Genomic DNA, 57,671 nt, shown 5'->3' on the forward strand with positions numbered 1-57,671 from the left:
CGTTCGTCCTGAGCCAGGATCAAACTCTCAAATTAATGATGAGTTCTAAAAAGCTCATTTAAAGTTGTTCAAAAATTTATTTGCTAGCGAATTGACTTCGCAAATGTTTGCTCTTGATTCAAGATCAAGAGACCCTACACATTTGATTCGTCGAAACTTTGTTCAGTTTTCAAAGGTCTAATTCGTTAAGTTGATTAGCTCAACACAACTGTTTTATAATAGCATCTCAATTAAAGCTTGTCAACAACTTTTTTCAAGTTATTGAATATCTATGCAATTGAGAAGCGGCTGATTTAATCACTTAACAACCGCCGTCGCAAGCCACTAAAGTGGTTCGCAACAACAAGATATATCTTAGCATGCCATTCAAAGCCTGTCAACAAGTTTTTAACTCAATGAATATTTATTCATAGCCACTAAAAACTAGAAAAGATACTAACTCGTTGCTGTCAAGCCATTTACCGGCTCTCTCGCAGCGACAAGATATATCTTATCAAGTATTACTATACAGGTCAAGCCTAAATTACAAATTATTTATAAAAATCTTCCATTGGTGACGTCTGCCCTACGTTAACGCTACGGAATAACTCGTGTAACGCCCGTGCTGGCACTAAAAACAGATTATGTTGTGCCAACCGTTGTTCAACTGCCGCCGTCATATTAACGTGATTAAACACGAATAGGTCAACCTTTTCATCGCCAATCATCGCAATGCTCGAGTCGTATAACCGCAAACGATCAACTTCAATTCCAACTGAATGGCGTAGCTCATACAACATCGACGCTAATGGACTTTGCCCGTCACGCACCGTTAAATGATAAAAACAGTACGCACCCTGCCGATCCTTAGTCACTAAAAACCGCGTTCCCTGTTCATCATTTTGAATAATTGTCCCGGCAACTTGCTTACTCACTTCACACCCTCCTCAGCATCTAACCGCTTTAACGAATCCGCAATCCAGCCGTCTAGGTGGGTTGCAATCGGTGTAAACCCAGCGTGGACGTGCCGATTGGTCCAAAAATGTTTATGCCTAAAGGTTTTATAAATCTCCAAATCACTAGTAGTGTGATGCGGTTGCTGTTCAACGCAGCGTAACGACAGACTAATCTTGCCGGTGTACTCGTCAATATCTAAAATGATGACGTCAACCGTCTGGCCAACCTTCAAAAAGTCGCCAATGCTCTTAACGTAGCCTTCATGACATTCTGAAATGTGAATCAATCCCTGGTGATCAGCATCCAGTGTGACAAATGCCCCGTATGGTTGAATGCCCGTAATCCGTCCGTGGACCCGCATTCCAATTCGATAGTTACTCATAACGACTCCTTTCCACTCACGAATAACGTGAACTTAATAATTGTAAATATTATACCCTGAATAAGCATTTTTTCAAAATCCGCTCATCTCTGCTTCCAAACTAAAAGGGACGCTCCCTTAACGGAAAACGTCCCTCCGAACACTAATCATCAATAGTAATCGTTTCAATCACAACGTCTTTGACCGGCTTATCCTGCATGCCGGTCTTCATCGCCGCGATCTTATCAACAACGTCCATTCCTTGACTAACCGCACCGAAAACGGTGTGGCGGAAATCTAACCACGGCGTCCCACCATTACCATAAGCGGCAATGATTTCGTCGGGATAGCCCGCTTGTTTCATCTGATCAGCCATCCCAGCGTCTAACTGTGGCTTTTGAACGATGAAGAATTGGCTACCATTAGTGTTCGGACCCGCGTTCGCCATTGATAAAGCACCACGTAAGTTGAACACTTCTTGTGAAAATTCATCTTCAAACGGTTGGCCCCAAATGCTCTCGCCGCCCATGCCAGTACCGGTCGGATCGCCACCCTGAATCATAAAATCAGGAATGACCCGGTGAAAGATGATGCCATCGTAATAGCCCTTCTTTGCTAAACTAACAAAGTTTTCAACACTTTTAGGGGCTTGTTCAGGAAATAACTGAACAAAAATGTCACCCGCGTTGGTTTTAATCGTTGCTTTCGGTCCCTTGACCTGCGCTAAATCTAATTGTGGATACGCCACAAAAATCACCCGTTTTCTACATAGATTACCTCGATAATACAAGAGAAGCCGCTTAAAAGCTAGTAATTTGTTAGGTTTTCGTAGCGATTAGGCGCTTGCCATAGTAATTTCAGCCTTTTTCTGCTATCCTCGGTAACAGCATAAGTCAGACATTTATGGAGGTAACCATGAGTTTTCTAATTGATTTCGTGCTTCACATTGATGAACACTTAGTCACCATTGTTAACAGCTTTGGGATTTGGACCTATCTAATCCTTTTTGCCATTATTTTCATTGAAACCGGCGCGGTAATCTTACCGTTCCTCCCGGGGGACTCGCTGCTCTTCGCCGCCTGTGCCCTGGCGGCTAACCCGACTTACGGGCTGCACGTCTGGTCGTTTATCGCGCTCTTCTTAGTGGCCGCCCTGGCTGGAGACTCGCTAAACTTCTGGATTGGCCATTCACTCGGTGAACGCCTCACCCAGACATCCTGGTTTGGTCGCCTGATCAATCAGAAGCAACTTGCGAAGTCGGAGAAGTTCTTCGAAAAACACGGCGGTATCACCGTCACAATCGCCCGCTTCATGCCAATCATCCGGACCTTTGTCCCGTTCGTCGCAGCTAGCAGTCGGATGGCTTACACGCAGTTCATCCGCTACAACGTGATTGGCTGCATCCTCTGGGTCATACTCTGTTGCGGTGGCGGTTACTTCTTTGGTAACATTCCCTTCGTTAAAGCCCACTTTTCCTTCGTCGTTCTCGGTATTATCCTGGTTTCACTCATTCCGGCTATCTTATCGGCCCTGCGCGCACGGCTCGGTAAAGTGCCCGCCAATGACGAAGATTAATTCAAAAATAGCGTTGCTAGCTCATCACTAGCAACGCTATTTTTTTAATCAAGTGCCGTTTTACCAACGGACAATAGGTAGGCAAACGCCCACTCAATAATGATGAACGCCAGCACAAAACACTGTAAGAAAAACGTGTCTGGTAAGACCAGTATGATTCGGTCGACTAACGGATCAAATAACCAGTCCGAGTTACGAAACAACACCCGGTGGAAGAAAACGAAAAACTGGTCAAAATTAACCGCCATCATGGCAACGACGACCGGGGGAACCCACAGCGCCGCCTGCATTGGCAAAATCAACCGCCACAGCTGCCGCGATTTTTTGAGATCCCGCCAAAAGTAATAGCAGACCACGCTCGTCACGATAAACACCGCGTACGTCAGCATAAACAGCTGCTTAACATCGGCGAAGTGGCCCAACGCCGCCGCTGAATCCGTAAAATCAGTCATTTTTAACCGGCTGACCCACGGGAAATTTAGGTACGCGAGCAGTTGATAGTAATTTTGCATCAGCCGACCCAACGATAAGTTGACGACCGCCCCTAACTTTTGACTGGTGGCGTTTAGCCAATACAGCCAACTAGCATTGATCGTCAAAATAACGGTCCCACTGATCAACCACAAGTAAAGGCCGAGCCACTGGCCCCACTGTTTAACTTTATTTAACCACACCATTTTCCAAATCCCATTCATCGAGTGAGTTAACAACTTGCGTCGGCTGAACCGCCTGCTTAGCCACTAGTTCCGGGGTCGACACCCCCGTATAAACCAACAGTGAATCCATCTTAAAATTAATGGCTGCCGAAATATCGGTCATGTAGTTATCACCGACCATAACACAGTCGCACTTATCCAGCCCAATTCGCTGGACGGCCTTTTCCATAATGATCGTCTCGGGTTTACCGACATAGGTCGCCTTTTGCTGGGTCGCCCGCTCGACCATCGCAATCACCGAACCAGCTCCCGGCACTAAGCCCCGCTCATTTGGCAAGTTCGTATCGGCGTTGGTACCGATAAACTTCGCTCCGCGCTTAATCGCTAACGTTGCGAGTTCAAACTTATGGTAAGTGGCATCATAGTCAAGTCCAACAATCACGTAACGCGGTGTCACTTCGTTAAACTTAAAGCCCTTATCCAACATGGCACCCTTTAAACCAAGCTCGCCGATCACGTACATCGTCTTTTCACCGGCCCCCGCTAACTCGGTCACGTAGTCCGCAGTCGCCAAAGCCGCCGTGTACACGTGGTCCGGGGTTACGTGGATGTCGTGGTTCGTTGCCAAGTTTTCCGCAACGTCCGCCGGTGACTTGGTCGTATTATTGGTAACCAACAAAAAATCCGTGCCACTGGCCTGCAAGCGTTCAATAAAACGCTTGGCCGCGGGAATCCGTTCCCGACCGCGGTAAACCGTTCCGTCTAAATCAATTAAATATCCCTTATACTTACCCAATCAAAAATCCCTCTCTACTTCTGGCGAATTGTAAAGTGCCGCTTTGCACTCGCCTGCTTACTTGTCTTGACCTGCTTCCCACTACCCGGTTTAACCTTTGCGGGAGTCCGCTTTTTCTCGGTAAACGGTGCGGCCTTCTGCTTAGTCGTAAAGTTACGCCCCTTACGCCGTTGCTGTTTACTGCGGCTGCTTGCCCGGGTGCTGCGCGAACGGGAATGCCCATTGCCGCCACGTTTATGCCGCCGTTCATCCTTACGCGGGTGCGCCGACCGTTTTGGTTTGATGACCCGTTCATTTTTCAAAATAAAGTAAGCACAGCCAAAATTACAGTATTCGTACAAATAATCCTGAACGGCACCGATGGTCTGGGCCCGCTGCACATCCTTCATGTCGTCCCGATAAAAACCTTTCAGTCGTAACTGTTCAAAGCCCCAGTCCCCCACAACGTAATCGTATTTGTTCAGGATTGGGCTAAAGCGTTCAACAAACTTGTCCAAGACGAACGCCTGGTGATAGTCATAAACAATTTCAAACGGGTGTTTATTGACCTCAACGTGGGTCTTGTCAGTCCGGAGACCGTGATATAAATTTTTTCGCCGTTCAGCTTGCTGTTCAGCTAATTCGTCAATATGTTCGCGATTCACACGGACACCACCTTTCTATGTTAACGGCCACTTTGCCGACAAATAGTCACCAACGACCGTCCGCAAAAATGCGTCAAATAAAATTTCTGTCCGCCCACTAATGTTAATGGTCGGGAAGAACGGGATAAAGAGGTGGTGATCCAACAACGCGATTTGATACTCACGTTCGAAGTCTACCGCCGTCCCGTTCACTAATAATCGATGTTGTTCAGGTTGCCACTCCAACCCTTGGTACTGAATATAGCCAAAAACCTGACCGCGAAAGCCCATTCCTTGAATATGGTACTTATTCAAAAATGGTCGCACTAATTCCATTTCATAAACGAGTCGCCAGAGGTCGCGGCCCTTTAAGGTGACCCGAATCACGTGCATGGCGTGCGGTAACATCGTGTGTAAATCATTACGATTAACCGTTCCCGCCGGTAAATCACGCATAAACAGCCCGCCGTTCAGCATGCCCAGTTCGGTACCGGCATAGGCCGTAATCGCTTCAAGGCCGAGCGCCGTCAACTGACTAGCGTGGTGCCAGTGCGGGCGTAATTGCGCCGGTGAGCGGGCAATCACCCGGTCAGTTAGTAACTGGGCACCGTAACGTTGCCACCGAGTAATTTCGTCCTGATCGGTTGGCATGGCCGGCAAATCCGTCGTCGTCACCGTGGCCGCGTTGGCTGCCGTCACCCGATGTTGCTCATCTAACGTCAACGTAATTTTACCCACATGCTGCCCGTACTTACCGGCCGCCGCGAGTAAAACGCCGTGATCTAATTCACCGTTAACTAATAAGTGGTGAGTATGACTACCAATAATGACGTCAATCGTTGGAAAATGTTTCGCCAACCAGCGGTCAACGTTGAGTCCGAGGTGCGATAGAACCACTAAGACGTCGAATTGCCCCGCGTAAGCGCGTAACAACTCGGGTAGTCGGTCCGAAACGCGTTGCGGCGTCCAACCATTCAACGGGTAGGTCATCGTAAACGGTGCCGTGAACGCCAGCAAGAGGACCCGCGTCCCGGATGCCGTCGTAATAATTTTTGCCGGCTGGGCCCAATCCGGTTGCTGACCCGTCCGCGCGTCCACCAGGTTATCCAAAACAACGTCAAAATTGGCGTCCTGATATAACCGGTCCAACTCCGTGTGGGTCAACCCCAGGCCTTCATTATTACCGATCGTCACGGCGTCGTACTTAATTTGGTTTAACAGTTCAACGTTAGCCCGACCACGCGTCGCCTCCGACAGCGGGTGGGCCCGGTCGACCGCGTCGCCCAAATCGACCGTGATTACTGCCCGACCGGTTTCACGGCTGATCATTTGCTGATCCAGCAAGTAACGCCGAATTCGCGGCCAGTTTTCAAAGTGTGAGTGGATATCGTTCGTATGCAAAATCGTGATGGCTTCACTCAAGTCCGTCGCTCCCATCCATTATCTCCGTTAATCCTAAAGCATTCACCAACCCCGGTCAAGCACCCTACCGCCGTTTAGCAAAATCAACCGTTTTACCGGTGACCATCTGCTCAATTTCGGCTAACGAAAACGGCGCACCAAACGGGACGGAATGGTCTAAATAGTCAGTTTCGGGCGTGTCAACTCCCACGTTGATGTTCTCCTTCGCGTTGACGGCGTAATGGTGGATGTGACCGTGCAAGTTGATAATCTGCTTAACGATCCCCAACATCATCGGGTAATGGGTCATGTAATATTGCCGGTGATCATACTTGATCAGTACGCCCACGTCGTGAAACTCATATTTGGGTTGTCCGTTTACCTGCGGGTCATGCGCCGCTAAGTACTTAAAGAAAGCGCGTGAATCGTGGTTACCCTTAATAAACACGATTTTACCGTTCAACTGACTTAGAATGGCCGCGACCCGTTGATAGGACAGCTTCGCTGGTCGCGTAAAATACAGGGCAACGTCCCCGAGGTGATAAACCGTGTCCCGGTCCGTCACGCGGGCGTTCCAATGATCAATAATTGTCTGATTCATCGTCGCAACGTCGGCAAACGGCCGCGGCGCAAAGTCGTTCATCCCCAACAAGTCAGCGTGATAAAAATGCGTATCAGAAGTAAAATATTGCATCGTTCAACCTCGATTCCGAATAAGTTTAGTTAGCTTTAATTGTACCGCTAGTTGCTAAAAAGCGCACCGCTGACTACGGCGCAAGTTTCGCCAACGGAACGTAAAGAAGCTGTGGCTTTAGCCACAGCTTCACTAAACTAAATTTAATTGTTTAAGTTTAATTAGTCGTCGTTTTCTTTCATTTCCGCGACCCGGCCACGCACCCGGTCACCAACAAACTTGACAACGTACAAACCGCCGATCCAAATCAGGGACGCAATTAACGCAATCAGCGTTTCCGACTTCAAGCAAAGTACAACCGCGATAAACGCTAGAAAGGCCAACACAAAGTAGTCGGAAAGCGGGTAAAGCGGCATCTTGAACTTAACTGCGTGGTGTTTGCCGACCCGCTGACGGTACTTAAGGTGCGCTAACACAATGGCGCCCCAAATGAAAATAAAGCAGGTCGTTGAAACACTGGCAATTAGTGAAAAGACCTTGCCCGGCATCAACAGGTTCAGAATAACGGACAATCCAATCACTGCGGTCGAGACGAATAACGCGTTGCGCGGTACCTGGCTCGCGGATAGCTTGCCCATCTTCTTGGAAAATTTCGACTGACCACCGTACGTTAATGAGAACAACATCCGGCCCGTACTGAACAATGCACTGTTACAGCTAGAAGCCGCGGCGGTTAGAACCACGAAGTTAATGATGGCCGCCGCTGAACGAATTCCTAAGTTCGAAAAAACCTGAACAAACGGGCTGTGCGCAGCGGAAAAGTATTGCCACGGGTACATACTCATTAAGAAGAATAGTGAGCCAACGTAAAATAAGATAATCCGAACGGGAATATCGTTAATGGCCTTTGGAATGACGTGCTTAGGATCCGCAGTTTCTGACGCGGTCATCCCAACCATTTCAATCCCGATAAAGCTAAACAGGACCATTTGAAATGATAACACCAAGCCCTTAAAGCCGTGCGGCATAAAACCGCCGTAATTGACTAAGTTACCGAAACCAGCGTGGCCGACCGGTGTTTTAACACTAAAGACGACCATGCCAATACCGACTAAGATCAGGGCCACGATGGCCACAATCTTGACGATGGCAAACCAAAACTCAGTCTCCCCAAAGGCCGAGACGTTAATCGAGTTCAAACCGAGTAAGAGAATCAAGATGACCAGTCCTGGTAGCCACTGTGGTAACTTTGGCCACCAAAACTGCATGTACTCACCAGCGGCGGTAATTTCCGCCATGGCAATCGTGATCCAACAAACCCAGTAGGTCCAGCCAGCCACGAAGCCGGCCCGTTCACCTAAATACTGTTTAATAAAATCGATATACGAATGCGTGTTCAAATCGGAAAGCAATAACTCACCGAGTGCCCGCATTAATAAGAAACACACCAGGCCGGTGACCAAGTAGGCAATCAAAATGGATGGCCCGGCCAAGTGGATTGACTGGCCGGCACCTAAGAATAAGCCGGTCCCAATCGTACCGCCAATGGCAATTAATTGAACGTGACGGCTTTTCAACCCGCGCGAAAGTTGACCCTTCGCGGGTTGGTTATTTTCTGTCTTCATTTCAGCACTCCCCTTGGCGCATATTATACCGAGGATTTAAAACACGTTCAAAAGCCGACCCTCCCAAGTTTTTAATTATTGGTATAGTCCAAAAGTGTTAAAGAATGCTGACGCTTACGTCCCCAATTGATTGCTAAAACCACTGTTGGCGGGCACCATGCCGGATAGTCCTGCGGGTTGCTTAACAAACTAACTTACATGAATCAGGTGAACTTATGACATACATTGATGAATAAATTTCACTTTACCCCTAATTAAGCTAAAAAAACTGACCAGGACACGGGGCCCTGATCAGTTCAGTCGGTTTTCTTCAAGTTTAGGTGACTAGCGACCGTGGCCGACCCGCTCCACGTCGCGGGCAATCATCAATTCCTCATCGGTCGGAATCAATAACGACCGGATCGTTGCGTTTGGACAACTCAAATCGCGCTCGACCCCGCTGACCTGATTCCGATCAGCATCAATTTCAACGCCGAAGTAACTAAGTTGATCAGCAATGCGTTGCCGCATCCGTGCGTCGCGTTCACCAATCCCGGCCGTAAAGACCAGCGCATCCGCGCCGCCCAACTCTGCGAGGTAGGCCCCGACGTACTTAACGATTCGGTTGACGAAAATGTCGATGGCCAACCGGGCCCGTTCATCGTGATCATAACGGGCTTCTAGTTCTTGCATATCCGCCGAACCAGCCAGACCTAACAATCCCGATTGCGTATTCAAAATCGACAACATTTTTTCCGGATCGGTCACGTGCAACTTTTGCATCAAGAATGCGACTAGCGACGGGTCAACGTCACCGGAGCGGGTCGCCATCGTAATCCCAGCTAGCGGCGTGAAGCCCATCGACGTATCGTAACTTTGACCATTCTTGATGGCCGTGATCGAGCTCCCCGCACCTAAGTGTAACGTGATTAGCTTCAGTTCCGATAACGGCCGGTCTAAAAATTTGGCTGCCCGCACCGCCACGTAGCGGTGACTCGTTCCGTGGGCCCCAAAGCGCCGGGCACCATATTGTTGATAATACTCATAAGGTAATGAGTACAAATAATTAATCTGCGGCATCGACGCGTGAAAGGCGGTGTCAAAAACGGCCACGGCCGGAACGTTGGGCAATAAGCGCTTAAACGCTCGGATTCCAACCGCGTTGGCTGGATTATGCAGTGGCGCGTATTCAGCTAGCGCGTCGATTTTAGCGAGTACAGAATCGGTTATTAAGACCGAGTCGTGAAACAGCTCACCACCGGCTACGACCCGGTGGCCAATGCCAGTAATTTCATCATACCGTTCAATAATGTGTAACTTGATCAGCTCATCAAGAATAATGTTGACCGCTGTTTGGTGATCAGCAACTTGTTCAGTTTCTTGATAATCATGGTCCAAACCATAGCGGATATGAACCGGCGATTGCGCCAAGCCGATGCGTTCAACCGCCCCGCTGGCAATCACCCGCTCAGCCGGCATTTCAAATAATTTAAATTTCAGCGTGGAACTTCCCGCGTTAATGGCAATCGTTTTGCCCACAGTCTCGCCCCCTACCGATGAATATTCTGACCGACCCACTCGTCGATCTGCGCCGTAAAGGCCTCAAAGGCTTTCACGTCTTCAAAGGACGGAAATTCACCCAGCAAGACTTTACCTGCTTGTTGGGCACCCTGACCATGCTTTTGCAAGACCACTAACGACTTTCGCGATTGCTCATCTAAAAATAGATTTTTCGGTAAGTTCAGTAAGCCTTGCAAGTAAGCGGCGGTTCCCATCCACTTGATCAGGCCCTGAGATTCCTGGGACTTAAAGATTGTCGTTGGAACTAGGAAGACCCCCCAGCCGCCTGGCTCTAATTGGCCTAACGCCTGTTCCATCATCAAATGGTGGACGTATGAATGGCCGTTAGTTGCGCGGGTCTTAAAGTTCTTAACCCGTTCATCAAGTGGGTAGTAGCCGACCGGCAAATCGCCAATCGCCACGGTCGCCTTGGGAATCAGGAGTGGGTCCAGGGCGTCTTGGTGAAACAGTTCAACCGCCGAGCCCTGTAAATCCATACTCATCGCTGCCACTGCGAGCTGGTTATCATCGTTGTCGACCCCGTAACCTTGAATCGTGGTTTTTCGGTTAGCCTGCAGCTGGTTCATCACGGTCGTGAGAAGGTTACCAGTACCGACCGCAATGTCCAGGATACGGAGTTGGTCCGTTTGACCAACTAACTTTGCAATCAAGTACGCTGTTAGCAGCCCGATTGAATCCGGCGTCATTTGGTGGTTCGGGTCCACGCGGTCGTTATGAATGGCCTTTAGCAGGGCCAGCTGAACTGCCCGCCGAATGGTTTCGGCGTCGTACTGCTTTAAATTAACACTTTGATAAAGTTGGCGTAACTGGGCTACGTGCGCCGCGTCCGGTTGTCCGTCCTCAACGTGCACCGTTTGGCTCACGAGGTTATCACCGGTTTCAATTAGCGCATCCACATAGGAAACGGCTAGTTGTTGCATTAAAATTGTGACTGACTGATCGAAAACTTTAAATAACGTTTCGGTTTCTGATTGTGCCAGAATGCTCACCCCATTCGAAATAATTAAATCCTTATCAATACTAACGACTTTAAAAGGTGAGTTCAAGCACAAGCCCCAGCGGAAAGGCAAAAACTTAGTCGTTTCTCATCGCCCCAGTTGCTTTAACGCTGTCCACGGCCGTTTCGGGGTGACGAAACGCTTCGATGACCAACCCGTAAACCCGTTGCCGGTCCAAATAGGTCGCGTAGCGCTGCATTTCAAAGGCGGTCCCAATCAGGAGGAAACTAATGACTGAGACGAGTAGAATCCCCGGGCGCTTCTTCATGACTGACCTCCCCCTTTACATCCGGTAAAAGCAACCGGGCTCGTAACCGCTGCCCACCAGTAATCGTAATCGTCATCTGGTGATCGCGGGTAAACTTAAAGCTGGTCACGTGGCGCATTAGGTGAATCATCCCGTTGTTCGGCGTCTTTAATACTAACCACTGGGCCTTGGGGAAGTAGCTTAAAAAATAAATCTTACTTGGCGGTTCGGCTGGCGTCATTGGCCGCCGTACCAGCTTAACGCCTCGTTCCTGATTATCATATTTCATTGCCACCCCCAACCGGTGGTCCGGATTTTCTAGCTCGCGCAACATTAAATACCAGTCGATCGTGGCCGGTTGATCCTGAACGTGGCGTTGTAATTCATTAAACCCCTGAAAGAAAAACGGGCTCGTTAAGGCCAATATAATCAACGCCGTCGCGACCTCGACCAGTGTATACCCGCTAACTTTTTTCATTGGTCACTGCCATTTGCTGGACTTCGTAATCGTAACGGGCTCGCTGAACCTGGTGAACCATTCGCTGTTCCCCCCGCCGCATCAAAAGTTCTAAGCTTTCAAAACTGAGAATACCGCCTACTAGGAGGCCCAGACTGACAATCGTTTCCAACAGGATAAACCCCGATTGTGTTTTAAATCGGTGCAACTTGATACGCCCCCCATCCCATTAACGCGTTGAATTTTAGTTGGTGCTGCGGGTCTAACGTTGACGAAAGCAGCACTTTGGCCAATTGCGGGTGGCCGTTGCGATAGATGATGATTTTCTTGTCAGTTAGCACGTGCAGCGTCGGTGGTAATGTTAAACGGGTCACCGGCACGGATTGCCCCAACTGGACGTGTTGACTAAACTGGACGTCATTATTTATCGCTGAAAAAACGACGTCGCGGCGTTGGCCACTCGTACTGGCAATTAGCACGTTGCGCTTCCACAGCGTGTCAAAGTGCTGCCAGAAAAGAGTTTCCGCGTTACGCTGGTGTTGGCGGGTCGGTAAGCGGTTGACGGTCAACACCAGCAAACTGCTCAATATTCCGAGTGTGATTACGGCTTCCAGTAGCGTAAAGCCCCTACTTTTGCGACGCATCATCGTCATTTACTGGCAGGTACGCCTTGTTTTCCGCGCGTTGCACTTGATCTTCATCCAAATAGTGGGCTTCTTTTAATTCATCCAGGGTGACACTACTTACCGGTCGATTCTTTTCCGCAGCGTAAGCCTTCGCCTGATTTTTAACCACCCGACTGAGGGCCGCGTCTGAACGCTTCATCGCTACTTCACGTTGCCGATTTAAATTCGGGATTAATATCAGCATCATCACCGAAATTATTCCCAATACAATTACCAACTCGATTAGTGTGAACCCTTCTTGCGGAGCCGCCGCCCGCTTGATTGCCTGCTTAATTTTCATCATTTCAACATGTCTCCCATCGATTGATAAAGTGGTAGTAACACGGACAAGTAGGTGCCTAAAATCACTGAAGCCACAATCAGGAAAAAGATTGGTTGGATCCAGCTAATCCCGCGGTTTAACTTCCGGATCAACTGGTTATACTGTAGGCTGGCAAAATACAACAGTTCCCGACTCATCCGTTCGGCCGGGCTGGCTTTACTGACGAGTAAGGCCAGTTCATTCGGCAATAAGCAATCTGCCTTGATGGTAGTCACTAAGGTCTGACCTGCTAGTAATGCCCGTTCAATTGCCCGTCCCTGTTGTGCGAGAAGTGCCCGCTCATCGAATTGGCGACTGACTTCACAAATCGCCCGGATGCCCAGACCACCGGATAGTAGCATTCCGGCATTCAACGTCAGGTAATAGCCGGTATAAGTCGTCACCACCGGACCAACGATTGGCCACCTGGCCAGTCGCTGGTAGCGTTCACGCGTGGGTAACCGTTTTAGCTGCCAATAAACCAGCCCACCCACAATTCCCAGGCCGACCACGACTACCACTAAGCCGCCAACGAGCCGTGACGGACCACCACTCCCCGCGCTAAAGTTCGGTAAAATCGCAAACTGGACCATCGCTAGGGTTGCAAACACCATTATTAACAACAACGCCGGGTACTGTAATAGTCGCCGAACTTGGCGGGCCTGTTCCGCTCGGGTTCGCATTAGCTGGCCCGATTGGCGTAAAGTCGTTGCCAGTTGGCCGTGAATTTCCGCAATCAACAATTGGTAGTACAGGTCGACCGCTACGTAGGGACGCAAAGCCGCCGCCAATCCTTGGCCGGCAGCTAACTGTGCAATCGTTGCTTTCAGCGGTCGGTAACGGGCGCCGTTGATATCCACGATGAAGCGCATCGCGGCTTGTAAAGAAAAACCGTTATTTAGTAAGTCCGCCAACGTTTCAAACAGCGTCGCCTGAACAGATGGTCGTAGGCGTTTAGGCGCCTTTGAGTTCTGCCGCCAGCGCGGGCGTAAGCCGCTTTGCATCAAGTTGTTCATCGATCAATTGCCCCCATTTCACCGTCATGAGTCGGTCGGTCGTGGTCAGTAAGTCGGTGCTTACCGGCGCGATGTCGAATAAGGTAGCTGGTTGCCCATCCGTTAAGGTAACCAGTCGCTGATACACCGCCGCACGGAGTGTTTCTCCCAACAGCGCGGGCGCCACCCCCAACTGGGTCAAGCGGGCGGGAATCCCGTAAACACCACGCGCGTGCAACGTACTTAACACCAGGTGACCACTCAGCGCCGCCTGAACCGCAATTTGCGCCGTCTTGGCGTCACGGATCTCACCAATAATAAAAACGTCGGGGTGGTGCCGTAACCCCACCTTCAATAGCTCGGGATACGCCATCTGGGCCGTCGGGTTGACCTGTAGTTGTAAGAAGGCCGGCTCGTACACTTCCACCGGGTCTTCAATCGTCATCACCACCCGTTTACCACGGAGCTCGCGGGCTAAATCGTACATCGTCGAGGTCTTCCCCGACCCCATCGGCCCGCTGAACAAAATCAATCCCGACCCCCGCAACAACGTCCGTAACTGCTCGCGCTGCCCCGGAATCAGGTACCGGAACTGCTGGTTATCTAGTGCGTATAACAACCGCACCACCAGCGACTCCCGGTCCAAAAAATCACCAACCGTCGAAATCCGCAAATCTAACCGCTGGCCCCCCACCATCACGTTCATCGCTCCCAACTGTGGTCGCCGGTGATCACTAATGGCCATGTTACTGCGGTACTTAACGTGGTTGATCAGGCGCTCCGCACTGGCCGTATCCAACGTCATCAGCGGTTGCAGGTGACCAGCCGCTTGAATACTGACTTGGTAGCCGGATTGGGCTGGTAACCAATAAATATCACTCGCACGTGACCGCATCGCAGCCTTGATAATCGTCATCATCTCAGTTTCAATCGTCATTAATTGCCTCACCATCCTTCTATTATTTAACTGCGTAGCACGCGTCATTTTTCGCGAAAAAAAAGACGTGAATTGAAATTAATCAATTCACGTCAAACCGTTGAATTAGTCTGGGTAGTTAGCGGCTTCGTATACTTCAGAAACGTCGTCGTTATCTTCTAATTCGTCGATCAAGTGTTGTAACTTTTCAACTTTATCAGCTGGAACGTCGGTCAAGTTTTCAGGAATCATCGTTAATTCCGCCGTTTCCAACTTGTAACCGGCCTTTTCAAGGGCGTCACGAACCGCAGCTAATTGCTTAGGATCCGTGTAAATTTCAAACGCTTCGTCGCTTGATTGTAAATCATCGCCACCAGCATCTAAAACGTCCATTAACATGGTATCTTCGTCCGTATCAAGGTCTTCACGGCTGATCACAATGTAACCTTTGCGGTCGAACATGTAGCTAACGGCACCAGTCGCAGCTAAGGAGCCACCGGAATGGGTGAACGCTGAACGCACCGCAGCGGCCGTCCGGTTCTTGTTATCGGTTAACGCGTGAACTAGCACGGCAATCCCACCAGGACCGTAACCTTCATAAGTGACTTCTTCGTAATTTTCAGCGCCGGCGCCACTACCTTTATCAACCGCCCGTTTAATATTATCCTTAGGCATGTTGGCAGCTTTCGCCTTATCCATTACTAACCGTAATTGCGCGTTAGAATCAGGATCAGGACCCCCGGCTTTAACAGCCATGTAAAGTTCACGGGAGATTTTTTGGAAAACCTTTCCACGTTTAGCATCTTGGGCGTTTTTACGGCCTTGAATGTTATGCCATTTTGAATGTCCTGACATGTGTGACTCCTTCTTTCCGTATTTAATCGAATTTATGTTTAAGCATACGCATAGTATAATAGCAAATCAGACCGCCAATTTCAAGGTCTAGACCCGACATCGTACGCCAAATCAAAAACAAAGCTTCGTCCACCCTAAACCGGCTGGCGAAGCGCCCCCGCACCCCACGCTAGTTGCACGGACTAACGCGGCCCCGACCGTTCAGGGGTAAAACTCCTCCTATATTAATTTAGTTTCGTCTTAGCCAATTCGTACTCGCGACCTGTTGCCACGCGCCTTTATTATTATAAGTTAAATTATTATAATATCAAACGCGAATTATAAAAATCTCGTTACGGCTTCAAATAGGCCGCGCCGGACGCCTGCAACGTCACAATCCGCGCCACACCGGCCGGTACAACGACGACCCCGGTCGGTAGCATGGACGCCGTTAACTGGTGGCTAACCATGGCGTTATGACAAGCATCAATCTCAACCCCGGTAGCCAATAACGGCTGCCAAGCGGCCGTTGTTAAGCTAGTGATTGCCGGGCCGTTGACCACCACGATGACTTCGGTTGCCGGTAGAGCCACCTGCAAATTTCGAACGTTGCCAACCGCCAGCGCAACCCGCTTGGGATCATCCACGTGAACGACGACCTTAGTCATTAACAGCGCCCCCTTCTAATTGGCGGACTTCCAGTGACCGTAAATAATGGTAACTACGCAACATGTTGCCGCAAGTCGCATCGCGTTCATCGGGAACCTCATAAATCATCGTCGCCCGCGGGTTCAATACCGGTAAGACCCGCTGCCAATCGATCAATCCCTGCCCCAACGGTAAACTATCGTGCCGTTGCCCGAGTGAATCCACCAAGTGGTAGTGCTGAATCAACGGGGCCAAGCGTTTGAGTGCCAGCATTGTTAACGCCATGTCGCCGTGCAAGCCGATAAAGAGGTGGCTCAGGTCACAAACGAGCGGCAGCTGTTGCTGGATGATCAACTCATCTAACTGCGGATCACCGTACATAAAACTCGGCGTCACCCCGTTCTCAAACATGACGTGCCCGTTTGCTTGGTGCATTAACTGGGTCAACCGTTGCAAAACGGTCGCCCGGGCCGCCGCTAGCGATGGCATCTGCTTAATTAACGTCTCGCCGCCGTAGCCCCCGTGCACCAAAATTTTAACGTCCAATTCTTGGGCTAGATCCAATAACTGATCCGTCGAGGCGTGCAAAAATTCCGCCGCTTGTGGTTGTAATTCCGGGTCTAATAACGGGTCCAGGTGGTAGCCAGCGTACTTCATCGGGTGGTGAATAATAATCTTTGCCGTGCTATTTTCCTGCACAAACCGCACCGCGGCCTTTAACGTTTTAAACGCAGCTGGTTGAAAATCAGCCGCAGCCGTGTAAAACTCAAAGACTTGTGGCCGGTATTGCAGCCGGTCGGCTAATTGTTCCGGATTCGCGGCCGCCTTCAACCCCAACTGGACTTTACCAGGTCGGGCCGGTAGCTTAAACTTTGCCATGTCATCCATCCTTCCTCACCGGTTCTAACCAAAAAAGGTTCAGAACCGAAGTTCCAAACCTAGTATAACGCAGTCATTAATCAACCGCCGTTAATTAATAAAGCGGACTTAGTTGACCGTTTCGCCCTCGTCGGACTTGGTCGAGTCACGCCGCACAATCCCGTAAGGCAAAATAACGGCCTTTTCATCTAATTCCTTGTCGTTCATTAACTTCGTCAACATCCGCATGGCCACCGCACCAATATCGTAAAGTGGTTGGGTAATCGACGTGATCGCTGGCCGGGTAATTTGGGTCACGATGGTGTTATTACTCGTCACAACTTCCAGGTCATTCGGCACATTAATGCCGGATTCCATGCTGGCATTGATGATACCGGCAGCCATTTCATCGTCACCAACGAACACGGCCGTCGCACCACTATCCGCAATAACTGGTTGCAACTTCTTACCCGCATCGTAAGAGTAGCCGGCTTCGTAAACCAAGGCGTCGTCATAAGGGAGCTTAGCCTTATTGAGCGCCCGCTTGTAACCCGCCAAGCGGTATTCGGTATTGATGGACTGTGAAAGAGATCCGAGGGCTAACGCGATCTTCTTGTGCCCGTGATTAATCAAGTTCGTCACCGCTTCTTCAACGGCGGCCGCGTAGTCGCTGTTGACACTCGGCGTATCCCCAGCCGGATCAACCGTCCCTGCCAGTACAACCGGTGCCTTAGCTCGCTTGAATTCGGCCCGTAACTTATCGTCAACGTGGTTTCCCATGAAGATAATCCCGTCGACCTGCTTAGCCATCAACGTGTTTAATACGTTAACTTCCTGTTCACTAGCATCGTCGGAGTTCGTCAGGATAATGTTGTACTTGTACATCATCGCGATGTCATCGATCCCACGCGCAAGCGAGGCAAAGTAAATGTTGGTCACGTCCGGAATAATCACCCCGACCGTCGTTGAGCGCTTGCTTGCTAACCCCCGCGCAACCGCGTTTGGCCGGTAATCTAACCGTTCAATGACGGCCAACACCTTTTTACGAGTGGCCGGTTTCACGTTAGGATTCCCATTTACTACCCGTGAAACGGTTGCCATTGAAACGGCGGCTTCACGCGCGACGTCATAAATCGTAACTGTCTGTTTTTCCATAGAATATAGCCCTTTCTTACTTGGTATCATTTGTTTTCATGCGTTTTCATGCAACATCAACCAATATAGCAAAATACCCGTGGTGATGCAACTTTAGAATGCTATTGAAATCGCTTTCATGAAAATAATAACCTACTTATTTTCAAAAAGCAAGATTTTACATCACTTCCGTCCACTTTTTCACTCGGAATTCACAGCTTTTTATTAGAAAGAGCGCTATACTGGAGTTATAGCACGATTTAAATTATTTTGAGGAGTGATTGAAGTGGCAGATTACAGCAAACTGCAACAAGTCCGTCAGTGGACGGCCGAGAACCACGTTGACGTCACCTACGTCAGCAACTTCCATACAATTTCATACCTAACCGGGTTTGAGAGCAACCCGTACGAACGGACGCTCGCCCTGTTGATTTTCGCGGACGCCGAACCCTTCATGTTCGCACCCGCACTGGAAGTCGAAGCCATCAAGGAAATGGGCTGGCCATACAAGGTCTTTGGTTACTTAGACCACGAAGACCCGTACGCTTTGATTGCCGACCACGTGCGTGCAACTTTGACCGACCCCAAGACGTGGGCCGTTGAAGGCGACAACTTAACGATCGACCGGTTCAAAGGGATTCAAAAGCAGTTCCCAGCCGCTAATTTTGACCACAACTTGTCCCCTTACATTCAAAAATTACGCTTGGTCAAAACGGCCGACGAACTCGAAAAATTAAACGTTGCCGGTGAATGGGCCGACTTCGCCTTTGAACACGGGTTTGCCGCCGTTAAGGCCGGCCGGACCGAACAGCAAATTGCCGCCGAACTGCAATACGCCCTGATGCAAAAGGGCATCATGGAAATGAGTTTCGGTACCCTGGTTCAAGCTGGTGAACACGCAGCTAACCCGCACGGTGCCACCAACGAAACCCAGGTCAAACCAAACGAATTAGTGCTCTTCGACCTCGGTGTCATGTACAAGGGCTACGCTTCCGACGCGTCGCGGACGATTGCTTACGGCCAACCAACCGCTAAACAAAAAGAAATTTACGACGTTTGTCTTGAAGCCCAGTTAACGGCACAAGCCGCCGTTAAGCCAGGTATGGCCGCTGAAGACGTCGACAAGCTTGCGCGCGACGTTATCACCAAGGCTGGTTACGGCGAATACTTCATTCACCGCCTCGGGCACGGGATCGGTCAGACCGACCACGAATTTCCATCAATCATGGCGGGCAACCACATGCCGTTAGTTGAAGGGATGTGCTTCTCCATTGAACCTGGGATTTACATTCCGGGCGTTGCCGGTGTCCGGATTGAAGACTGTGGGGTCGTTACTAAGGAAGGTTTCAAGCCATTCACCCACCTTTCAAAAGACTTAAAGATTTTAGACTTATAAACCAATTAAAAACGAGCGACCAGACAAATTAAGCTGGTCGCTCGTTTTTTAATCGTCGTTATTTTTGATCATCGGTGGCTGAATCTGAATCGGCCGCTGCATCACTATCGGCATCATTAGTGGCTGCCACTGAATCAGCTGGCGCGCTTTCACTGCTTACCGCGTCATCAAATGCCGCTGACCCGTCAATCACGATGTCATCACCGTTATCGTCATCCGCATCGGCTTCGACCTTTTCAAGTTCGGAGCGTAAACTATCAGTGGCTTGATCGAGGCTAGCACCGAAGTTGTCGCCGTCGCTGTCCTTGTCCGCACGGTACTGATCCGCAAAGTCAGCAACTTTTTCCTTTGCATCTTCGAACTGCTGACTGGCTTCGACTTTAAAATCTTCCGCCGCGTCATTGGCGTAAAAAGCGTAATCAATCGCGCGGTCCTTGAAGTTTGCTAACCCGCGTTGGGCCCGCTCCTTCAGTTCCGCTTTCTTTTGATCATCCATCTTCACGAAGGCGGTTGCGATGGCCGCGCTACCCACGGCTAAACCAAATAAGAATCCCTTTTTTGACATAATTAAGACTCCTCACTATTATTTTTTGAACGCCGGTTCCGGTAGACATCGAAGGCGGCTTTACCGACCTTGCTGGCGCTGGAGAACTTGTGCCGTTTTTCGTTGGACTTACCAATTTTCTCCGTCAGGTCACGGGTCGCCGCGTTAAGGTCCGAAACGCTCTGACCCAAGTCACCCATTGCCTGAAAGGCTGGATCAATCGTGGCCACCTTACCATTGACGTCCTTCAACAATTCGTTGGCGTTCGCCATAATTTTTTCGGTCTGGTGCGACAGGGCGTCCACGTCATCCGTGATGGTACCTAGGCTCCGATTGACTTCCCCCATGGTCTTGGTAATCCGAATCAGGAATATCCCAATAAAGATTACTAACAATAAAAACGCAATGGCGGCAATAATGCCCGCAATGTGTGTAATCATGTGCAAATTCCTCCTTCAACTGCCCTTACATTAGAACTAGCATAGCATTGTCTTAAATATTCTTCAATCAAAAAAGTGCTTACAACCTCGTGCGGGTAGTCTTTTGCAGAAAACTCAGCCCGGTGCTTGGTTGAACCCAAAAAGTCTGCTAAACTAGTGAACAGACATTTTAATTTGAAGGTGAAGTCATGTTTGCGCCCTATTTACTCGCCGTGGACACCCCGACCAAGCAAGTTTCGGTCTGGGTTAAGCTGGCCAAAAAAATCGATTGGCAACAAATTATCATCAACATTGGTGGTAAGGTCATCGAAATTGTACTCTTTATTTTACTGTTTTGGATCATCGACCGTCTCGGCAAACGCCTGATCCATCACATTTTCATCTCTAACGCGAAAACGAGCGATACGGCTAATAACCGGATCTCCACGATTTACACGTTAACGCTGAACATTTACCACTACATCATCATGTTCTTCGGGATCTACGCCGTTTTATCCGTCCTCGGTGTGCCGGTCGGAACCCTGATCGCCTCCGCCGGGATTTTCAGTGTGGCGTTAGGACTAGGTGCCCAGGGCTTCGTTAGTGACATCGTCACCGGCTTCTTTATTCTACTAGAAGACCAGATCGACGTTGGCGACTACGTTAAAATCGAAGCGGTCGAGGGAACCGTTTCCGCCATCGGGCTCCGGACGACCCAGGTAACCAGTCCGGACGGGACCTTGAACTTCATTCCCAACCGCCGAATCCTAATTATTAGCAACCAGTCGCGTAACGACATGCGGGTGCTGATCGACTTACCAATTCTGACGGCCACCCCGGTCAGTCAGCTTACCTCGGTTATCGACACGACCAACGTCAAGCTGGTCAAACAGTACCCGGATATTATCGGTGAGCCCGATATTCAGGGCGTCACCACCCAGGCTGACGGCACGTTAGTCTTTCGCGTCCAATTCTACGTTAAAAACGGGATGCAGTTTGCGATCCAACGCGACTTTTTAGCCGCCTACCTTGACGCAGCGAAGGCCGCCGGAATCACGTTGCCCTCACCAAGGGTGCCGTTAAGTCCAGTGAAATAGTCAAAGGGAGCCGTGACATGGTCACCGCTCCCTTTTTCGCAAAATAATAATTAAAACGGATCCCAAAAGTCAGCTCACTCAGCGACTCGTGGGATCCGTTTTAATTATTGTTGTAAGTCATTTCGGTGGGTCAAGTAGCCGGTCATCGCATCAACGGCGCGCATAATGGCAGCCGTGTGCGGGACCATGTGCTCCGAGTGCAGTGAATACGGGCTATCCACACCTAACCAGAACATCGTGCCCGGAATTTGGTGGATCAGGTAACCAAAGTCTTCACCGGTCATGGCCGGTTCGGTTTCAATAAAGTTGACCTGCTGATTGGCCTGCATGTACTGCATGAAGTCGGCCGTAATCGCATCGTTATTTTCAACCGGGTAGTAACCGCCCTGGTTGAGTTTCAAATCAACGTGGCAATCGTAAGCCAGCGCTACCCCTTCGGTGATCGTCCGCACCCGTTGTTGGATGTGTTCGTTCATCTCCTGAGTCAGCGCCCGGATCGTGCCGTCGATTTGGGCTTCACCAGCAATCACGTTGCCGATCGTGCCGGCGGTAAAGTGACCTAGCGTCACGACCCCACTTTGAATCGGGTCCACGTTACGCGCAACGATGGTTTGTAACTGTTGAACCAGTGCCGACCCGGCCACGACCATGTCGTTGGCCTGGTGCGGATAAGCGGCGTGTCCGCTCTTCCCGCTCAGGTGGGCGTGAATTTCACAAGTCCCCGCAAACAGGGTGCCCATCCGACAGCCAATTGCACCGGTCGGTAGGTTCGGGTTATCGTGAAACGCAAAGATTTCGTCCGGCATCCAGTCGGCCGTTAACGCGCCGCTTTCGTATAACCGTTTGCCACCCGACGCATTTTCCTCGGCCGGTTGGAACATAAAAATCATATCGGTTACCGGTTGGTGCTCAGCAAAGTAGCTTAAAATTCCGAGCGCTACCGACATGTGAATATCATGACCACAGGCGTGCATTCGCCCCGGGTGTTTTGACGCAAACGGCAAGCCAGTCTGTTCAGTCACCGGTAAGCCGTCGATGTCGGTCCGATAACCGATCCGGTAACCGTGCTTTTGACCACTAACTTTGACTAAGATTGCGGTATCCAACGTCGGCACCGTTTTAATCGTCAAGTAATCCTGCGGCATGGCCCGGATAATTGACAACAAGTAAGCCTGCGTTTCGTGTTCTTCTAATCCTAGTTCGGGAATCTGGTGGAGATGTCGATAAATCGGAATTAAATCGGTTTCCCGTAATGCCATTATTTATCCCCCCAACTTTTAAAGGTGCCGCAATTCGCTCATTAATTCGGTCTTGCTCTTGGTCTTATCGTCAATATCCTTGAGCTTGCGTGCCGGAACGCCACCAACAACGGTGTTAGGGGCTACGTCACTGATAACCACGGCGCCAGCAGCAATTACCGCGCCCTTACCAACGTGAACGCCTTCCAAAACGGAGCAGTTCGCACCAATCAGCACGTCATCGTCAATTTGTACCGGCTTAGCCGAAGGTGGTTCTACCACACCGGCTAACACGGTGCCGGCACCAATGTGACAATTTTTACCAACAATCGCACGACCACCAAGGATGGCGCCCATATCGATCATTGAGCCTTCACCAATTTCGGCCCCGATATTAATCACGGCCCCCATCATGACAACGGCGTTATCCCCGATTAAGACTTGGTCGCGAATAATCGCACCGGGTTCGATCCGGGCGTTATACTGCTTTAAATCGGCCATTGGAACCGCTGAATTGCGCGCTTGGTTTTCTAATTGGTAATCTTCAATCAAGCTGGCGTTCGCCTTTAAGAAAGGTTCAACGTCGGCCCAGTCGCCGAAAAGGACCCCAGCGTTACCGCTGAAAAAGGTCTTGATACCAGCTGGAACGTCCAGTTGGTCTAACTGCCCCTTGACGTAAACTTTAACGGGCGTTGTTTTCTTCGCACTGCCAATGTAATTAATAATTGCTTGTGCATCTAATTTTGCCATTGGAGACCCTCCATTATTGTCATTTTGGTTTTTCGTTAGTTGAAAAATCCTTTTCAATCATATCATACTGTTTCCCAATTTCATGGGTCAAAAAGTTAAAACTCTTCATGTATTCCCGGCGCGTCACGATTCCCAGAAACATCCCGTCATCACTAACGACCGGGACGAACGGGTCGTTGATCATCATGTGCAACGTCGCCTCGACGTCGTCCACGTTCGGCACCGTCTTCACTGCCGTTTCCATCACGTCACTGACGCGCTTTTCCATCAAGACATCCACGTTCAACTGGTCAAACCCCAGCATTTGCTCGGTGATCATTGGTAATGAGATCAAGCCCTTAAAATGACCGGCATTATCGAGGACCGGAATTCTTGAGTACTTGATCTTGGTCAGGACGAGAAACGCGTGGTACAGGTTATTATCCGCTTGCACGTTCGCAACAATGTCGGCCGGAATTAAGTAATGGTTGGCATTGCGCATCAGCATGTCCTTGACTGGTTGAATTAACATCCAGACACCCCTCTTTCAGGTTCATACCCTTATTTTACCTGAAAACGCTATTAAGTTAAGCTGTCTGAACGAATTTTTAACAATCTTTTATCCGGGAAAGTTAAAGGCTAGCTCCGGAACTGCGCGGCGCTGGCGGTCGTAATACTGAACGCTAACCCCCTTGGAATCAGTGGTGACGATGGCGTAAGTTCCGCCCAAACGGGTAAATTCACCGCGGGGTAAACTAATGCTGCCCGGATTTAACACGAGCATCCCGTCGTGACGTTCAACGCCTAACTGGTGGGTATGGCCAAAAAATACTAGCTGCGCGTTGGCCGCCTTAGCATCCGCTAATAAATACGAGAGGCCCATGTTGACCCCGACTAAGTGGCCGTGCGTCATGTAAACGGGGACCCCGGCAACCGTTTGGGTCACAACCGCTGGGAACTGATCGTCAAAGTCCATGTTACCGCGAACGACCGCCATCTCGTCAAAAACGGCGTCGTCAGCCGCTAACTCCGAATCGCCACAGTGAAAGAAGGCGTCGACTTTGCCACGGTAAGCGGCCAATAGCTGAACTAAAATATCCCGGTCCCCGTGACTATCACTGACAACTAAACATTTCATGCTTGCACCCACCATTCTTCAAATTTTTCCATTAAGCGTCGCAACGCCACACCGCGGTGACTAATGGCGTTCTTTTCCGCCGCCGTTAACTCCGCCAACGACTTCTGGTAACGGGACGACCAAAACAACGGGTCGTAACCGAAACCGTTAGCTCCGCGCGGCGTTGCCAGGATGCGACCCGGTAACTCACCGTTAACGACCAACTTCGCACCGTTAGGCTTCAAAGCAACCAGCGTGGTGTGGAAGGTCGCCGTCCGTTTCTCAGTCGGCACGCCGCCCAAGTTTGCCAGTAACTTGGCATTATTGGCCGCATCGTTATGGTCACCGGCGTAGCGGGCGGAGTAGACGCCCGGATCACCGTGTAACGCGTCGACCATTAAACCAGAATCGTCCGCAATCGCTGGGAGTCCGGTCGCCGTCACCACCGTCTGGACCTTCTTGGTGGCGTTTTCTTCAAAGGTAATGCCGTTTTCCTTGATTTCAGGAATGGCGGGAAAGTCCGCCAACGTTTTAATCTCAATCTCGTAATCTTTAAGCATCGCCGCAAACTCGCGCGCTTTATTGGGATTATTCGTGGCGATAATCAGGGTATGTGGTTGCGTCACTTGGTTCATCTCCTATCTCAACGTGGGTCACTTTGAAGTCCGGTCGTTCAAGCCAATCCTCGGCAATTGCCGCAAACTGGTCCGGTGAACCGGTAGTAAAATATTCATCTGGATAACGTTTCGTTGCGCTGGTATTTGCAATTCCCAAGTACGATAAAACCGACGAAACGTCGTTGACCGTCTCGGCCCCCGAATCGATCAGCGTTACGTCTGGTCCCATGACGTTCTGGATCAACGGCCGCAACAGCGGGTAATGGGTACAGCCCATCACGAGCGTGTCAACCTGGTGGGTCTTAAACGGCTGTAACGATTCCGCAACGACCCGCTTCGCCACCGGTGAGTGGTACTCGTTGGACTCGACCAACGGAACGAATTTCGGACAGGCTTCGGAAACGACCGTCACCCCCGGTTGTTGGTTGGTGATGGCCTGGTAGTAGGCCCCACTCTTAATGGTGCCAGCCGTCGCAATCACCCCAATCCGGTGACTCGTGGACGCTTTAATCGCCGCCCGCGATCCCGGTGCAATCACCCCGATGACCGGAATCGGTAACTTCGCCTTTAAATCGGCTAACGCCGCGGCGGTCGCCGTGTTGCACGCAATCACCAGCATCTTGATCTTTTTACGCATCAAGAAGTTCGCCATCTGCCACGAAAAGGCGCGTACCTGCTCACCGGGACGCGGGCCGTACGGTAAGCGGGCCTGGTCGCCAATAAAGTAGACCGTTTCACGTGGCAGCTGCTTTAACGCCTGCTTAACGACCGTTAATCCGCCAACGCCGGAATCCATGAAACCAATTGCATGTTCATCTGACATTTTCAAAATCTCCGTTCACTGAATTCTGAAACTACATTATGTTCTTTTTTGAAAATGATTTCAAGCCAGACCAATTGTCACAAATTTGTAAAGTTTCGGTTCATACTTTCAAAAAAGCCCGTTTTTTTTCGCAAACAAGGTATAATATCTATTATACTGTGGTTACAGCGCCACGATTTTACGCACGGAAAGGACCTATTATGTCAAACGACTTTTATTCTCAATTTGCGGGCAACGCCATTCGAACCTCCGTGTTAAGCGTGGAAGTTCTACGCGACGCCCTAATTCCCAACCTACTCGGAGATGAAAGTAGTGGAATCCTTTACTGGGCGGGCAAGGACCTCGCCCGTCAATTTCCACTGGGCTCAACGGACGACCTAGTGACCTTTTTTGAGCAGACCGGCTGGGGCCACCTGGTATTGATTAAGGCCACCGACACCGTTATCACTTACGAACTGACCGGTGAACCGGTCGCCCGCCGTAGCGCCGCCGTTAAAAAACCGGACTTCATGTTGGAAACCGGCTTTCTCGCTGAACAAGCGGTCCAACGCTTTGGGTGTGTTAGTGAGGCCGAGATTACCTTTCAAAACCGGATGCGGCTGCGCATTTCCGTCACGGTCGACCATCAACAACCACTAACCAACGCCGACCCACAGACCCCGATTGAGATTATGCACCCTGAAAGCGACCCGAACGAGCAACCCGAGGACTAAAAAAAGACGACCAATTTGGCCGTCTTTTTTGTAACCCGCAAAGTTTAGTTTACAGATATTGATCTAATTTTTGTTTGATTTGTTCCTTAGAGTGGTAACCCACGAGCGTGTCAACAACTTCGCCATCCTTTTTAACTAGCAAGGTTGGAATGCTCATGATACCAAAGTTACTTGCCGTGTCGGGATTAGCATCCACGTCCATTTTGTTAAATGTGACTTGGTCACCCATTTCATCCGCTAGTTGTTCCACAACTGGTGATTGCATCCGACAAGGACCACACCAAGTTGCCCAAAAGTCCGTTAACGTGACTCCCGTAGCAGTGTCTTTTTCAAAAGTTTTATCCGTAGTTGCTGCGACCATTTAAATCGGCCTCCCTAAATAGATATTTGTTACTATTAGTAAGTATACGCAGTTACGCTTAATAACACAAATAATTCGTTCACAATTTAATTCCCGATTACTTAAATTCAACTTCGGTTGCACCGTTCCCGCCGTGGTTCGGCGCGGCAAAGTGGAACGACTTGACCTGCCGGTTGGTCTTCAAATAGTCGGTGATGCCTTGGCGTAACGCCCCGGTCCCCTTACCATGCACGATGGTCACGGACGGGTACCCGGCTAATAACGCCGCGTCAATGTAGCGGTCGACCCGGGTCATCGCGTCTTCATAGCGCACGCCCCGTAAGTCAAGGTTAGGCGAAACGTGACTCGCATGGGCGCTTTGAACCGTTGCCCGGGCCCGTTTAGGTTCCCCTTCCGGCTTGACTTTTTCCATGTCGCCCTCGGCAATTTTCATCTTAAGGATGCCAAGTTGTACTTCCCACTGATGGTCCCCCATCTTTTGTACCAGCACGCCGCGTTGGCCGTACGACTTCACCAGTACGTCGTCACCTTCGTGGAACGATTGTTGGGCCTTGGCGCGTCGCAGCACCCGGTTCTTCTTGAGCTTCGGCTGCTGTTCGAGCGCGTTTAGGGCGCCCTTGGCATCGATCAATTCATTTTCCTTAACGCTACTGCGACCGCCAGCTAACTGCTTTTGGCGTAAATCGGCAATGATGGCGTCCGCCTTAGTCTTGCTCGTTGCAACGATGGCGTTAGCCTCAACCTTGGCGTCTTCCACCAGCTGATCCTTACGTTGCTGGTAAGCGTTAAATTCACTCTTCAACTGCCGGTGCAGCTTTTCTGAATCCGCTAATTGGTCGTTTAACTGCTGTTGCTCGTCCTCGACCCGCTTACGTTTTGCCACCAAATCGGCAATCATCGCGTTTAAGTCCTGACTATCACTGTCGGTCAGCGAACGGGCCTGATCCACGATGCTCCGCGGAATTCCTAGCCGTTGGGCAATGTCGAGCGCGTTACTGCGACCAGGAATACCGACTAGCAACCGGTAAGTCGGCTTCAGGGTTTGTTCATCGAACTCCATGCTAGCGTTGATCGTGTCCGGCCGGTTAAACCCGTAGGCCTTTAATTCCGGGTAGTGGGTCGTGGCGACGACCTGGCTTCCCGACGCCCCGATGGCATCCAAGATGGCAATTGCCAGCGCGGCCCCTTCTTGCGGGTCGGTCCCGGCACCCAGTTCATCGACCAACACGAGGCTACGGTCATCGATGACATTTAAGAAATGCTCGATGTTTTCCATGTGCGAAGAAAAGGTACTTAGGTTTTGTTCAATCGACTGCTCGTCACCAATATCGGCAAAAATTTCGTCGTAAATCCCAATGCGACTGCCCTCGTCAACCGGAATAAATAACCCCGACTGGCCCATCAGTTGCAGTAATCCCAAGGTCTTTAAGGTAATCGTCTTCCCACCAGTGTTCGGACCGGTGATGACAATGGCCTGATAGTCGGTGCCCAAACTAATATCGTTGGCGACCACCTTCTTGGCGTCAATCAACGGGTGGCGTGCCTGCCGCAAATAAACGGCATTGGTCGCCGATAGGCTCGGTTCAGTCGCACGGGTATCGTGGGCGTAACGGGCCTTGGCGTTAATAAAGTCAAAGTGCCCCAGCAAAGCCGCATTTTGTTTAATTTCTTCCTGGTACGGCGCAATCAAGTTGGACAGTTCAGCTAAAATCCGCTGTTCTTCCTGTTTTTCAGCAACCTGATTTTGTCGTAAGCGGTCGTTTAACGCCATGACCGCCTGCGGTTCAATGAACAGCGTCTGGCCACTGGCACTTTGGTCGTGGACGATACCGCCAAAGCGCGAGCGGTTCTCCGCCTTGACCGGGATCACGTAACGGTCGTTTCGAATCGTAATGATTGGATCACTCAAATACTTGGCGTCGCGCCCGCGGGTGTAGTGTTCCATTTTGCCACGGATTTCGGCTTCCGTTCGGGTAATGTTGCCGCGAATGGTGCTCAACTGTGGTGACGCGTCGTCGGTGATGTGACCGTCGCCTTCAATAGCGGTCGCCAAGCGCTTTGTCACTTCTGGTAACGTCACCAACTGCTGAACTTCGTCAAATAAATGGCGAATGTCATTTTCTGGAGCGTCCTCCAATAAGTCGTCAAAGAAACGGGTGATTGCCCGGGTCGTTTTGAGAACCCGACCAACCTGGCCCAGTTCACTCCCGTTTAAGGTGGCGCCGATTGCTAAGCGCTTCATGTGCGGCGTAATGTCGGCGAGGCGAGCAATCGGAATACCACCCTTCAGCCGGTAAACTTCCGCCCCGTCGTTGGTTTCATCTAACGCTAGTTGAATCGCTGCTTGGTCGTTCAACGGCGTCAAAGCGTTTAATTCTTTTTGACCAGCCGCCGACACTAGGTACGGTGCCAACTGCTGCTTAATTTGTTGATATTCTAAGGTGTTTAATACTTTAGGATTCACTAACTTAACCTCCGAAGCTTGAACCTGAATCACGAAGGTTGCAAAAAAAAAGAGGCTGCAGTTACTTGTCAGCATCCTCCGTTTGCATCTTCAATAGTTCTGCTTGTTTATCCACCTGGTCTGAGATCGCGTTGAAGGCGAGCAACGTCGCCACCTGCTGATCCGAAAGGTTCGGTGCTAATTTTTTTAATTCGTCAATCTGTTCATTCATCATCCGGGTCACCGTTTGCATGTGACGATCGGATGCCGTACCAATGATGGTGTACGTTTTACCATCGATTTCCGCCTTAAAACGGCGCTTCGTTTCAGTCATCAACATCCAACCTCCTTTCAGTAACATTACATATTTTAGCATGATACGGGCGTTTATGCGAACCTTAGAATTGACCGTTCCGCTAGTCACCGATTGGCGGCGGGAAGGTCGCGCCTACCGTTTGATCATTAGCCGTACCAATTCGGTTTGTGAAAACATTATTAATTGTATTGAATCGCGTTGTTTCAGCAAAGAAAGCGTTTACATAAGGTAAGTTTTCTGTTATAGTTCAATTTACCAAGGCTGATTAATACCACGTAAAGGAGGATTTTTCATGACAGGTTCATGGGATGCACGCTACGCAGCGGAATTTTTTGGAACGTTGATCCTAGTCGTTCTGGGTAACGGGGCTGTCGCCAATGCGTTTCTGAAAAACACGACCGGGAACGATGACCCGGGACTGGCTAACGGGGGCTGGCTACTCGTCGCTTCCGGTTACGGTTTAGGGGTCATGCTCCCCGCAATGATGTTCGGTTCCATCTCTGGGAACCACTTGAACCCAGCCGTTACGTTGGCGCAGGCCGTTGCCGGGATTTTCCCCTGGTCACACGTCACCGCTTATTTGATTTGGCAATTTTTAGGGGCAATGGCCGGTCAAATTTTAATCTTAATCGTTTACTGGCCCCACTATAAAGAAACGACCGACGCCAACTGCGTTTTAGGGACGTTTGCAACTAGCGACGAAGCTAACAGTCCGTTAAACGGTTTTATTACCGAAACGGTCGGCACCGCCGTACTCTTATTCGGTGCCATGGGGCTGTACCGCGGGATGTTTTTCCACCAAAACGTCGATATCGCCAACATCGGGGTCGGTCTACTGATTGCTGCCATGGTGATCTCCTTAGGGGGACCGACCGGACCAGCACTGAACCCCGCCCGTGATCTCGGCCCGCGGTTAGTTCACGCGCTCCTCCCCGTACCAAATAAGGGGTCCTCACACTGGGAATACGGCTGGGTACCGGTCGTAGCCCCAATCGTTGGCGGTATTATCGGAATCCTGGTTTACCGCCAGTTCTTCGGCTTATAAACCATTACCGCGCTTAACGACTCAATTGACGGCAAGAAAATGGCAATTATTATTCGTGGCAGCCTCGGGGGACGTTTACTTAGGTCACCGGCGCGGAAAAGTGCATAGTAAAACGGCGCGTCACATCAACGTTCGTTGGTGTGGCGCGCCGTTCTTTCGGCAATTAATTACTGCATCCCGCCGTCTTCGGCTAAGAACGTGTTTAACACTTGTTCGACCATGTCCCACTCTTCGTCGGATTCGATCAGTTGTAATTCCCCGTTATCGCCATCGGCCGGGTCGAAGATGTAGGCTTGAATATCAACCTCATCGTCCGCCGCAGCGTCAGCCGGGTACAGTAAGATGTACGAATGTCCAAAATCTTTGGAATCAAACGTAAATAAAATATTAAATAAAGTTTCGTTACCATCGTCGTCAACTAAGGTAATGACGTCGTTTTCGTTACTTTGGTTTTGGCTCATGTTAGTTCCTCGCTATTCTTTTGTGAGTTTGCCGTGACGGTCAAGGTAGTTTTGTAAGATCAGGCTAGCGGCAAGCTTGTCGATCACCTTTTTACGCTTCTTACGCGACGTATTAGCTTCTTCAACCAGCATCCGTTCGGCTTCAACAGTCGTCAGACGCTCGTCTTCAAAGTCGACAGGCATCCCGAAACGGGCCGTGAGTAAGTCACCGTAATGCTGAGACGCCTCGGCCCGTGGTCCCAAGCTATTATTCATGTTCTTGGGTAAGCCGAGCACGAACCCCTGGGTGTCGTGTTCCTTGACTAATTCCGCAATTCGGTCAATTCCAAATTCTTCCTCATCTTCGTTGATCCGCACAATTTCAACACTCTGCGCGGTCCAGCCGAAAATATCACTTACGGCAACGCCGACAGTTCTGGAACCGACATCTAACCCCATTAACTTCATGCATTTACATCCTTGTCTGCCTTCAAATATGACTTGACCAGTTCTTCAATAATTTCGTCACGCTGATGCTTACGAATTAAATTCCGAGCGTCGTTCAAGCGCGGGATATACGCTGGATCACCAGATAGCAAATAACCCACAATCTGGTTAATCGGGTTATAGCCCTTTTCCTGTAACGCTTCATAAACCGTCGTTAGCGTGTCGTGGACATCCTTAACGCTGTCATTGTCGAAGTCAAAATACATTGTTTTGTCTAATGAACTCATATAAAGCACCTCCCGCTAGTTTCCGCTTCTAATCTATTCTACTAAATGCCCATATGAAGTACAATCAATCCATTCTGATGTAACACATTCGTAACAAAAAAAGCGTGTGCCAAAAGTCGGTGAGTTGGTGAGCATTAACGGCAGAGGGCGAATAATTCTGGGCTTGGATTGGTGGACCTACGGGGTTAAGCGGAGCCAACTGACTTTGGGCGCACGTTTCGGCTATCAATATTCGGAGACACACAAAAGGCTGTGACTAACGTCACAGCCTTTCCAACACGACTTTACATTAACTGGTTACTAAATTACTTGGCTGCCAACCAATCGTGAGCCGCTTGCATGGCATCTGGTAAACCGGCCGGGTTCTTACCACCCGCCTGGGCAAGAGTTGGCCGACCGCCACCACCGCCACCAACTTTTGGTGCGATGGCTTTGATCAGGTCGCCCGCTTTGATGCCGGCCTTGACCTTGTCGTCACTGACCGCAACTAACAAGTTGACCTTTTCACCGATGACCGTCCCTAAGACCAGCACGTCGGAATACTGCTTGGCTTTCCAAGTATCGCCGAGTTGCCGGAGTTGATCCATACCGGAAACGTCGATGGCTTGGGCAATCAAGGTCGTACCGTTCACGTCTTCGACTTGTTCGAAGACCGCACCAGCCTGTTGCTTGGCTAAGCGACTTTCCAACTTGGCACTCTTTTGTTGTTCGGCCTTCAAGTCCGCTTGTAACTGGCTGATCCGGTCCGGCACGTCGGTCAACTGCGGTGCCTTGACTTGGGCCGCAACCCGTTTCAAGGTCGTTTCCTCGTTAGCTAACAATTCAAAGGCTTCCTTCGAAGTAACGGCTTCGATCCGGCGAACTCCGGCACCGACGCCCCCTTCGGAAACAATCTTGAAGAGCCCGAGTTCACTACTATTTTTAACGTGGGTCCCACCGTCAAACTCGATTGAGTAATCACCAATTGAGACGACCCGCACGATCTTACCGTATTTCTGAGTAAAGACGGCAATGGCACCCATCTTATGGCCGGTTTCCTGGTCGGTCTGGATGGCTTTGACCGGGAGTGCCGCCCAAATCTTATCGTTGACGATTTGTTCAACCTTCGCCAATTCTTCGTCGGTCACCTGACCAAAGTGGGTAAAGTCAAACCGCAAGTAGTCAGGTTCGACCAGCGAACCGGCTTGTTGGGTATGTTCACCCAGTACGTCACGCAAAGCTTGGTCCAGCAAGTGGGTCGCCGTATGGTTCTTTTCGACCTTCGCGTGGAAGGCCAAATCGACGTTCAAGCGGTACGTTTGGTCCTTATGCATTGGTTTTAAGACCTTAACGGTGTGCAGGTGTTGCTTGTTCGGTGCGTTTTGCACGTCGGTCACCTTCGCCACCGTCTGACCATCAGCATTCAAAATCACCCCGCGGTCGGCAACTTGGCCCCCCATTTCGGCGTAGAATGGCGTTTTACTGAAAAACATTTCGGCGGTGCCACTTTCAACCGTATCAACCAGCTGTTCATCAACAATAATGTCAGTCAACACACCGTCAACGTCGGTTAATTCGTCGTAACCCACGTACTCACTCGGTGTCTTGATATCGATTAAGAGGCTCCGTTGAACCCCCATCGACTTGGCACCGCTACGGGCTTTTCTGGCACGGTCGCGTTGTGCCTTCATTTCGGTTTCAAAGCCGGCTTCATCGACTTGCATGTCTTCGTCGCCCGCGTATTCCTTGGTTAATTCGAACGGAAAGCCGTACGTATCGTATAACTTAAAGGCGTCCTTACCAGGCAAGGTATCCTGACCAGCCTGCTTGGTTTCGGCAATCAAGTTATTCAGTAAACTGAGGCCGTCGTTCAACGTTTCGTTGAACCGACTTTCTTCAGAAGCAACGATTTTTTCAATGTAGGCCGCGTTCTTCAAGACGTCCGGATAGTGCGATTGCATGATTTCGCCAACGATTGGCACCAGTTTATCTAAGAAGGCTTCTTTCAAGCCTAACTTTTGACCGTGCAAAATGGCCCGCCGAATCAAACGGCGAATGACGTAGCCGCGACCTTCGTTTGAAGGTAAGGCCCCGTCGGAAATTGCAAAGGTAATCGCACGCGCGTGGTCGGCGATTACTTTAAAGGAAACGTCGTCCTGGTCATTGTCCCCGTAATGCTTGTCAGCGCTCAGTTCCTCAGTCTTGCGGATAATTGGCAAGAATAAGTCGGTTTCAAAGTTAGTCGGCGCGTTTTGGAAAATCGAAACGACCCGTTCAAGCCCCATCCCCGTATCAATGTTTTTCCGTGGTAACGGTTCGTAGGTGCCTTCCGGGGTGTGATTGAATTGTGAGAACACGATGTTCCAAACTTCCAAGTAGCGTTCGTTTTCGCCACCCGGGTAGTTTTCCGGATCATCGGCCGCTAAGTTATTAAAGGCCTCACCGCGATCGTAGAAGATTTCTGAATCCGGACCGGACGGGCCTTGACCGATGTCCCAGAAGTTATCTTCGACCTTGATGATGTGGTCAGGGCTAACGCCGGTCGCTTCCCAGTACTTAACCGCGTCGGTATCCTTAGGGTAAACCGTCATGTAAAGCTTGTCCGGATCCCAACCAAACCACTTCGGTGAGGTCAATAATTCCCACGCCCACGCGATGGCTTCCTTCTTAAAGTAATCACCGACCGAGAAGTTCCCCAGCATTTCAAATAACGTATGGTGACGGGCAGTCCGACCAACGTTTTCAATATCGTTGGTCCGGATACTCTTTTGCGAACTGGTCATCCGCGGGTTATCCGGGACGACCGACCCGTCAAAGTACTTCTTCATTGTGGCGACCCCGGAGTTGATCCAAAGTAAGGTCGGATCATCGACCGGAACCAGTGAGGCACTCGGTACGATGGTGTGGCCCTTTTCGTGGAAAAAGTCCAGGTACATTTGCCGAATTTCACTACTACTCAATTGTTTCATTAAATTTGGCACCCTTTCTGATTTATGCATTTAGGCAAAAAAACACCGTTGCGAGCAAAGACGCTGTTAACGCGGTACCACTTTGCTTGCAACGATGTGTTCGTTTACCCCTTAAGCTCATTAACGCTGAGAAACGGACTAGTTTGCTAGTCAGCACTTCCAGGTAGCATCCAAACCGCACCGCACTTTTTCCAGCAACCAAAGTGTTTCTTGACTGTCATGCGCTTTGAACATGTCCTTACTTTGAAAAGTATATGAGTCTTGGGCGGGCTTGTCAATCACCTTAGCCCATTAAGACTTCCGATCCTTACGGGCTTTACGAGCCGCGGCCCGTTGCTCGATTCGGCGATCCATGCGGGCCTTGTCACTGATCTTTTTACGAATGCGGCGTTTATAGCCCGGTTTGATTTTCTTCTTCGACTTCTTGACGTAGCCAATCAAGGTTGGGTCCAACTTTTCCTGCTTTGGTCCGCGCTTAGTCCGGCGGTTCCGATCGTAAGAGTCGACGATTTCGCCGTCACGGATGGCTTTGGGTTCGAACTTAATCCCCATCGCTTCGACCGCGCTGACCTTATCCTCTTCACCGGGGCTGTAAAGCGTAATTGCCGTCCCGGGCATACCGTTACGACCGGTCCGGCCGACCCGGTGAATAAAGAATTCCAAGTCGGTTGGAATGTCGTCATTAATGACGTGCGACACCCCTTGAATATCAATCCCACGGGCGGCCAGGTCGGTAGCGACCACGAATTGATACTTCAGGTTTTGGACGTCCCGCATCACCCGCTTACGTTCCCGCGGTTGAATATCCCCGTGAATCATCGCAACCGTTAAGCCCTGTTGCCGTAAATAGCGGGTCAGTTCCTGAACCCGTTCCTTCGTGTTGGCAAAAATCAAGACTAGGTACGGTTCACCGATTGTTAACAAGCGGTAAATAATACTATTTTTATCGTGACTCTTAGTCGAAATCAACCAGTTATCAATGGTTGGACTGATCACCGATTCAACCGGAATTTCTTCCATGACCGGGTTATTCATGTACTTCTTCAAAAACGGTGTGAGTTTTTGCGGCATGGTGGCCGAAAAGACCAACATTTGCAGGTCGGCCGGCATCCGCCCGGCAATTTGGTCAACGACGTCCAGGAAGCCGAGGTCGAGCGTCATATCGGCTTCATCAACCACTAACTGAGTGGCGGTGTGCACGTCTAACGCTTGTGAGCGCATTAGGTCTAAAATCCGGCCCGGCGTCCCGATAATTAATTGGGGTTGGTGGCGGTGTAACTTGTCAATTTGGTCCTGCTTATCGGTTCCACCAACGTACAAGCCGATGTGAATCGCCTTGGGACTATGCTTGATCAACTGCTTAGCAGCCGCCTGAATTTGGTACGCTAGTTCCCGACTCGGGGTCGTAATGACGGCTTGGACCCGCCGTTCGTCGGCGTTAAGCTGGTTAATCATCGGTAGTAAGAAGGTGTGGGTCTTCCCACTCCCCGTCGCCGATTGCCCGATAACGCTGCGCCCGGCCGCGATGACTGGAATTAACTTTTCTTGCACCTTGGTCGGTTTACGAAAATTAATTTCGGTTAACGCCTGCATCAAAAACGGCTGTAATTTAAATTCTTCAAAACTTGCGGTCATACTTAAACCTCTTTCTCATAGTGGCTGGCTACTTGGTCCAGCTCGCGAACAACGGCTTCGATTTCCGCTTGGTCAGCCGCCTTAGCGCCACTGGCCATGGCGTGGCCGCCACCGCCGTGGTTTTTAGCCAGGTCGTTAATGGCCGGGCCCTTCGACCGTAGCCGAATCCGGAAGTCGCCTTCCTTTTGTTGGACGAAAATCGCCCAACACTTAACCGTGTCGATACGACCGGGTAACGGTACGACCCCCGCGGTGCTGGCGTCGCCAATTTCGAACGAATCCATTAATTCGTTGGTCAAAATAACGTACGCGGCTCCCGAATCAAGTTGCGTTAGGTGTTCGTAAACGTAGGCCGACAACCGAGCAACCGGCAAGGTGATCGTATCCTCGATGCGGTTAACGGCGGTAGCATCCGCCCCCGCTTCCATCAAAGCCGCGGCGGCCCGCATCGTACTTGGCTTAGTTGCCGAGTACAAGAAGCGGCCGGTATCGCCGACAATGCCGGCGTAGAGTAGTCGCGCCGCGTTGGCACTAAGCGTTAGCTCGTTGCCAACTTGCGCGTACCAATTATAAATCATCTCACTGGTGCTCGAGGCGTCCACGTCGACCCACTGTGGATCACCGAACGCGTCATCGTTAGGATGGTGGTCGATTTTGACCACTGTCTTTCCCTTTTGCCAAAACTCGCCGTCGATTCGCGGTTGGTTGGCCGTGTCAAGGATCAATACCAACGCGTCTTGGTAGTCGTCCTCGGTCACGTCGTCCATCTGGCCTAACCAGTCGAAACCGTGGTACTGTTTGCCGGGGGCTAACACCTTTTTATCCGGAAAACTTGTTTTGAGCACGTCCGCCAAACCGAGTTGACTCCCGATGGCATCCGGATCGGGACGCTGGTGGCGGTGAATAATAATGGTTTTTGCTTGTTTAATTAACGTTAAAATTTCTGTTTGGACGGTCATAATGATCCTTCCCATTTCTTAATTTACTGGCGGCTTGAAGCTGTCACAGTACTCCAGTATACCGAACAATCGCCACTTCGCCAAACAAATTAATTTTCATTCGGGTAAAGTGGCAGCGTCAAGTTCTCAAAAGTCAACGGTGCTAAACCGGTCAGGGTAATGCCTAATAACCGCACACCGCTATCTAAATGGTCGTCGACGACCGCGTCAAATATTTCACTGGCATAACGATAGTAGACCAGCGCGTCGTTCGGTAAAAATTCGCCGAAGGTCCGGCGCTTCGTAATGGTGACAAAATCGCCGTACCGCAATTTTAACACCAGCGTCTTACCGTGCCGCTGGTGACTAGTCATCGATGCCGCGACGAGCCGGGCAATTTCCCGTAAGTGATCGTTAACTTCCTCGGTCGAAGTCAAAAACGGCCCGAACGTCCGCTCCTTACCAATCGATTTACGCTGCCGCAAATATTCGACTGGCCGGTCGTCACTCCCACGCACCCGCCGGTACAAAATATAACCCAGCTTGCCAAAATTTTGAATTAATTTAAGTTCGGACTGCTGGTATAAGTCCCAGCCGGTCTTGATCCCCAACTCGTGCATTTTTGGAACGGTCTTCTTGCCGACGCCGCGGAACTTTTCGATCGGTTCCCGCCATAAAAACGGTTCGGCGTCCTGCGGCAACACAATCGTCACCCCAGCCGGCTTACGGTAATCCGACGCTAACTTGGCAATAAACTTGTTATAGGAAATACCGGTCGAGCACGTCAGGTGGGTCTGTTCCCAAATCTCACGTTGGAGTTGGTGGGCGAGTTGGACGGCACTGTGAATCTGCTTCTTGTTGGTGGTCACGTCCAAGTAGGCTTCGTCAAAGGCAATCGGCTCGATTTTATCGGTGTACTCGTGAAAAATACGGTGAATTTGCGCCGAAACTTCCCTGTATAACGGAAAATTGGGGGTCTTAAACACCGCCTTGGGACACAACTCAAGCGCCTTAGCCGCTGGCATGGCCGAGTGAACGCCGTATTGGCGGGCGACGTAATTAGCAGTCGTCACAACGCCGCGGCCACCGGTCGTCCGCGGATCGTGAGCGACGACCAGTGGCTGAGTCTTGTACGCCGGTTGTTCGCGTTCTTCAATCGACGCGTAAAAGGCGTCCATGTCAACGTGAATGATTTTACGACTCGCATCCACTTTGATTGGCGCTTCAATAATTGACTGGGCCACGGCCCCCACCTCCTTCTGAATTTCATTATACACGAACGTACGTTTCACTTGGCCAAAAATGCATTAAAAAAGGCGTCCGGATTTCTCCAGACGCACCCTTAAAGTTAACCTTATTTTGCTTCCGAATCAGCCGCACTACTGTCAGCTTCACTGGCCGCACTATCAGCAGCACTGTCCGCTTCCGTTGCATCGGCACTGGCAGCTTCATCACTACCCGCTTCCGTTGACGCTGCAGCGGAGGTAGCAGGCTTTTCAGCCGTTTCGGCCGGCGTGATTTTGGCAATCGCGTTCAAATCAAAAACCAAGTAGATGCCGTCACAGTCTAACGTGATGGTCTTGTCAGCTTCATTGACTTCATCAACAACCCCGTGTAAGCGGCCAATCGTGGTGACCTTATCGCCACGCTTGATCTTACTTAACATACTTTGGTGTTGTTGTTGCTGCTTACGTTGCGGACGAATCATGAAGAAGTACAAGAACGCAAACATCGCGACAATGAAAATAATTGATGCCATATTGGTCATTTTTATAAATCGCTCCTAATCTAAATTGTATAAAGTTTGACTAACTTTAACTTTAACAAATAACACTATAAAATACTAGTCTGACTAGAAATTTTTCGGGTTTTTCTGATTAAAGCCGTACATTTCGAAGAAGTTTTGCCGGAATTCCAGGAGATTATCGTCCTGAATCGCTTGGCGGACCTGCTTCATCAAGTTCAACAGGAAGTATAAGTTATGATAACTAGTCAACCGCAAACCAAAGGTCTCGTCGGCTTTGATCAAGTGGCGGACGTACGCCCGGCTAAAGTTCCGGCAGGTGTAGCAATCACAATTATCGTCAATTGGCGAAAAGTCGTGGGCGTAAGCGGCGTTCTTGACGACTAAGCGGCCGTGCGAGGTCATGCAAGTCCCGTTACGGGCAATCCGGGTCGGTAAGACACAGTCGAACATGTCGACCCCGCGAATCGCACCATCAATCAAGGCGTCGGCCGAGCCGACCCCCATCAGGTAACGCGGTTTATTTTCCGGTAACAGTGGTGTCGTAAAGTCCAGCACGTGGTTCATTTCCGCCTTGGATTCCCCGACCGATAGTCCCCCGATCGAATACCCCGGAAAGTCCATGCTGACAAGGTCCTTAGCGCTTTGTTCCCGTAGGTCTTTAAAACCGGCCCCCTGAACGATGCCAAATAAGCCCTGGTAATCGGGGTGCTGGTGAACCTTCAAGCCCCGTTCCGCCCAGCGGCTGGTCCGGGCAACCGAATGGCGGACGTAGTCGTAAGATTCAAAGAACGGCGGGCATTCGTCCAGACTCATCATGATGTCCGGGCCGAGATCATTTTCGATTTGAATCGCCTTTTCCGGTGACAAAAACATCTTCGACCCGTTCAGGTGGTTCTTAAAGTGGACCCCTTCCTCGGTAATGTCGCGGTTCTTAGCCAGTGAGAACACCTGAAAGCCCCCGGAATCGGTTAAGATCCCCTTGTGCCAATTCATGAACTTATGCAGGCCGCCCGCTTCCTTGACGATCTGTTCGCCGGGGCGTAACCACAGGTGGTACGTGTTCGATAAAATCACGCCCGCCCCCATCGCGTCGAGTTCCTCGGGCGCTAGCGACTTAACGCTGGCCTGGGTGCCAACGGGCATAAACATTGGCGTCGGGAAGGTCCCGTGGGGCGTAATTAGTTCACCCAGCCGTGCGCCAGTGTGCTTTTCTTTTTTGATTAATCGGTATTTAATTGCCGGTTCCATGTATTTTCCTCCGTAAAAAACGTTGCTAAACTCTGACTATCATAGCACGAAAGCCCTTTACTCACCAGTCGCGCAACCGTCAGAAAAGCGAGCCCACTAGCGGACTCGCTTACAAGACTCAGTTGTGCTTAATGAATAAACATGGCATCGCCAAAGCTAAAGAAGCGGTAGCGTTCCTCGATGGCGTGCTGATAAGCGTTCAAAATCATGTCGCGACCAGTAAAGGCGGCCACCAGCATCACTAACGTCGATTTTGGCAAGTGGAAATTCGTAATGAACGCGTCAACCACTTTCCACTGGTAACCCGGTTTAATAAAGATGTCGGTCCAGCCGGAATCCGGCTTGATTTCACCGTTGAACTTCGTGCCAATCGTTTCCAGCGTCCGGATTGAAGTCGTCCCGGTGGCGATGATCCGACCACCGTTGTTGCGCACGTCGTTTAAGGTTTTGGCAGCGTCTTCGTCCAGTCGGTAAAATTCACTGTGCATCTTATGGTCTTCAATGTTGTCCTCTTCGACCGGCCGGAACGTCCCCAGACCCACGTGTAAGGTCAAGTAAACTAATTTGACCCCCTTATCCTGAACTTTTTGTAATAAGTCCTTGGTCCAGTGCAAGCCCGCGGTTGGCGCAGCGGCCGAACCGTTTTCCTTCGCGTAAACCGTCTGGTAACGGTCGGGAGCGTCGAGCTTTTCCTTGATGTACGGTGGTAACGGGGTTTCACCCAACCGTTCCAAGATTTCCATAAAAATCCCATCGTAATGGAATTCGATCATCCGAATCCCGTCTTCCTTTTCACCGGTCACGGTCGCCGTTAACTGGCCGTCACCAAAGGAAATCACCGTGCCGACCTTGGCGCGTTTGGCCGGTTTCATCAGCGTTTCCCACTCGTCGCCCTCGGTGTTATGCAATAACAACACTTCGGCGTGACCACCGGTTTCGGGCTTAACGCCGTATAAGCGCGCGGGCAGGACCCGTGAATTATTCATGACGACCGCGTCCCCCGGGTTCAGCTGGTCGATGATGTCGTAAAAGTGCTTGTCCTGCATTTCGCCAGTTTTACGGTCCAGTTCGAGGAGCCGCGACGCGTCGCGTTTCTTAATCGGGGTCTGGGCAATTAATTCGTGTGGTAAATCGTAGTCAAAATCTTCAAGTGTTAAGCTCATGGTTTCGCTCCTATCTATTTTGTTCCGGCGGGTACGGTAACCCTAAGTGTTGATAACCCTTCATCGTTACGACCCGGCCACGCTGGGTGCGCTTCAAAAAGCCGATTTGTAACAAGTACGGTTCAACGACTTCCGCAATTGTGTCGGTTTCTTCACCAATGTTAGCGGCAATCGTGGCTAACCCGACCGGTCCACCGTTGTAATATTCGATCATCGTTCGTAATAATTTATTATCGGTTTCGTCCAGGCCGTCTTGGTCGACTCGCAAATAGGTCAACGACCGGTTCACGATTTTGGAATCGATCGCATCCTTGTCGGCAACTTCCGCAAAGTCGCGAATCCGCTTAAATAACCGGTTCGCGATCCGCGGCGTGCCCCGGGAACGGCGGGCAATTTCGTGGGCGCCAGAGTCCTTGATCGACGTCTGGAAAATATCGGCCGTCCGCTTCACGATGTCCTCTAAGTCGGCCACTTGGTAATAAGCCATGTGTTCGACGATGCCGAAGCGGTCCCGTAACGGTGCCGAAAGCATTCCGGCGCGGGTCGTCGCCCCAATTAACGTAAACGGCGGTAACGGGAAGTGGACCGGGTGCGCAGTTGGCCCCTGCCCGACGACAATGTCGACAAAGAAATCTTCCATGGCCGAGTACAGCATTTCTTCAACGATTTTCGGTAACCGGTGGATTTCGTCAATAAATAAAATATCACCGGGCTCCAATTCGTTCAAGAGCGCAACTAAGTCACCGGGCTTTTCGATGGCCGGACCACTGGTCGTTCGAATGTTGACCTGCATCTCGTTAGCAATCACCATGGCAAGCGTCGTTTTCCCTAACCCTGGTGGTCCAAACAACAGGACGTGGTCCAGCGATTCGCCCCGCTTACGGGCCGCCTCGATGTAAACCCCCAGTTCGTGTTTAACCTGGTCTTGACCAATGTATTGGGCCAACGTTTGCGGCCGGAGCGATTTTTCTAACGACGCCTCGGCATCGTCGGTGTTGTCGCCCGATAAAATTTTGTCGTCGTCCATTGATTGATCACTCCTTACTTCGTCAATAAGCGCAAGCCTTCACTTAACAGGGCGTTGGTATCCGCTGAGTTGGTTTGTTGGTAGGCTTTAAGCGGCTTGGTCACCTTTTTAACTTCGCGCTGTGAATAGCCTAGCGCGGCCAGGGCAGCTAGGGCATCGGTTAAGGTGCCATCTTCTGCCGCCACCGGCACGTCCAGCTCAGTTTGGCCGGTAACGTTGCCGTTTAAATCGTTCAGCTTACCCTTAAGGTCCAAGACGATCTGTTGCGCCGTCTTCTTACCGACACCCGGAAAACTCGTCAGGTACGTTGCATTTTCTTGATTAATGGCTTGAATCAAGCCGGAATGGTCATTATTCGCTAAAATGGCTAGCGCCGACTTGGGGCCGATACCGGAAACGCTCAGTAATTTTTCGAACAGTGCCTTTTCGTCGGCGTCGTAAAAGCCGAATAAGCTCATCCCGTTATCACTAACGGCTTGATGAATGTACATTTTAACTGCGGATTGCCCGACCTGATAGCGGTACGGGTTGGCCGTTAAAACTTTATAACCGATGCCACTGACCTCAATCACGACGTAGGCCGGCGTCACATCGGTAATCTGGCCGAGAAAGTATTCATACACGACTTCAAAACTCCTTTAATAAAACGTATGTTTGCTTGCTAAATTGTACCACATTTCCCGGTTAGCTTGACCCTTCAACGAACATTTTCCGCGGGATTGCTTGCCGGGCTCGGTAATCCATGCTATGCTCAAGCCCGATTAGGAGGGATTTACCATGGAAACCAACCCCTTTACGGCCATTCTTCCCAGTGCCAGTGGGTTACAAAAACTGACGTGCGGTGCCAGCGACTGGACCCCCGCCGACGAAACCGTTCAGGCCGGCGACAGCTACTACTGGTACGAACTCACCCAGGACGGGGTACACCAGTGGCGACTACTAGCCAGTTGGCCCGAACAACTAAGCGTCACCACGATGCTACCCGGCGGCATCAACACCGTTCTCTACGTCCAAAACCCGGTGATTGAAATGTTGATCGATGACTGGGTCGGTCACTTTGCGCCGACCCGCGAATTTACCGATCCCGCCGGCGTCCGCCACCGACTTTGGCAAGTGACCGAAGCGCCGGTCAACGCCGATCTCACCGAGACGCTGGCCAAAATCACCCCGCGTAAAACTTGGCTAACTACGACCAGTACGCCGTTGGTGATGCTAGTTGCGGACCAAGAATGGGCCAAGTTCAAGCAACAACCAACAATTCCGGAACAACTGATTAAAATTCAAGTTAATACGGACTAAAATATCCCGGCGAACCCATCCGTTCGTCGGGATATTTTTATTCTTAATGCTGATAGTACCTAAACAATCGCCAAGCGGCAACGGCCAGTACGCTGAGCGCACTGCCCAACGAGAGCCAGCTCCCAACTAGCAGCCCGGGCGTTCGGTAGGTCAACGTGATCCGGTGGTGGCCGGCCGGTAACTTAGCCCCGACAAAGGCTAAGTTCACCGGTTGCGTCTTAACCCGCTGACCATCCACCCGCAACTGCCACCCGGTAGAATACGGAATCGACGTCGTTAAGATACTAGCCTTAGTCGTTTGCGTCGTCCCGCTAACCCGGTTAGCCGTTACCTTCAGCCCCCGTAGTCCTTGACGCTGAACTTGCCGAACACGTTGCCGGTATGTTTTTCCGAACGGCACGGCCACGAGTTTTGCTGATTTAAAATGTAAGCTGCGAATTCGGTCAAACGTTAGCGTAATCGTCTTGCGGGCCGAATGACTGTAACCTAAGTTGATCACCGCCGAATCGCGGTACTCGTAGTCCGACATGTTCGTCGTCCCCAACTGGTTAAAGGTGGCTAGGTTATCGACCGTTTGTGCCGTCAACTGGTAGCCGCTGGCACTTAAGTTCCCCTTCAAGCCATCACGTACCCCGTTGAGTTGGTCCATCTTCGTGTACGGACGGCCAGAAAAGGTGGTCGTATTCAGACTGGTACGTAACTCATTTTGAATCGACGAACGTCGGTAGCGAATGCCGTCCAACACAAGGTACAGTTCCGTATTCCGGTAACGCTTAGGGTGTTTGATCGTCAGCTCGTACGGCACCTGGTGACCCTGGACGTCACTGATCATCGCTTTTAAGCCGTTAGCGTTAGTTTGTGCGTTCGTCTGCAACCGCTGCTGGTTCGCCGCAATTAACTTTAATAAGTGCTGACTCGGGTTCGTTAACCCGGTGGCTGGCGCCAACTGCTGGCGTTGTTCCGACGTCAGCGTCACGGTATCATCCGCTAGCTTAGTCGTTTCGTTGTTCGAAGCACCGGTGGCGTGCTGATTCCGGTAAATCATGACCTTGTCGGTACTGTCCAGTACCTTGGTCGTATCAGCAGCAGCACTGTACGCCACCGATTGCCCGGTCTTTTTGGGCGTGACCGTCTGACCGGCGTGCGTTTTAATCAACGTCCCCTGTAAGAGCGCCTGTTCCTTATCAACGGCACTGAGCCGGTTGAAAGCCGTTGGTGTCAGTCGGTTGGGCTGCGTATAGACCAGTGGTAGCGCGTAATCGGACTTCAATAGCACGGTCCCGGTGTGGTTACTTAATCCATACACGAACCGATCGGCATACACCTTTGGCTGACCGTCCTTAGCTTTAACGACGTGGTAGCCGGCCGGTAACGCTTGGTGCCGCAGCTGGTCTTCGCGGGCAAACAAATACTTTACACCGAGCAAGTTGTTAAACGTCGTCCGGCCGTTTAAGTCCCCCAGCGGCGCGTTCATCGCGTAAGTCGCGTTGCCCAGCTGGCGGCTCAACTCACCAACGTAGCCGTTTTGAACCGAAAAGTACGACCCAACCAAGTGGGTCTTTAAGACCATCGGAACGTTGCTTTCAGCCGAACGCAAGGTGTAGTAGTTCGGAACGAGTGCGGTCCGGTAAAACTGGCTTGTCGATTGCGTCCCCTTTTCGGCACCATCCAGGTACCCCTTGATCCACTTAATCGCCGTTCCGCGCCGCAACTGCTCGCCGGGGTTCGAGTTCGTGTTCGGGCTGAGCCAGCCCAAGCCACTGTTTGCCAGGTTTAAGGTGACCAATCCTAGTAATAAATAGCGCCACTGCCGGGTCGTAAGCCCCAAATGGTCCTTGGCAAGTAGTAACCCGATCAACATTAATAAAATCAGGTAGGTGGCGATGTCGTGCTTACGAATATTCAGGTAAAAGCCGTTGACGGCCCAGATCAATGCCAACCAGCCGCAACCGACCAACGCAATCCATTTCAAGTCCGCGACCGTCAAATGGTCACACTGATCGATAAAGACCATCGTGGCGTACGCGACCACCAGGTTGGCCATCAGTAACCACCGGTTAGACGGCGTCGAAAAGACGTTGAAAACCGCCGCAAATCCGGGCAGTAACAGGCCCACCGCCATCGCTACCAGCACCCAGTTCAAAACCCAGTAACGTTTAAAATGCCGAAGGGTGTAGGTCAGGCTGACAAAACTAATGGCACTCATCCCGAGGGTAACCCAGTACTGAACACTGCCACCGTTCGTCAGCAACCGGTTCGGTAAGTTGACGTAGTAGTTAATCGGGTAAGTCCACAGGCCGTTCGCAAAGTCAAAGTCGGTCCGGGTCGCCGTCAGCATAGCAAGTAAGGTCGGCACCATGATGATGCCGGCCATGCCGACTCCCAATGTAACGGCTACCGCGAGCCGCCACAGGAGTTGCGGAAACGACCGCATTGCTTGGCCGGCCCGCCGGCGTGTCCAAAAGCTAACTAGTGCGTAAATCAGACTACCTAGCGCTAACAAGTACGCAAAGTAGAAATTGCTAATAATCACGACTGCCGTAATCAGGCTTAGCGGTAACCAGTGGCGACCACGCAGCACCCGTTCAATCGCCCAGGCAAGCAGCGGGAACCAGATCATCGGTAATAAAAAGAACGGGTGGTGCATACCAACGTAAAAGGTGTAGGCGGTAAAGGTATAGGTCAACGTGCCGATGAACTGGCTGAACCGGCTAAATTTAAACTGGTGCGCAAAACCAAGAAAGGCTAAGCCCACGCAGTAAAGGCGTAACAAAATTAGCGCCTGGTACGCCGCCTCCAAGTGCGCCCGCGGTACCAGTGCCACTAAGTAATTAAACGGGTCACCGACTACGTAATAGGCAAAGGTCGTCAGTTGGTCGGCTCCCAACCCGAGGTTCCACGACCAGCTGGCTAGTCCCGCTACACCGCCCCGCAATATTTTTTGAAACGTCACTAAAATTGGGAAGTGTTGCGCGATGCCATCAACTTCCCAAATCAGCGTCCGGCCGGCTAAAAATAGTCCGCTGTAACTAATGGCTACAATCACCATAAAAAAGAGTGTGTACCACCCGACCAGCGGGAATTTACGTACCTTATTCAAAGTTTCGGTCCCCTTTGTTCGAATTTCCCGGTCAAACCGGCCCCACACCGGTAAACTTTTTTTGACGCGGGTGACTTTCAAGAATGGTCCTATTTTACCATGATTCGGCAACTAAACCGTATTAACGGACAAATCTTAATTAATTAGTAATTGTATGTCACAACTAATCAGTTGGCACCGGCTAACAACGGACAAAAAGCGGCTATCCAAGCATTTTGCCGGTAGCCGCCTACTTTATTTTTATTGGTGTAGTGGTGATTCATGACTGTCCTGAATCCGTTTAAACATCCGTTCCATGTCGCGGTTCGTAAAGTGAACCGTCACCGGTCGCCCGTGCGGACAGTTGAACGGATTCTCACATTCCGGTAATTTCGCAATCAGCGCGCGGGCCTGCTGGTCGTCCAAGTGGTGGTTCGCCTTGATGGCCCGCTTACACGACATCATGATCGCCGATTTCTCCCGGAACTGGGCAACCGTTAAATGGCCATCTTGTAATACCCAATCAACCATTTCCTTAATCGTGTCAGCTTCCTGCCCAGCTTTAAACCAGGTCGGGTGCGAATGCACGATAAAGCTGTTGCCACCAAACGCTTCCAAGTGTAACCCCAGTTGCGCTAACAACGGTAAATTTTCTTGGATTTTCAAGACGTCACTGGTTGGGTAATCTAACACGATCGGTACCAATAAGTTTTGTTGATTAGCACTGACCTCACCGATGGCTTGGCGGTAGTATTCATAATTAATCCGCTCCTGAGCGGCGTGCTGATCCAAAATGTACATGCCGTCCTCGGCTTCCGCTAATAGGTAGGTGCCGTGCATCTGCCCCAAGTAGCGCAAGTGTGGAAAACGTTCCGTGGTGGGCGCTGCCGGTTGCGTCGGCTCGGTTTCCGTGGCTTCGGCTGCCGCTACTGTCGGTTGGTCTGCTTGATTGGCCGCAAACGGCAAGCCAACCCGTTCGTCACGGTAACGAGCGTCAAAGGCCCGCACCGCACCGGTCTGCAACTCTTGACGGTCACTAATCATAATCGGTTCGGCAGCCGTGGTTTCCGTGACCGGCGTCGCTGCTAACGAGGTAGCCGGTGCTGAAGACGCCGGTAACGTCATTTCACCACTACCATTTTCCGTTGCTGCCGCCTCACTTGCCGTGCAATCGTTCCCAGCCGTAAGCGACGCGGCAAAACTTTCCGCAGCCTGCGGACTAGCACTAGCCACTTGATATTGTGACGACGCGGCGTTTAGGTCGATCGCCAACTGGTCGGTTTGAACCGGCTCCCGCCGGTGACTACCTAGATTGGCCATGGCAGACGGGATCAAGTTCTCGTCGGCTAAACGTGCCGTAATCGTTGCACTAATTAACTTGGCAAGCACCGGTTCTTTGCTAAGCCGGACCTCCTGTTTTGTCGGGTGTACGTTAACGTCGACCATTAGCGGATCCATCGTTAGCGCAATCACGGCAATCGGGTAACGGCCGACCATCAACTTGGAGCCGTACCCTGCAATCACCGCCTTGGTCAACTGCTGGTTTTTAATCGCCCGGCCGTTGATCAGGATCGAAATATACTGGCGGCTCGCCCGGGTCAGTTCCGGCAAGGCCACGTAACCTGTGAGTTGAAAATCATCGGTTTGGCCCTTGATTGCCACCATCTTACGGGCATTTTTGACCCCGTAGATGCCGGCAATGACCCGTTGCAAATCACCGCGACCGGCCGTTCGTAGTAGTTCCTTAGAATTATGCACTAACCGGATCGCAACGTTCGGGTAGCTCAGCGCCAGGCGGTTGACCACGTCGACTATGTTGGCCAGCTCGGTCTGCGGTGATTTCAAGTACTTTAAGCGTGCCGGGGTGTTATAAAACAGGTCGGTGACCGTAATATCGGTTCCCTGCCGCAGGGGGGCCGGTGCTTGGTGCACGAGCTTCCCACCACGGTAATGAATACTGGTCCCACTCGTCCCGGTACTGGTGACTAGGGTCACATCGGCCACCGACGCGATACTCGGCAACGCTTCACCACGAAAACCGAGCGAATGGACCCGAAACAGGTCCTCACGCGAAGTGATTTTACTAGTGGCGTGGCGTTTAAAGGCCGTCAAAACGTCGTCAGCCGCAATGCCGTCGCCGTCATCGATCACCCGGATTGACCGTACGCCGGCTTCCTGCACCAGCACGTCGACACGGGTTGAATGCGCGTCCAACGCGTTTTCCACCAGTTCCTTTACGACCGAGGCGGGGCGTTCCACAACTTCTCCCGCTGCGATCTGATCCGCCAAGACACTGGATAATTCATGAATTTTAGCCATCACCATCGGTCCCTTCTAAGTTATTTTTTGCTTAACTTTTGTTGCCACTTATATAACTGGTTCATCACGTCCATCGGGGTCATCGCCATTAAATTCAAGTTCCGTAACTGTTGCAACACGGCCGTTTCCTTCTTGTCGGCCTGTGCCGGTTCGGCAAACAACGATAACTGTTCGTCCACGTCGCTAGCTGCCGGCTCCGGTTCAGCGGGCGTTGGCTCAGCCACCGTTGGCGCAACCGGTTCGGTGTCCGTAACGGGCACTTGCGGCGTAGCGGTCGTCGTAACCGTACTGGTTTGACTTTCCAGGCTCGTCAAAATTTGGTCAGCCCGTTTCAACAATTCACTAGGCATGCCCGCTAACTTAGCAACGTGCACCCCGTAGGACTTATCAGCCGCCCCCGCCTCAACTTTATGCAGGAACACCAGCTCACCGTTTTGCTCGGTCGCCCCCACGTGGACGTTGCGCAATCCCGTCAATTCCTGGTCCAAGGCCGTTAGTTCGTGATAGTGGGTCGAAAACAGCGTCTTAGCGTGAATGTGGTTATGCACAAATTCAATAATGGCTTGGGCCAACGCCATCCCGTCATAGGTGGCGGTGCCACGGCCAATTTCATCGAAGAGCACTAGGCTGTTAGCCGTTGCGTGCTGCAACGCGTTATTGGCCTCCTGCATTTCGACCATGAAGGTACTTTGGCCGGAAATTAAATCGTCGGTCGCCCCGATTCGGGTGAAAATCTGGTCAAAAATCGGTAACTTGGCCCGTTTAGCGGGTACAAAGCAGCCCATCTGCGCCATGATCACGGTCAACGCTAATTGCCGCATATAGGTGCTTTTCCCGGACATGTTCGGCCCGGTAATCAACATGACCGTCTGCTCGGGGGCCATCACAACGTCATTGGGGACGTAGGTCTGATTGCCCATTACCTTTTCAACGACCGGGTGGCGGCCGGCCTCAATGTTCAAATCATGCGACTTCGTCAAGGTTGGCCGGACAAATTGATAATCTTCACTCACGACCGCAAAACTTTGGAGCACATCAATGGCGGCAATTGCCTTAGCTAACGTTTGTAGCCGTTTAATGGCCCCCTTAACACTTTCACGGACCTTTGCGAATAACTGATACTCCAACTGGGTAGAATGGCTCTCAGCCTCTAATATCAACGCCTCGTGCGATTTGAGTTCTGGGGTGCTAAAACGTTCCGCGTTCGTTAACGTCTGCTTGCGTTCGTAGCGGTCCGCCGGTAGTTGCGCCAAATTGGCCTTGGTGACTTCGATGTAGTAGCCGAAGACCCGGTTAAACCCAATCTTAAGGTTCTTAATACCGGTCACTTGCCGTTCCTTGGCTTCCAACTCAGCAATCCACTTTTTCCCGTTATTCATCGCGTCACGGTACTTATCCAGCTGGGCATCGTAGCCGTCCTTAATGACCCCGCCATCCGTCACCGATAACGGCGGTTCTTCCATGATGGCTTGGTCGATCAAATCAGCAACGTCGCTGACCGGATCCAATTGGCGCACTTCGGCATCAAACACCTTGACGTCCAGTTCTGATAAGATATAACGAATCTTCGGAACTTGGCGCAATGACGTTTTCAGTTGGATCAAGTCGCGGCCGTTGACGCTGCCAAAGGCAACCCGGCCGGCTAACCGTTCCAAATCGTAAACTTTAACCAATTCTTCTTGGAGGTTGCGGCGTTCAAAGTAGTGGTCAAGCAAGGCCGCCACCTTACTTTGCCGGGTTTCGATGTCCTGTTTCACAATCAGCGGCCGGTCCAGCCACTGTTTGAGTAGCCGGCCACCCATCGCCGTTTTAGTTTCATCTAACAGCCATAACAAGGTCCCCTGTTTCTTACCAGTGCGAATGGACTTCATCAATTCCAAATTATACTTAGAATTATGGTCCAACTTTAAAAAGTACGACGGTTCGTAGGCGACCGCCTTTTGCAAGTGCGCCAAGCTACGTTTTTGCGTCACGGTAATGTACATCAACAGGCGCTCGACCGCTTGCTTCTGTAGCTCAACCGTTAAATCCTGGGTCAAATAGCTTAACTCGGCTTGGGCTTCGACTTGGTTTTGTTCGGATACCAAAATTCCGAGCGCCTTAATTTGTTGCCGCAGCTGATCGGCGACCGAATCATCGACGACGGTTTCCTTCGTCTGTAGGCTGGTCAACTCGTTAATTAGCGCATCACTAGTCGTCAACACACTGGTCTTGAGTTCCCCCGTCGATAAGTCGGCGTAGGCGAACCCCAGCTGCTTACCTTGTTGAATTAGCGCCGTCAAATAGTTATTCGACTTAGCCTGCTCCGCACCGTGCTCCAAGGTCGTCCCGGGCGTCACCAACTGGATAACTTCACGCTTGACCATCCCCTTGGCTAGCTTCGGGTCCTCCATCTGCTCACAAATGGCGACCTTGTAACCCTTATCGACCAAAATATCAATGTAGTTCTGTGCGGCCCGGTGCGGGACCCCGCACATCGGAATCGGGTTTTCCGCCGAATGGTTCCGGGTCGTCAGCGTCAGTTCCAAGAGTTGGGCACCCTTGATGGCATCATCAAAAAACATCTCGTAAAAGTCACCGAGGCGATAAAATAAAAACGCGTCGGGATATTGATTTTTAACGGCAAAGTACTGGCGCATCATTGGCGTATCTTTGGTTTTTTGTGGCACTAGTTGTTCCTACTTTCTATCACAAAACTTAATCTTCAAAATACGGGTGGTCCGGATTGATCAAAATCCGTTGAATCTTGGTCGCGTGACCGTTGCGGTGATCCACGTCGATCACGCACCCGGAAACCACTGTCGGACTGTCTTCTTGGACGTTAAAACGGGTCGGCATCTGTTCTAAAAAGCGCTGAATGACGTTCTCACGGGTCATGCCTAAAATGCCATTATAGGGCCCGGTAAAGCCAACGTCACTTAAAAAGGCCGTGCCTTCTGGTAGCACCCGTTCATCACTGGTCTGGACGTGGGTGTGGGTGCCGACTACGGCGCTGACTTGCCCGTCTAGGTACCAGGCCATGGCTTCCTTCTCACTGGTCGTCTCGGCGTGAAAATCAATAAAAATGTTCGGGGTCGTTTCCCGGAGTTCTTGCACCAACGGTTCCACGGTCGTAAACGGGTTGGCTAGGTTCTGGCCCATAAAGACGTTCCCCTGTAAATTAATAATGGCTAATTTAACCCCGTTGACGTTCACGAGCGTATATCCCTGACCAGGCGTGGTTGCCGGTGGAAAGTTCAACGGCCGGACCAGTTTCTTCGCGTCGGCAATGAAGTCGAATAACTCGTTGTTGTCCCAAGTATGGTTGCCCATCGTGATGACGTCCGCCCCAGCACTCAAGAAGTCCTTATAGACGGCTTCGCTGATTCCGCGCCCGCGGGTGGCGTTTTCACCGTTAACGATCGTGACTTGCGGCTTATAACGCCGCTTTAATTTAGGTAAGTACGTGGCAATCGCGGTTTGACCGACGTTCCCCATGACATCCCCGATAAATAGAATTCGCATAAATTGCTCCCTTGTTTTAACGTTATACCCATTATTTTAGCATTATTTACCACTAAAAACCGGCTGGGATTTTTGTGACCGGCTCAAAAAAATAAGCCTGAGAATTATTCTCAGACTTACTAATTTACTTCGCGTAGTCAACCGCTCGAATTTCCCGAATGACGGTCACCTTAATGTGACCAGGGTATTCGAGTTCATTTTCAATTTGCTTTTTGATGTCGTGGGCCAAAACGGTTGCTTGTAAATCAGAAATTTCGTTTGGTTTCACGATCACCCGAATTTCACGACCAGCCTGGATAGCGTAACTCTTCTTGACGCCCGCTTCCTGGTTGGCAATCGCTTCAAGTTTTTCAAGTCGATGAATGTAATTTTCCAGCGACTCGCTTCGAGCCCCCGGCCGCGCCGCGGAAATTGAATCCGCAGTCGCAACTAGGACGGCAATAATCGATTTCGATTCAACGTCACCGTGGTGCGACGCAATCGTATTGATTACAACTGGACTTTCTTTGTACTTCGTTGTTAATTCCACGCCAATTTCAACGTGGGAACCTTCGACCTCGTGATCGACGGCCTTACCAATATCGTGTAATAATCCTGCGCGTTTCGCGAGTGTAACATCTTCACCAAGTTCGGCGGCCAAAACGCCCGTCAACTTCGCAACTTCAATTGAGTGATTTAACACATTTTGACCATAACTGGTCCGGTAGTTCAACCGGCCAATCAGCTTGATCAAGTCCGGGTGCATCCCGTGGAGTCCAAGGTCAAAGACGGCTTGTTCACCCGTTTCACGGATCTTCGTATCCATTTCTTTACGGGCTTTTTCAACCATTTCTTCAATCCGGGCGGGATGAATCCGACCATCCTGAATCAGTTTTTCCAAAGCAATCTTAGCGATTTCACGACGAATCGGGTCAAAACCACTTAGAACGACGGCTTCCGGCGTATCATCAATAATTAAATCAATCCCGGTCAACGTTTCTAACGTCCTAATATTTCGACCTTCCCGACCGATAATCCGGCCCTTCATATCATCGTTCGGTAACGAAACGACCGAAACCGTCGTTTCAGAAACCATATCGGCGGCACTCTGCTGGATTGCTTGGACAATTAAGTTCTTAGCTTCCTTTTCAGATTGCGCTTTCACTTCGTCCGTATTTTCTTTAATCATTACGGCCCGTTCATGCGTTAATTGTTCTCGCGTTTGGGTTAAAATCTGGTCACGGGCTTGTTCTTGCGATAAAGCCGCGACCTTTTCTAACTCAGCTTGACGTTGCGTGATTAGTGAAGCTGCACTTTGTTGCTGTTGTTCAACACGTTTCTGTTCGTTGGCAATCTTTTCTTCCTTCTTGCCTAACGCGTCTTCGCGTTTTTCAAAAGTATTTTCCTTATGATCTAAAGTTTCTTCGCGTTGAAGTAGCCGGTCTTCCTGCTTTTGCACTTCGTTACGTCGTTGCTTCAATTCATTTTCCACTTCGGTTCGGTAACGGTGACTCTCATCCTTAGATTCAAGAACTTTTTCTTTCTTATAAGTCTCCGCTGACCGGTGGGCCTCAGCAATAATACCTTCGGCAGTGTTCTTGGCGACGTCCAACTGTTTTTCGTGGACGTTCTTACGAACATAGTAACCAATCCCATAACCGACAACAATTGCGATGACTGCGAGGATTATACCGAAAACATTCATGTTTCCACCTCCGCATCACCAAAATCCAGTTAACATAAAATCAACTACAAATTTTCAGATGTTAAATTTTTGATTATTTACACACTTGTTATTCTAATGTTTGCAGCCGAGAGTGTCAACTTAAAGTCCCATGTGGAAACCGCCCGCTTCGCGTTATTTCGCCGGTTATTAACTAAAAAACCACCGTTACGACGTTCATCATAACGGTGGTTGAATTTTTATATCAGTTGCACGTAGCTGGCCGCTAAAGCGGTACGTTCAGCCTAATCTTTTTGGTCATCACCCAAGTCCAAAGCCGTTGGGTCGGCCTTTTCAGCGTCGTCTTCAGCTTCCTCGTCTTTCGGATCCATCCCGTAAGCGTCACGGACCTTTTGGCGAATTTCGGCCATGATGTCCGGATGATCTGCCAGGTATTTCTTAGCGTTTTCACGCCCCTGACCGATACGATCCTCACCATAGGAATACCAAGAACCGCTCTTCTTAACGATGTCCTTATCCGCAGCCATGTCGACAATTTCACCGGTTTGGGAAATCCCCTGACCATACATGATATCAACTTCGGCGCGCTTAAATGGCGGCGCAACCTTGTTCTTGACCACTTTAATCCGGACCCGGTTCCCGATAATATCGGTACCGTCCTTAATTTGTTCCGCCCGCCGAACTTCCAAACGAATGGTTGCGTAGAACTTCAAGGCGCGCCCACCAGGGGTCGTTTCGGGGTTCCCGAACATAACGCCGACCTTTTCACGAATTTGGTTAATAAATAACGCGATGGTCTTCGTCTTATTCAACGTACCGGAAAGTTTCCGCAACGCTTGTGACATTAACCGGGCTTGCAGCCCAACGTGGGCGTCACCCATTTCACCTTCAATTTCGGCACGGGGCACCAACGCGGCCACCGAGTCAACAACTAGGATATCAACCGCACCACTTGAAACCAGGGCGTCCGCAATTTCCAGTCCCTGTTCACCAGTATCCGGTTGTGATAACAACAAGTCATCGATATTAACGCCTAAATGTTCCGCGTATACCGGATCCAGTGCGTTTTCAGCGTCAATGTAAGCGGCCGTCCCGCCCTGCTTTTGAACTTCCGCAACGGCGTGTAGTGCCACGGTCGTTTTCCCAGAACTTTCAGGACCATAAATTTCCACGATCCGGCCGCGGGGGTACCCACCGACACCTAACGCATCGTCTAAGGCTAACGACCCACTCGAAACGGTGGAGATTTGGGTATTCGCCGCATCCCCCATCCGCATAATGGAGCCCTTACCAAAGTTTTTTTCAATCTTTTTTAAGGCAGCGTCGAGCGCTGCTTGCCGTGCATCAGCCAAATTAGTTCCTCCTTTGGTGCTCGTTTTCACTCTTAATATCATAGCGGTTCACTACTCGAATTGCAAGCAAAAAGCGAACAAAAGTTCGTATTATTTTGGTAACCGACCGTCAGCCCGCATTGCACGCCGGATCATGTCTAACCCGGCCATCACACTCCGTTGGCGAACCTTCTGGCGGTCACCGGCAAAGTTGAATTGGTGCGCCTGGGTGGCCTGCCCTGGGTACGCTAGCCCGATCCAAACCGTCCCCGCTGGCTGGCCCTCTAAATCGTCTGGACCGGCAACGCCGGTGAAGCTGACCGCCACGTCGGTTGCCAGCTGCTCACGGGCACCGTCCGCCATCGCAATGGCGGTGGCTTCCGAGACCACCCCGTCCTGGTCAATGGTCTGTTGCGGAACGTTCACCAATTGGTGCTTAGCCGCGTTGGCGTAAGTTACGAAGCCGCCCGGAAAAATGGCTGAAACGCCCGGAACGCCACCAATCGTACTCTGAAATTCACCCGCCGTTAAACTTTCAGCGGCGGTTAAACTCAACTTGCCCGCAATCATCGCGTTGATGACCACCTGCGCCAACGAATTATCGTCGCCATAACCGTAGAAGTAGTCGCCGACCTTGGCCCGAATCTTAGTTTCCACGTCGTCTAACGCCCGGGTAGCGGCTTCTTGCGTATCGGCCTGGGCACTGATTCGCAGTGTGACCTCGTTGGTCTTCGCGTACGGTGCGATCGTCACGTTACCTTGTTGATCGATCAACGTTTGTAAGTCGGTCACCAGCCGTGACTCACCGATGCCAAAGAACCGTAGGACCCGCGAATAAATCTGGGCTTGTTGCCCGTAGGCGGCCTGCAACTTCGGCTTAGCTTCGGTATCGAACATCATCGTCATTTCACGCGGTGGTCCCGGCAGTAACAAAAAGTCGGCGGAATCCGGTGACTGATAAAAGGCGCCGACTGCCATCCCGTTATGGTTGGTCAGCGGAGTCGCCCCCTTGGGATACAGTGCCTGAATCCGGTTATTGGCCGTCATCGTCTTACCGGTCCGTTCAAAGTACTGGTCAATGACGGCCATCGCCGCGGCGTCTTCGACCAGCGGCACGTTTAAATAGTGCGCCAACGTTTGCTTAGTTAAATCATCCTTAGTGGGACCGAGCCCGCCGGATAAAATCACGAGGTCGTTGCGGCGAGCGGCGATTTCAATCGCGTCAGCTAACCGTTTGGGATTATCCCCCACGACCGTCTGGTAGTAACTATCGATGCCTAATTCTGCTAACCCACGTGCGATGTGGGTCGTATTCGTATTCGTAATTTGGCCCAAGAGAATCTCGGTACCAACCGCAATAATCTCTGCTTGCATGCTATTAAAGTTCCTCCTCATTGGCTCGCGGCAACGGCCGGTTCACAACCAGCCGCCCTGACGAGTCCCAACACTTAGTATATACGAAATTATTTTCAGCGCCCATCAAAAAGGTTGCGGTAA

Annotated in this window: 58 protein-coding genes; 6 read left to right on the forward strand and 52 right to left on the reverse strand. The window is 50.8% G+C overall.

Annotated features, from left to right (window positions below):
* Nucleotides 1-530 precede the first annotated feature (530 nt).
* The 3 genes from FFM82_RS00710 to FFM82_RS00720 form a co-directional block, all read right to left on the reverse strand.
* The gene (locus tag FFM82_RS00710; protein WP_137643949.1) at nt 531-914 is read right to left on the reverse strand and encodes a hypothetical protein; all 384 of its coding nucleotides are present in this window, start codon (nt 912-914) and stop codon (nt 531-533) included.
* Entirely contained in the window at nt 911-1,318 is a 408-nt protein-coding gene (locus FFM82_RS00715; RefSeq protein ID WP_137643950.1) for a CvfD/Ygs/GSP13 family RNA-binding post-transcriptional regulator, read from the reverse strand. Before FFM82_RS00715 ends, FFM82_RS00710 begins: the two co-directional genes overlap by 4 nt.
* Before the next feature lie 142 nt (nt 1,319-1,460).
* Nucleotides 1,461-2,045 (reverse strand): peptidylprolyl isomerase, encoded by a 585-nt coding sequence (locus tag FFM82_RS00720; protein ID WP_137643951.1) that lies wholly within the window; start codon nt 2,043-2,045, stop codon nt 1,461-1,463.
* 167 nt (nt 2,046-2,212) lie between these two features.
* Here FFM82_RS00720 and FFM82_RS00725 point away from each other — a divergent pair, with 167 nt between their 5' ends.
* Nucleotides 2,213-2,872 carry a VTT domain-containing protein gene (locus tag FFM82_RS00725; protein WP_137643952.1) on the forward strand — a complete coding sequence of 220 codons (660 nt, stop codon included), beginning with the start codon at nt 2,213-2,215 and terminating at the stop codon, nt 2,870-2,872.
* 44 nt (nt 2,873-2,916) lie between these two features.
* Here the strand turns inward: FFM82_RS00725 and FFM82_RS00730 are convergent, their stop codons facing one another.
* From FFM82_RS00730 to ccpA, 19 genes are all read right to left on the reverse strand, one after another.
* Nucleotides 2,917-3,549, reverse strand: coding sequence for a TIGR01906 family membrane protein (locus FFM82_RS00730; RefSeq protein ID WP_137643953.1), 633 nt, complete (start codon nt 3,547-3,549; stop codon nt 2,917-2,919).
* The gene (locus FFM82_RS00735) at nt 3,533-4,324 is read right to left on the reverse strand and encodes a TIGR01457 family HAD-type hydrolase (protein WP_137643954.1); all 792 of its coding nucleotides are present in this window, start codon (nt 4,322-4,324) and stop codon (nt 3,533-3,535) included. Before FFM82_RS00735 ends, FFM82_RS00730 begins: the two co-directional genes overlap by 17 nt.
* 14 nt (nt 4,325-4,338) lie before the next feature.
* The gene (locus tag FFM82_RS00740) at nt 4,339-4,968 is read right to left on the reverse strand and encodes a YutD family protein (protein WP_137643955.1); all 630 of its coding nucleotides are present in this window, start codon (nt 4,966-4,968) and stop codon (nt 4,339-4,341) included.
* 15 nt (nt 4,969-4,983) lie between these two features.
* A complete protein-coding gene (locus FFM82_RS00745; protein WP_137643956.1) occupies nt 4,984-6,369 on the reverse strand; it encodes a bifunctional metallophosphatase/5'-nucleotidase in 1,386 nt (461 codons plus the stop codon).
* 64 nt (nt 6,370-6,433) lie between these two features.
* Nucleotides 6,434-7,042 (reverse strand): metallophosphoesterase, encoded by a 609-nt coding sequence (locus FFM82_RS00750; RefSeq protein WP_137643957.1) that lies wholly within the window; start codon nt 7,040-7,042, stop codon nt 6,434-6,436.
* Between the two features lie 161 nt (nt 7,043-7,203).
* Nucleotides 7,204-8,607 (reverse strand): amino acid permease, encoded by a 1,404-nt coding sequence (locus FFM82_RS00755; protein WP_137643958.1) that lies wholly within the window; start codon nt 8,605-8,607, stop codon nt 7,204-7,206.
* Between the two features lie 324 nt (nt 8,608-8,931).
* On the reverse strand, nt 8,932-10,125 hold the full coding sequence (locus FFM82_RS00760) for an acetate/propionate family kinase (protein WP_137643959.1): 1,194 nt from the start codon (nt 10,123-10,125) through the stop codon (nt 8,932-8,934).
* Nucleotides 10,126-10,136: 11 nt separating this feature from the next.
* On the reverse strand, nt 10,137-11,147 hold the full coding sequence (locus FFM82_RS00765; RefSeq protein ID WP_137644077.1) for a class I SAM-dependent methyltransferase: 1,011 nt from the start codon (nt 11,145-11,147) through the stop codon (nt 10,137-10,139).
* A gap of 94 nt (nt 11,148-11,241) precedes the next feature.
* Nucleotides 11,242-11,433, reverse strand: coding sequence for a hypothetical protein (locus FFM82_RS00770; protein WP_137643960.1), 192 nt, complete (start codon nt 11,431-11,433; stop codon nt 11,242-11,244).
* On the reverse strand, nt 11,393-11,890 hold the full coding sequence (locus FFM82_RS00775) for a hypothetical protein (RefSeq protein WP_137643961.1): 498 nt from the start codon (nt 11,888-11,890) through the stop codon (nt 11,393-11,395). Before FFM82_RS00775 ends, FFM82_RS00770 begins: the two co-directional genes overlap by 41 nt.
* Nucleotides 11,877-12,077 (reverse strand): histidine kinase, encoded by a 201-nt coding sequence (locus FFM82_RS00780; RefSeq protein ID WP_137643962.1) that lies wholly within the window; start codon nt 12,075-12,077, stop codon nt 11,877-11,879. The genes FFM82_RS00775 and FFM82_RS00780 overlap by 14 nt, the downstream gene beginning before the upstream one ends.
* Entirely contained in the window at nt 12,064-12,516 is a 453-nt protein-coding gene (locus FFM82_RS00785; protein WP_225425565.1) for a prepilin-type N-terminal cleavage/methylation domain-containing protein, read from the reverse strand. Before FFM82_RS00785 ends, FFM82_RS00780 begins: the two co-directional genes overlap by 14 nt.
* Entirely contained in the window at nt 12,497-12,838 is a 342-nt protein-coding gene (comGC, locus tag FFM82_RS00790) for a competence type IV pilus major pilin ComGC (protein WP_225425566.1), read from the reverse strand. The genes FFM82_RS00785 and comGC overlap by 20 nt, the downstream gene beginning before the upstream one ends.
* Complete coding sequence (locus tag FFM82_RS00795; protein WP_225425567.1) at nt 12,835-13,872, reverse strand: type II secretion system F family protein; 1,038 nt, start codon at nt 13,870-13,872, stop codon at nt 12,835-12,837. The genes comGC and FFM82_RS00795 overlap by 4 nt, the downstream gene beginning before the upstream one ends.
* Complete coding sequence (gene comGA, locus FFM82_RS00800) at nt 13,811-14,788, reverse strand: competence type IV pilus ATPase ComGA (protein WP_137643964.1); 978 nt, start codon at nt 14,786-14,788, stop codon at nt 13,811-13,813. The genes FFM82_RS00795 and comGA overlap by 62 nt, the downstream gene beginning before the upstream one ends.
* Nucleotides 14,789-14,893: 105 nt before the next feature.
* The gene (locus FFM82_RS00805) at nt 14,894-15,622 is read right to left on the reverse strand and encodes a YebC/PmpR family DNA-binding transcriptional regulator (protein ID WP_137643965.1); all 729 of its coding nucleotides are present in this window, start codon (nt 15,620-15,622) and stop codon (nt 14,894-14,896) included.
* Nucleotides 15,623-15,954: 332 nt separating this feature from the next.
* Nucleotides 15,955-16,269: a DsrE family protein gene (locus tag FFM82_RS00810; protein ID WP_137643966.1), complete on the reverse strand. Its 315-nt coding sequence runs from the start codon at nt 16,267-16,269 to the stop codon at nt 15,955-15,957.
* Nucleotides 16,262-17,128 (reverse strand): sugar phosphate isomerase/epimerase family protein, encoded by an 867-nt coding sequence (locus tag FFM82_RS00815; RefSeq protein WP_137643967.1) that lies wholly within the window; start codon nt 17,126-17,128, stop codon nt 16,262-16,264. Before FFM82_RS00815 ends, FFM82_RS00810 begins: the two co-directional genes overlap by 8 nt.
* Before the next feature lie 108 nt (nt 17,129-17,236).
* Nucleotides 17,237-18,262, reverse strand: coding sequence for a catabolite control protein A (gene ccpA, locus FFM82_RS00820; protein WP_137643968.1), 1,026 nt, complete (start codon nt 18,260-18,262; stop codon nt 17,237-17,239).
* Between the two features lie 265 nt (nt 18,263-18,527).
* Between ccpA and FFM82_RS00825 the strand changes: the two genes are divergently transcribed.
* Nucleotides 18,528-19,637, forward strand: coding sequence for a M24 family metallopeptidase (locus tag FFM82_RS00825; RefSeq protein WP_137643969.1), 1,110 nt, complete (start codon nt 18,528-18,530; stop codon nt 19,635-19,637).
* A gap of 58 nt (nt 19,638-19,695) precedes the next feature.
* Here the strand turns inward: FFM82_RS00825 and FFM82_RS00830 are convergent, their stop codons facing one another.
* Together FFM82_RS00830 and FFM82_RS00835 are read right to left on the reverse strand one after the other, a co-directional pair.
* Nucleotides 19,696-20,202, reverse strand: coding sequence for a YtxH domain-containing protein (locus FFM82_RS00830; protein WP_137643970.1), 507 nt, complete (start codon nt 20,200-20,202; stop codon nt 19,696-19,698).
* 2 nt (nt 20,203-20,204) lie between these two features.
* Nucleotides 20,205-20,621 carry a DUF948 domain-containing protein gene (locus FFM82_RS00835; RefSeq protein WP_137643971.1) on the reverse strand — a complete coding sequence of 139 codons (417 nt, stop codon included), beginning with the start codon at nt 20,619-20,621 and terminating at the stop codon, nt 20,205-20,207.
* A 188-nt stretch (nt 20,622-20,809) separates the two neighbouring features.
* Here FFM82_RS00835 and FFM82_RS00840 point away from each other — a divergent pair, with 188 nt between their 5' ends.
* Nucleotides 20,810-21,697 carry a mechanosensitive ion channel family protein gene (locus FFM82_RS00840; RefSeq protein WP_137643972.1) on the forward strand — a complete coding sequence of 296 codons (888 nt, stop codon included), beginning with the start codon at nt 20,810-20,812 and terminating at the stop codon, nt 21,695-21,697.
* Between the two features lie 104 nt (nt 21,698-21,801).
* On the opposite strand, the gene FFM82_RS00845 is transcribed toward FFM82_RS00840, so the two are convergent.
* The 6 genes from FFM82_RS00845 to racE form a co-directional block, all read right to left on the reverse strand.
* Nucleotides 21,802-22,956 carry an N-acetyldiaminopimelate deacetylase gene (locus FFM82_RS00845; RefSeq protein WP_137643973.1) on the reverse strand — a complete coding sequence of 385 codons (1,155 nt, stop codon included), beginning with the start codon at nt 22,954-22,956 and terminating at the stop codon, nt 21,802-21,804.
* A gap of 18 nt (nt 22,957-22,974) precedes the next feature.
* Nucleotides 22,975-23,685 carry a 2,3,4,5-tetrahydropyridine-2,6-dicarboxylate N-acetyltransferase gene (dapD, locus tag FFM82_RS00850; protein WP_137643974.1) on the reverse strand — a complete coding sequence of 237 codons (711 nt, stop codon included), beginning with the start codon at nt 23,683-23,685 and terminating at the stop codon, nt 22,975-22,977.
* A 19-nt stretch (nt 23,686-23,704) separates the two neighbouring features.
* Complete coding sequence (gene cbpB / locus FFM82_RS00855; protein ID WP_137643975.1) at nt 23,705-24,196, reverse strand: cyclic-di-AMP-binding protein CbpB; 492 nt, start codon at nt 24,194-24,196, stop codon at nt 23,705-23,707.
* A gap of 87 nt (nt 24,197-24,283) precedes the next feature.
* Entirely contained in the window at nt 24,284-24,802 is a 519-nt protein-coding gene (locus FFM82_RS00860) for a metallophosphoesterase (protein WP_137643976.1), read from the reverse strand.
* Nucleotides 24,799-25,407 carry an XTP/dITP diphosphatase gene (locus tag FFM82_RS00865; protein WP_137643977.1) on the reverse strand — a complete coding sequence of 203 codons (609 nt, stop codon included), beginning with the start codon at nt 25,405-25,407 and terminating at the stop codon, nt 24,799-24,801. The genes FFM82_RS00860 and FFM82_RS00865 overlap by 4 nt, the downstream gene beginning before the upstream one ends.
* Entirely contained in the window at nt 25,370-26,221 is an 852-nt protein-coding gene (gene racE / locus FFM82_RS00870) for a glutamate racemase (RefSeq protein ID WP_137643978.1), read from the reverse strand. The genes FFM82_RS00865 and racE overlap by 38 nt, the downstream gene beginning before the upstream one ends.
* Nucleotides 26,222-26,421: 200 nt before the next feature.
* On the opposite strand from racE, the gene FFM82_RS00875 reads away from it, so the two are divergent.
* On the forward strand, nt 26,422-26,934 hold the full coding sequence (locus tag FFM82_RS00875; RefSeq protein ID WP_225425568.1) for a YslB family protein: 513 nt from the start codon (nt 26,422-26,424) through the stop codon (nt 26,932-26,934).
* Nucleotides 26,935-26,983: 49 nt separating this feature from the next.
* Here the strand turns inward: FFM82_RS00875 and trxA are convergent, their stop codons facing one another.
* The 3 genes from trxA to FFM82_RS00890 all read right to left on the reverse strand — a co-directional run bounded on the left by trxA (nt 26,984) and on the right by FFM82_RS00890 (nt 30,072).
* The gene (trxA, locus tag FFM82_RS00880) at nt 26,984-27,295 is read right to left on the reverse strand and encodes a thioredoxin (RefSeq protein ID WP_137643980.1); all 312 of its coding nucleotides are present in this window, start codon (nt 27,293-27,295) and stop codon (nt 26,984-26,986) included.
* 97 nt (nt 27,296-27,392) lie between these two features.
* Complete coding sequence (locus FFM82_RS00885) at nt 27,393-29,759, reverse strand: endonuclease MutS2 (RefSeq protein ID WP_137643981.1); 2,367 nt, start codon at nt 29,757-29,759, stop codon at nt 27,393-27,395.
* A gap of 61 nt (nt 29,760-29,820) precedes the next feature.
* Complete coding sequence (locus FFM82_RS00890) at nt 29,821-30,072, reverse strand: cell division protein ZapA (RefSeq protein ID WP_137643982.1); 252 nt, start codon at nt 30,070-30,072, stop codon at nt 29,821-29,823.
* Between the two features lie 274 nt (nt 30,073-30,346).
* Between FFM82_RS00890 and FFM82_RS00895 the strand changes: the two genes are divergently transcribed.
* Nucleotides 30,347-31,099, forward strand: coding sequence for an MIP/aquaporin family protein (locus FFM82_RS00895; RefSeq protein WP_137643983.1), 753 nt, complete (start codon nt 30,347-30,349; stop codon nt 31,097-31,099).
* Between the two features lie 167 nt (nt 31,100-31,266).
* Here FFM82_RS00895 and FFM82_RS00900 read toward each other — a convergent pair whose 3' ends face one another.
* The 12 genes from FFM82_RS00900 to ruvA all read right to left on the reverse strand — a co-directional run bounded on the left by FFM82_RS00900 (nt 31,267) and on the right by ruvA (nt 43,602).
* A complete protein-coding gene (locus tag FFM82_RS00900; protein WP_137643984.1) occupies nt 31,267-31,560 on the reverse strand; it encodes a DUF1292 domain-containing protein in 294 nt (97 codons plus the stop codon).
* Nucleotides 31,561-31,572: 12 nt separating this feature from the next.
* Nucleotides 31,573-32,007, reverse strand: coding sequence for a Holliday junction resolvase RuvX (gene ruvX, locus FFM82_RS00905; RefSeq protein ID WP_137643985.1), 435 nt, complete (start codon nt 32,005-32,007; stop codon nt 31,573-31,575).
* Nucleotides 32,004-32,273 carry an IreB family regulatory phosphoprotein gene (locus tag FFM82_RS00910; RefSeq protein WP_137643986.1) on the reverse strand — a complete coding sequence of 90 codons (270 nt, stop codon included), beginning with the start codon at nt 32,271-32,273 and terminating at the stop codon, nt 32,004-32,006. The genes ruvX and FFM82_RS00910 overlap by 4 nt, the downstream gene beginning before the upstream one ends.
* Nucleotides 32,274-32,578: 305 nt before the next feature.
* Nucleotides 32,579-35,221: an alanine--tRNA ligase gene (gene alaS / locus FFM82_RS00915; RefSeq protein WP_137643987.1), complete on the reverse strand. Its 2,643-nt coding sequence runs from the start codon at nt 35,219-35,221 to the stop codon at nt 32,579-32,581.
* A 291-nt stretch (nt 35,222-35,512) separates the two neighbouring features.
* Entirely contained in the window at nt 35,513-36,856 is a 1,344-nt protein-coding gene (locus tag FFM82_RS00920) for a DEAD/DEAH box helicase (protein WP_137643988.1), read from the reverse strand.
* Nucleotides 36,857-36,858: 2 nt separating this feature from the next.
* Nucleotides 36,859-37,815 (reverse strand): DHH family phosphoesterase, encoded by a 957-nt coding sequence (locus FFM82_RS00925; protein WP_137643989.1) that lies wholly within the window; start codon nt 37,813-37,815, stop codon nt 36,859-36,861.
* An 89-nt stretch (nt 37,816-37,904) separates the two neighbouring features.
* Nucleotides 37,905-39,038 (reverse strand): DNA polymerase IV, encoded by a 1,134-nt coding sequence (gene dinB, locus FFM82_RS00930; protein ID WP_137643990.1) that lies wholly within the window; start codon nt 39,036-39,038, stop codon nt 37,905-37,907.
* A 110-nt stretch (nt 39,039-39,148) separates the two neighbouring features.
* Entirely contained in the window at nt 39,149-39,562 is a 414-nt protein-coding gene (yajC, locus tag FFM82_RS00935; RefSeq protein ID WP_137643991.1) for a preprotein translocase subunit YajC, read from the reverse strand.
* 84 nt (nt 39,563-39,646) lie between these two features.
* Nucleotides 39,647-40,789: a tRNA guanosine(34) transglycosylase Tgt gene (gene tgt, locus FFM82_RS00940; RefSeq protein WP_137643992.1), complete on the reverse strand. Its 1,143-nt coding sequence runs from the start codon at nt 40,787-40,789 to the stop codon at nt 39,647-39,649.
* 128 nt (nt 40,790-40,917) lie between these two features.
* Nucleotides 40,918-41,952 carry a tRNA preQ1(34) S-adenosylmethionine ribosyltransferase-isomerase QueA gene (gene queA / locus FFM82_RS00945; RefSeq protein ID WP_137643993.1) on the reverse strand — a complete coding sequence of 345 codons (1,035 nt, stop codon included), beginning with the start codon at nt 41,950-41,952 and terminating at the stop codon, nt 40,918-40,920.
* 10 nt (nt 41,953-41,962) lie between these two features.
* On the reverse strand, nt 41,963-42,979 hold the full coding sequence (gene ruvB, locus FFM82_RS00950) for a Holliday junction branch migration DNA helicase RuvB (protein ID WP_137643994.1): 1,017 nt from the start codon (nt 42,977-42,979) through the stop codon (nt 41,963-41,965).
* A gap of 14 nt (nt 42,980-42,993) precedes the next feature.
* Entirely contained in the window at nt 42,994-43,602 is a 609-nt protein-coding gene (gene ruvA, locus FFM82_RS00955; RefSeq protein WP_137643995.1) for a Holliday junction branch migration protein RuvA, read from the reverse strand.
* Between the two features lie 154 nt (nt 43,603-43,756).
* Here ruvA and FFM82_RS00960 point away from each other — a divergent pair, with 154 nt between their 5' ends.
* The gene (locus tag FFM82_RS00960; RefSeq protein WP_137643996.1) at nt 43,757-44,278 is read left to right on the forward strand and encodes a DUF1015 domain-containing protein; all 522 of its coding nucleotides are present in this window, start codon (nt 43,757-43,759) and stop codon (nt 44,276-44,278) included.
* Between the two features lie 43 nt (nt 44,279-44,321).
* Here FFM82_RS00960 and FFM82_RS00965 read toward each other — a convergent pair whose 3' ends face one another.
* The 7 genes from FFM82_RS00965 to FFM82_RS00995 form a co-directional block, all read right to left on the reverse strand.
* On the reverse strand, nt 44,322-47,378 hold the full coding sequence (locus FFM82_RS00965) for a YfhO family protein (RefSeq protein ID WP_137643997.1): 3,057 nt from the start codon (nt 47,376-47,378) through the stop codon (nt 44,322-44,324).
* 240 nt (nt 47,379-47,618) lie between these two features.
* Nucleotides 47,619-49,676, reverse strand: a complete 2,058-nt coding sequence (gene mutL, locus FFM82_RS00970) for a DNA mismatch repair endonuclease MutL (protein WP_137643998.1) — start codon at nt 49,674-49,676, stop codon at nt 47,619-47,621.
* A 20-nt stretch (nt 49,677-49,696) separates the two neighbouring features.
* The gene (gene mutS / locus FFM82_RS00975; protein ID WP_137643999.1) at nt 49,697-52,345 is read right to left on the reverse strand and encodes a DNA mismatch repair protein MutS; all 2,649 of its coding nucleotides are present in this window, start codon (nt 52,343-52,345) and stop codon (nt 49,697-49,699) included.
* Between the two features lie 28 nt (nt 52,346-52,373).
* Nucleotides 52,374-53,180 (reverse strand): TIGR00282 family metallophosphoesterase, encoded by an 807-nt coding sequence (locus FFM82_RS00980; protein ID WP_137644000.1) that lies wholly within the window; start codon nt 53,178-53,180, stop codon nt 52,374-52,376.
* 124 nt (nt 53,181-53,304) lie between these two features.
* Entirely contained in the window at nt 53,305-54,864 is a 1,560-nt protein-coding gene (rny, locus tag FFM82_RS00985; RefSeq protein ID WP_137644001.1) for a ribonuclease Y, read from the reverse strand.
* 263 nt (nt 54,865-55,127) lie between these two features.
* Nucleotides 55,128-56,195 carry a recombinase RecA gene (recA, locus tag FFM82_RS00990; protein WP_137644002.1) on the reverse strand — a complete coding sequence of 356 codons (1,068 nt, stop codon included), beginning with the start codon at nt 56,193-56,195 and terminating at the stop codon, nt 55,128-55,130.
* Between the two features lie 90 nt (nt 56,196-56,285).
* On the reverse strand, nt 56,286-57,548 hold the full coding sequence (locus FFM82_RS00995; RefSeq protein ID WP_137644003.1) for a competence/damage-inducible protein A: 1,263 nt from the start codon (nt 57,546-57,548) through the stop codon (nt 56,286-56,288).
* Nucleotides 57,549-57,671 lie beyond the last annotated feature (123 nt).

This window comes from Lactiplantibacillus plajomi (assembly GCF_005405405.1).
Taxonomy (GTDB): Bacteria; Bacillota; Bacilli; order Lactobacillales; family Lactobacillaceae; genus Lactiplantibacillus; species Lactiplantibacillus plajomi.

What these genes read in the sequence shown, in the direction of transcription:
- FFM82_RS00770 (WP_137643960.1), bottom strand. Translation starts at nt 11,433, where the DNA reads ATGAAGAAGCGCCCGGGGATTCTACTCGTCTCAGTCATTAGTTTCCTC.
- FFM82_RS00890 (WP_137643982.1), bottom strand. Translation starts at nt 30,072, where the DNA reads ATGACTGAAACGAAGCGCCGTTTTAAGGCGGAAATCGATGGTAAAACG.
- FFM82_RS00815 (WP_137643967.1), bottom strand. Translation starts at nt 17,128, where the DNA reads ATGGCAAAGTTTAAGCTACCGGCCCGACCTGGTAAAGTCCAGTTGGGG.
- dapD (WP_137643974.1), bottom strand. Translation starts at nt 23,685, where the DNA reads ATGGCAAAATTAGATGCACAAGCAATTATTAATTACATTGGCAGTGCG.
- FFM82_RS00750 (WP_137643957.1), bottom strand. Translation starts at nt 7,042, where the DNA reads ATGCAATATTTTACTTCTGATACGCATTTTTATCACGCTGACTTGTTG.
- FFM82_RS00920 (WP_137643988.1), bottom strand. Translation starts at nt 36,856, where the DNA reads ATGACCGCAAGTTTTGAAGAATTTAAATTACAGCCGTTTTTGATGCAG.
- FFM82_RS00795 (WP_225425567.1), bottom strand. Translation starts at nt 13,872, where the DNA reads ATGAACAACTTGATGCAAAGCGGCTTACGCCCGCGCTGGCGGCAGAAC.
- FFM82_RS00715 (WP_137643950.1), bottom strand. Translation starts at nt 1,318, where the DNA reads ATGAGTAACTATCGAATTGGAATGCGGGTCCACGGACGGATTACGGGC.
- FFM82_RS00810 (WP_137643966.1), bottom strand. Translation starts at nt 16,269, where the DNA reads ATGACTAAGGTCGTCGTTCACGTGGATGATCCCAAGCGGGTTGCGCTG.
- FFM82_RS00910 (WP_137643986.1), bottom strand. Translation starts at nt 32,273, where the DNA reads ATGAGTTCATTAGACAAAACAATGTATTTTGACTTCGACAATGACAGC.
- yajC (WP_137643991.1), bottom strand. Translation starts at nt 39,562, where the DNA reads ATGACCAATATGGCATCAATTATTTTCATTGTCGCGATGTTTGCGTTC.
- FFM82_RS00845 (WP_137643973.1), bottom strand. Translation starts at nt 22,956, where the DNA reads ATGGCATTACGGGAAACCGATTTAATTCCGATTTATCGACATCTCCAC.
- FFM82_RS00775 (WP_137643961.1), bottom strand. Translation starts at nt 11,890, where the DNA reads ATGAAAAAAGTTAGCGGGTATACACTGGTCGAGGTCGCGACGGCGTTG.
- comGC (WP_225425566.1), bottom strand. Translation starts at nt 12,838, where the DNA reads ATGATGAAAATTAAGCAGGCAATCAAGCGGGCGGCGGCTCCGCAAGAA.
- ccpA (WP_137643968.1), bottom strand. Translation starts at nt 18,262, where the DNA reads ATGGAAAAACAGACAGTTACGATTTATGACGTCGCGCGTGAAGCCGCC.
- rny (WP_137644001.1), bottom strand. Translation starts at nt 54,864, where the DNA reads ATGAATGTTTTCGGTATAATCCTCGCAGTCATCGCAATTGTTGTCGGT.
- mutL (WP_137643998.1), bottom strand. Translation starts at nt 49,676, where the DNA reads ATGGCTAAAATTCATGAATTATCCAGTGTCTTGGCGGATCAGATCGCA.
- racE (WP_137643978.1), bottom strand. Translation starts at nt 26,221, where the DNA reads ATGTCAGATGAACATGCAATTGGTTTCATGGATTCCGGCGTTGGCGGA.
- FFM82_RS00785 (WP_225425565.1), bottom strand. Translation starts at nt 12,516, where the DNA reads ATGATGCGTCGCAAAAGTAGGGGCTTTACGCTACTGGAAGCCGTAATC.
- FFM82_RS00725 (WP_137643952.1), top strand. Translation starts at nt 2,213, where the DNA reads ATGAGTTTTCTAATTGATTTCGTGCTTCACATTGATGAACACTTAGTC.
- comGA (WP_137643964.1), bottom strand. Translation starts at nt 14,788, where the DNA reads ATGACGATTGAAACTGAGATGATGACGATTATCAAGGCTGCGATGCGG.
- tgt (WP_137643992.1), bottom strand. Translation starts at nt 40,789, where the DNA reads ATGGAACCGGCAATTAAATACCGATTAATCAAAAAAGAAAAGCACACT.
- FFM82_RS00925 (WP_137643989.1), bottom strand. Translation starts at nt 37,815, where the DNA reads ATGACCGTCCAAACAGAAATTTTAACGTTAATTAAACAAGCAAAAACC.
- cbpB (WP_137643975.1), bottom strand. Translation starts at nt 24,196, where the DNA reads ATGTTAATTCAACCAGTCAAGGACATGCTGATGCGCAATGCCAACCAT.
- FFM82_RS00900 (WP_137643984.1), bottom strand. Translation starts at nt 31,560, where the DNA reads ATGAGCCAAAACCAAAGTAACGAAAACGACGTCATTACCTTAGTTGAC.
- FFM82_RS00755 (WP_137643958.1), bottom strand. Translation starts at nt 8,607, where the DNA reads ATGAAGACAGAAAATAACCAACCCGCGAAGGGTCAACTTTCGCGCGGG.
- FFM82_RS00960 (WP_137643996.1), top strand. Translation starts at nt 43,757, where the DNA reads ATGGAAACCAACCCCTTTACGGCCATTCTTCCCAGTGCCAGTGGGTTA.
- FFM82_RS00860 (WP_137643976.1), bottom strand. Translation starts at nt 24,802, where the DNA reads ATGAAATGTTTAGTTGTCAGTGATAGTCACGGGGACCGGGATATTTTA.
- ruvB (WP_137643994.1), bottom strand. Translation starts at nt 42,979, where the DNA reads ATGGACGACGACAAAATTTTATCGGGCGACAACACCGACGATGCCGAG.
- FFM82_RS00980 (WP_137644000.1), bottom strand. Translation starts at nt 53,180, where the DNA reads ATGCGAATTCTATTTATCGGGGATGTCATGGGGAACGTCGGTCAAACC.
- FFM82_RS00805 (WP_137643965.1), bottom strand. Translation starts at nt 15,622, where the DNA reads ATGTCAGGACATTCAAAATGGCATAACATTCAAGGCCGTAAAAACGCC.
- FFM82_RS00835 (WP_137643971.1), bottom strand. Translation starts at nt 20,621, where the DNA reads ATGATTACACACATTGCGGGCATTATTGCCGCCATTGCGTTTTTATTG.
- FFM82_RS00840 (WP_137643972.1), top strand. Translation starts at nt 20,810, where the DNA reads ATGTTTGCGCCCTATTTACTCGCCGTGGACACCCCGACCAAGCAAGTT.
- FFM82_RS00730 (WP_137643953.1), bottom strand. Translation starts at nt 3,549, where the DNA reads ATGGTGTGGTTAAATAAAGTTAAACAGTGGGGCCAGTGGCTCGGCCTT.
- FFM82_RS00995 (WP_137644003.1), bottom strand. Translation starts at nt 57,548, where the DNA reads ATGCAAGCAGAGATTATTGCGGTTGGTACCGAGATTCTCTTGGGCCAA.
- ruvX (WP_137643985.1), bottom strand. Translation starts at nt 32,007, where the DNA reads ATGAAGTTAATGGGGTTAGATGTCGGTTCCAGAACTGTCGGCGTTGCC.
- FFM82_RS00875 (WP_225425568.1), top strand. Translation starts at nt 26,422, where the DNA reads ATGTCAAACGACTTTTATTCTCAATTTGCGGGCAACGCCATTCGAACC.
- FFM82_RS00895 (WP_137643983.1), top strand. Translation starts at nt 30,347, where the DNA reads ATGACAGGTTCATGGGATGCACGCTACGCAGCGGAATTTTTTGGAACG.
- FFM82_RS00830 (WP_137643970.1), bottom strand. Translation starts at nt 20,202, where the DNA reads ATGTCAAAAAAGGGATTCTTATTTGGTTTAGCCGTGGGTAGCGCGGCC.
- trxA (WP_137643980.1), bottom strand. Translation starts at nt 27,295, where the DNA reads ATGGTCGCAGCAACTACGGATAAAACTTTTGAAAAAGACACTGCTACG.
- alaS (WP_137643987.1), bottom strand. Translation starts at nt 35,221, where the DNA reads ATGAAACAATTGAGTAGTAGTGAAATTCGGCAAATGTACCTGGACTTT.
- queA (WP_137643993.1), bottom strand. Translation starts at nt 41,952, where the DNA reads ATGAGCTTAACACTTGAAGATTTTGACTACGATTTACCACACGAATTA.